36 protein-coding genes and 2 pseudogenes are annotated in these 40,808 nt (G+C 54.2%); 18 read left to right on the top strand and 20 right to left on the bottom strand.

Going from position 1 to position 40,808, the window contains the following annotated elements; genetic code table 11:
- The 7 genes and pseudogenes from ABLV17_RS12535 to mdh form a co-directional block, all read right to left on the bottom strand.
- Window positions 1–70, bottom strand: a pseudogene (locus ABLV17_RS12535) (oxaloacetate decarboxylase gamma chain); the annotation flags it as partial.
- Between the two features lie 142 nt (window positions 71–212).
- Window positions 213–830 carry a L(+)-tartrate dehydratase subunit beta gene (gene ttdB, locus ABLV17_RS12530; RefSeq protein WP_308958374.1) on the bottom strand — a complete coding sequence of 206 codons (618 nt, stop codon included), beginning with the start codon at window positions 828–830 and terminating at the stop codon, window positions 213–215.
- Window positions 830–1,729, bottom strand: coding sequence for a L(+)-tartrate dehydratase subunit alpha (ttdA, locus tag ABLV17_RS12525; RefSeq protein WP_308958373.1), 900 nt, complete (start codon window positions 1,727–1,729; stop codon window positions 830–832). Before ttdA ends, ttdB begins: the two co-directional genes overlap by 1 nt.
- A 32-nt stretch (window positions 1,730–1,761) precedes the next feature.
- Window positions 1,762–3,030 (bottom strand): SLC13 family permease, encoded by a 1,269-nt coding sequence (locus ABLV17_RS12520; protein ID WP_308958372.1) that lies wholly within the window; start codon window positions 3,028–3,030, stop codon window positions 1,762–1,764.
- A gap of 200 nt (window positions 3,031–3,230) precedes the next feature.
- Window positions 3,231–3,896 carry a GntR family transcriptional regulator gene (locus ABLV17_RS12515; protein WP_087859177.1) on the bottom strand — a complete coding sequence of 222 codons (666 nt, stop codon included), beginning with the start codon at window positions 3,894–3,896 and terminating at the stop codon, window positions 3,231–3,233.
- Window positions 3,883–4,512 (bottom strand): GntR family transcriptional regulator, encoded by a 630-nt coding sequence (locus tag ABLV17_RS12510; protein WP_113375041.1) that lies wholly within the window; start codon window positions 4,510–4,512, stop codon window positions 3,883–3,885. Before ABLV17_RS12510 ends, ABLV17_RS12515 begins: the two co-directional genes overlap by 14 nt.
- Before the next feature lie 131 nt (window positions 4,513–4,643).
- Window positions 4,644–5,582, bottom strand: coding sequence for a malate dehydrogenase (gene mdh / locus ABLV17_RS12505; RefSeq protein WP_045397222.1), 939 nt, complete (start codon window positions 5,580–5,582; stop codon window positions 4,644–4,646).
- 540 nt (window positions 5,583–6,122) lie between these two features.
- Here mdh and argR point away from each other — a divergent pair.
- From argR to yhcN-B, 3 genes are all read left to right on the top strand, one after another.
- Window positions 6,123–6,593, top strand: coding sequence for a transcriptional regulator ArgR (gene argR / locus ABLV17_RS12500; RefSeq protein ID WP_015369474.1), 471 nt, complete (start codon window positions 6,123–6,125; stop codon window positions 6,591–6,593).
- A 380-nt stretch (window positions 6,594–6,973) separates the two neighbouring features.
- Window positions 6,974–7,237 carry a peroxide/acid stress response protein YhcN gene (yhcN, locus tag ABLV17_RS12495; protein WP_015369473.1) on the top strand — a complete coding sequence of 88 codons (264 nt, stop codon included), beginning with the start codon at window positions 6,974–6,976 and terminating at the stop codon, window positions 7,235–7,237.
- Between the two features lie 100 nt (window positions 7,238–7,337).
- The gene (gene yhcN-B / locus ABLV17_RS12490; RefSeq protein ID WP_015369472.1) at window positions 7,338–7,604 is read left to right on the top strand and encodes a DUF1471 family stress response protein YhcN-B; all 267 of its coding nucleotides are present in this window, start codon (window positions 7,338–7,340) and stop codon (window positions 7,602–7,604) included.
- Between the two features lie 49 nt (window positions 7,605–7,653).
- On the opposite strand, the gene ABLV17_RS12485 is transcribed toward yhcN-B, so the two are convergent.
- From ABLV17_RS12485 to aaeX, 4 genes are all read right to left on the bottom strand, one after another.
- Complete coding sequence (locus ABLV17_RS12485; protein WP_087859174.1) at window positions 7,654–7,929, bottom strand: barstar family protein; 276 nt, start codon at window positions 7,927–7,929, stop codon at window positions 7,654–7,656.
- Window positions 7,930–8,012: 83 nt separating this feature from the next.
- A complete protein-coding gene (aaeB, locus tag ABLV17_RS12480) occupies window positions 8,013–9,980 on the bottom strand; it encodes a p-hydroxybenzoic acid efflux pump subunit AaeB (RefSeq protein ID WP_113375043.1) in 1,968 nt (655 codons plus the stop codon).
- Between the two features lie 5 nt (window positions 9,981–9,985).
- Window positions 9,986–10,918, bottom strand: coding sequence for a p-hydroxybenzoic acid efflux pump subunit AaeA (gene aaeA / locus ABLV17_RS12475; RefSeq protein WP_045397228.1), 933 nt, complete (start codon window positions 10,916–10,918; stop codon window positions 9,986–9,988).
- Window positions 10,919–10,925: 7 nt separating this feature from the next.
- Window positions 10,926–11,129: a p-hydroxybenzoic acid efflux pump operon protein AaeX gene (gene aaeX, locus ABLV17_RS12470; RefSeq protein WP_002918640.1), complete on the bottom strand. Its 204-nt coding sequence runs from the start codon at window positions 11,127–11,129 to the stop codon at window positions 10,926–10,928.
- 130 nt (window positions 11,130–11,259) lie between these two features.
- On the opposite strand from aaeX, the gene aaeR reads away from it, so the two are divergent.
- Window positions 11,260–12,189: an HTH-type transcriptional activator AaeR gene (gene aaeR / locus ABLV17_RS12465; protein WP_015703623.1), complete on the top strand. Its 930-nt coding sequence runs from the start codon at window positions 11,260–11,262 to the stop codon at window positions 12,187–12,189.
- A gap of 44 nt (window positions 12,190–12,233) precedes the next feature.
- On the opposite strand, the gene tldD is transcribed toward aaeR, so the two are convergent.
- The 8 genes from tldD to csrD form a co-directional block, all read right to left on the bottom strand.
- Window positions 12,234–13,679: a metalloprotease TldD gene (gene tldD, locus ABLV17_RS12460; RefSeq protein ID WP_015369467.1), complete on the bottom strand. Its 1,446-nt coding sequence runs from the start codon at window positions 13,677–13,679 to the stop codon at window positions 12,234–12,236.
- Window positions 13,680–13,793: 114 nt separating this feature from the next.
- Window positions 13,794–17,591, bottom strand: coding sequence for an AsmA2 domain-containing protein YhdP (gene yhdP, locus ABLV17_RS12455; RefSeq protein WP_087859172.1), 3,798 nt, complete (start codon window positions 17,589–17,591; stop codon window positions 13,794–13,796).
- A 90-nt stretch (window positions 17,592–17,681) separates the two neighbouring features.
- On the bottom strand, window positions 17,682–19,151 hold the full coding sequence (rng, locus tag ABLV17_RS12450; protein ID WP_015369465.1) for a ribonuclease G: 1,470 nt from the start codon (window positions 19,149–19,151) through the stop codon (window positions 17,682–17,684).
- Window positions 19,152–19,153: 2 nt separating this feature from the next.
- Entirely contained in the window at window positions 19,154–19,735 is a 582-nt protein-coding gene (locus ABLV17_RS12445) for a nucleoside triphosphate pyrophosphatase (RefSeq protein ID WP_087859171.1), read from the bottom strand.
- 8 nt (window positions 19,736–19,743) lie between these two features.
- On the bottom strand, window positions 19,744–20,232 hold the full coding sequence (gene mreD, locus ABLV17_RS12440; RefSeq protein WP_087859170.1) for a rod shape-determining protein MreD: 489 nt from the start codon (window positions 20,230–20,232) through the stop codon (window positions 19,744–19,746).
- Complete coding sequence (gene mreC / locus ABLV17_RS12435; protein WP_015369462.1) at window positions 20,232–21,230, bottom strand: rod shape-determining protein MreC; 999 nt, start codon at window positions 21,228–21,230, stop codon at window positions 20,232–20,234. The genes mreD and mreC overlap by 1 nt, the downstream gene beginning before the upstream one ends.
- A gap of 70 nt (window positions 21,231–21,300) precedes the next feature.
- Window positions 21,301–22,344: a rod shape-determining protein MreB gene (gene mreB / locus ABLV17_RS12430; protein ID WP_002918653.1), complete on the bottom strand. Its 1,044-nt coding sequence runs from the start codon at window positions 22,342–22,344 to the stop codon at window positions 21,301–21,303.
- A gap of 300 nt (window positions 22,345–22,644) precedes the next feature.
- Window positions 22,645–24,585, bottom strand: a complete 1,941-nt coding sequence (gene csrD / locus ABLV17_RS12425; protein ID WP_015369461.1) for an RNase E specificity factor CsrD — start codon at window positions 24,583–24,585, stop codon at window positions 22,645–22,647.
- A 214-nt stretch (window positions 24,586–24,799) separates the two neighbouring features.
- Between csrD and ABLV17_RS12420 the strand changes: the two genes are divergently transcribed.
- The 11 genes and pseudogenes from ABLV17_RS12420 (at window position 24,800) to fis (ending at window position 34,314) form a co-directional block, all read left to right on the top strand.
- Window positions 24,800–25,774, top strand: a complete 975-nt coding sequence (locus tag ABLV17_RS12420; RefSeq protein ID WP_113375046.1) for an MDR family oxidoreductase — start codon at window positions 24,800–24,802, stop codon at window positions 25,772–25,774.
- A gap of 77 nt (window positions 25,775–25,851) precedes the next feature.
- A complete protein-coding gene (gene msrP, locus ABLV17_RS12415) occupies window positions 25,852–26,853 on the top strand; it encodes a protein-methionine-sulfoxide reductase catalytic subunit MsrP (RefSeq protein WP_113375047.1) in 1,002 nt (333 codons plus the stop codon).
- Window positions 26,853–27,452, top strand: coding sequence for a protein-methionine-sulfoxide reductase heme-binding subunit MsrQ (msrQ, locus tag ABLV17_RS12410; RefSeq protein WP_087859167.1), 600 nt, complete (start codon window positions 26,853–26,855; stop codon window positions 27,450–27,452). Before msrP ends, msrQ begins: the two co-directional genes overlap by 1 nt.
- Window positions 27,453–27,685: 233 nt before the next feature.
- Window positions 27,686–28,138: a type II 3-dehydroquinate dehydratase gene (aroQ, locus tag ABLV17_RS12405; protein ID WP_015369457.1), complete on the top strand. Its 453-nt coding sequence runs from the start codon at window positions 27,686–27,688 to the stop codon at window positions 28,136–28,138.
- A 22-nt stretch (window positions 28,139–28,160) separates the two neighbouring features.
- A complete protein-coding gene (gene accB / locus ABLV17_RS12400) occupies window positions 28,161–28,622 on the top strand; it encodes an acetyl-CoA carboxylase biotin carboxyl carrier protein (RefSeq protein ID WP_015369456.1) in 462 nt (153 codons plus the stop codon).
- A gap of 10 nt (window positions 28,623–28,632) precedes the next feature.
- On the top strand, window positions 28,633–29,982 hold the full coding sequence (accC, locus tag ABLV17_RS12395; protein WP_015369455.1) for an acetyl-CoA carboxylase biotin carboxylase subunit: 1,350 nt from the start codon (window positions 28,633–28,635) through the stop codon (window positions 29,980–29,982).
- A gap of 110 nt (window positions 29,983–30,092) precedes the next feature.
- Window positions 30,093–30,335, top strand: a complete 243-nt coding sequence (locus ABLV17_RS12390) for a DUF997 family protein (protein WP_087859166.1) — start codon at window positions 30,093–30,095, stop codon at window positions 30,333–30,335.
- Window positions 30,325–31,776 carry a sodium/pantothenate symporter gene (panF, locus tag ABLV17_RS12385; protein WP_113375048.1) on the top strand — a complete coding sequence of 484 codons (1,452 nt, stop codon included), beginning with the start codon at window positions 30,325–30,327 and terminating at the stop codon, window positions 31,774–31,776. Before ABLV17_RS12390 ends, panF begins: the two co-directional genes overlap by 11 nt.
- Before the next feature lie 11 nt (window positions 31,777–31,787).
- Window positions 31,788–32,669, top strand: a complete 882-nt coding sequence (prmA, locus tag ABLV17_RS12380) for a 50S ribosomal protein L11 methyltransferase (RefSeq protein ID WP_113375049.1) — start codon at window positions 31,788–31,790, stop codon at window positions 32,667–32,669.
- Between the two features lie 358 nt (window positions 32,670–33,027).
- A pseudogene (gene dusB / locus ABLV17_RS12375) lies at window positions 33,028–34,036 on the top strand (tRNA dihydrouridine synthase DusB).
- Window positions 34,018–34,314 (top strand): DNA-binding transcriptional regulator Fis, encoded by a 297-nt coding sequence (gene fis, locus ABLV17_RS12370; protein ID WP_000462905.1) that lies wholly within the window; start codon window positions 34,018–34,020, stop codon window positions 34,312–34,314. The pseudogene dusB and the gene fis overlap by 19 nt, the downstream one beginning before the upstream one ends.
- A gap of 85 nt (window positions 34,315–34,399) precedes the next feature.
- On the opposite strand, the gene envR is transcribed toward fis, so the two are convergent.
- Window positions 34,400–35,056 carry an acrEF/envCD operon transcriptional regulator gene (gene envR / locus ABLV17_RS12365; RefSeq protein ID WP_113375051.1) on the bottom strand — a complete coding sequence of 219 codons (657 nt, stop codon included), beginning with the start codon at window positions 35,054–35,056 and terminating at the stop codon, window positions 34,400–34,402.
- Window positions 35,057–35,412: 356 nt separating this feature from the next.
- Here envR and ABLV17_RS12360 point away from each other — a divergent pair, with 356 nt between their 5' ends.
- The 3 genes from ABLV17_RS12360 to ABLV17_RS12350 all read left to right on the top strand — a co-directional run bounded on the left by ABLV17_RS12360 (window position 35,413) and on the right by ABLV17_RS12350 (window position 40,174).
- Window positions 35,413–36,552: an efflux RND transporter periplasmic adaptor subunit gene (locus tag ABLV17_RS12360; RefSeq protein WP_113375052.1), complete on the top strand. Its 1,140-nt coding sequence runs from the start codon at window positions 35,413–35,415 to the stop codon at window positions 36,550–36,552.
- 13 nt (window positions 36,553–36,565) lie between these two features.
- Window positions 36,566–39,676 carry an efflux RND transporter permease subunit gene (locus tag ABLV17_RS12355; protein WP_087859146.1) on the top strand — a complete coding sequence of 1,037 codons (3,111 nt, stop codon included), beginning with the start codon at window positions 36,566–36,568 and terminating at the stop codon, window positions 39,674–39,676.
- Window positions 39,677–39,952: 276 nt separating this feature from the next.
- Window positions 39,953–40,174: a hypothetical protein gene (locus ABLV17_RS12350; protein WP_015369447.1), complete on the top strand. Its 222-nt coding sequence runs from the start codon at window positions 39,953–39,955 to the stop codon at window positions 40,172–40,174.
- Window positions 40,175–40,808 lie beyond the last annotated feature (634 nt).

Genomic DNA, 40,808 nt, shown 5'->3' with positions numbered 1-40,808 from the left:
ACGCCAGCACGAAGCCCATGCCGAGGAACATCAGGGTGAAGCCTTCGCCTAACAGCGCAGCATCAGTCATAAAATAGCCTTTGGAGGGGCGCAATAATGGCGTAATAAACAGCCGCGATAGCCGAGTGGATTTCCCCAGACCACATAGTCAGAAGCCTCTTTATCGCGGAAATTAATTTTCGCCACTACTGCGCAATATATTTAACCGGGAGTTATTTAATAAAACTTACGTGCTGACAGATTTCATCAGCGACAATCTCTTTGCGCTGATTAAATATCACTTTATTCTGCTCAAACAGGTTATTCCCGTGGGTATCGATCGACACAATCAGTGGACCGAACTCTTTCACCCGGCAAACCCATAAGGTTTCCGGCATCCCCAAATCACGCCACTGGGCATCTTCAATTTCTTCTACACAGACCGCGGCGACCACCGCGCAGCCGGCCGGGAAGACACAGTGGAGCGCTTTATGTTCGGCACAGCCCTCTTCGGTCCCCTTACCCATGCCGCCTTTGCCGACGATTAATTTCACACCGGTCTTAGCAATAAATTCTTTTTCAAATTTCTCCATGCGCATACTGGTGGTTGGCCCAACAGAAACCATTTCAAATTTATCTTCTGTACCTTTAATCGGCCGCACAATGGGCCCGGCATGTAATATCGCGCCGCCGGCAACGTTGACCGGTAATTCACGTCCGCCTTCAATCAAACGACGATGGGCAACATCACGACAGGTAACAATATGACCATTGAGATAAATAATATCGCCCGCTTTAATATCAGCTAAATCTTCATCTTTAATTGGCGTAGTCAGTATTTTTTTAGCCATCAGAAAGCCACTCCTGTGTGAGACGTAATGGTGTAATTCAAATCTTTATCGAAAACGATATGTCCTTTGCGGTGCGACCAGCAGCCAACGTTGACCGCCACGCCGATGGTGGAAGGATGGCGCGCGGTATTTTCGATATTGACGCCCATCACCGAGGTGTTACCGGACATTCCCTGCGGGCCAAGGCCGATTTTATTAATGCCGTCTTCGAGCATTTTCTCCAGCGATGCGGCGCGTTCATTCTCATTGCGCGACCCCACCGGGCGCATCAGCGCTTTCTTCGACAGTAGCGCCGCGGTTTCAACGGAAGTCGCGACGCCAACGCCAACCAGCAGCGGCGGACAGGCGTTCAGGCCATAACTGGTCATGACATCCAGCACGAAACGAGTTACGCCTTCGTATCCAGCGCCCGGCATTAGCACCATCGCTTTACCCGGCAGCGAGCAGCCGCCGCCGGCCATATAGGTGTAAATACTGCACTGGTCAGAATCAGGGACGATCTCCCAGAATACCGTCGGCGTACCTTTACCCACGTTTTTACCGGTGTTGTATTCGTCAAAGGTCTCTACGCTGTTGTGGCGCAGCGGAGAATCCACGGTGGCTTTAATCACCGATTCGCGCAGCAGCGCTTCCAGCTCGCCAATCAGCGGGAAGTTGGCGCCGCACTCAACCAAAAACTGAATCACGCCGGTGTCCTGGCAAGACGGACGATCCAGCTCTTTCGCCAGACGCTGGTTTTCAATCATGGTGGTAAAGATGACGTCCGCCAGATGGCTGGTCTCTTTTTTATGCAACTCTTTCAGTTTTGCAGTGACGTCATCAGGCAATACTTTGCCGGTATATCCCACGAATTTGGCCATAATATCGGTCATTCGGGATATCTGTTCGCTTTTGCTCATAAAGGCTCCTTAGTCAGAACAGCGTCCGTAAATTACGGGTGAAAAGGGAAAAGAATTGGCAGCAGTACGAGGCTGACAATGGTAGAAACGAGAATCAGAGGAAGGCCGGATTTGGCGTAATCGACAAACTTATAGCCGCCGGCCGATAGCACCATCATGTTGGCGGGCATGCCGATCGGCGTCGCGTAGGCGCAGGAGCTGCCGATAACGGTCGCCATCAAAACCGCTTTCGGATCGGCGCCCATACCGGCCGCGATCGACAAACTCACCGGTACCAGTAGCGCGACGGTGGCGGTATTGGACATAAAGTTGGTCATGATGACGGACAGCGCAAAGACCACCGCCATCAACATGAATGGGGAAGAGTTCTGGCCCAGCATGCCGATGACATGATCGGCAACCAGCTTCCCAGCACCGGTCATTTCCAGCGCTTTTGCCAGCGCCAGCGTGCCGCCAAAAATGAAAATAGTCTGTGAATCAATCGCTTTATAGGCCTGCTTTTCCGTCAGCACGCCGGTAAACACCAGAACTAACGCACCGATACAGCCTGCAACCGTCAGGCTAATGCCGATCTGTTTCTCAAAAATCATGCCGAGGATCGTGGCGATCAGCACCACCAGAGACAGGATCTGTTTCCAGCGCGGAACGTGGCTGTAATCTCGCTGTTCGCCGACGCTACCGACTTCACCGCCATTAACGGTAGCAGGCAGAAATTTATAGCCAATCGTCAGGAAATAGAGGATGCCGCAGAGCAGCATCGGTAAACCCACCTTCGCATACTCAAAGAAGCCAAACCCGCTACCGATATTCTGCAACGCCGATTGCGCGATCAGGTTGCCGGGCGCACCAATCAGCGACAGGTTGCCGCCGAGCGCGGCGGCAAATACCAGCGGCATCAGTAAACGAGAGCGGGCAAAACCCGATTTCGCCGCCACGCCAATCACTACCGGGATCAGCACCGCCGCCGTACCGGTGTTGGAAAGAAAACCCGACATCACGCCGACGACCACCATGATGGTGAAAATCAGCTGTTTTTCGGTTTTGGCGAAGTGAGTGATCACCCCACCAACTTTATTGGCCATCCCGGTTTCAAATAACGCCCCGCCGACGATGAACATGGCGACAAAAAGAATGACGTTGGAGTCGATAAAACCGGCAAAAGCTTGTTTTAGATCCAACACGCCGGTGAGCACTAACGCCACGCAGACCACCATGGAAGTCACTGCCAAAGGCACCTTCTCCCAGACGAACATGACGATAGCGAACACCAGCAAACATAAGGTGATGGTAATCGGTTCCATATTTATAATTATCCCTATCAATGATATATGATATTGTATCCAATATTGACGAGGGAGAAATTATGCCCATGCAAAAAGTAAGTCAATGCGTTTTTAAACAAAGATCGCGCAGTGCGATCTGCATCAAGATCCTCTGCAGATCGTCACAAGAGATGATTAATAGCGTTGATGAATGCGACTAAAACCAGCAGGCTTTAGCGCTATACAGAGGTTTCGGGAAGGTATCGCGTGAGCATATTTTCCATTGAGCGGATAATATGCTCGCGCATGCGCTGACGCGCCAGCTCTTCATTATGCTGTTCAAGTGCCTGTAAAATCTCTTTATGTTCCTGTATCGAGATAGCCGCATACTCCGCTTCGGTGACCTTGTGCCCCATCGACAGTCCGTTCCACATGTTGCAGAGCAGCATCTTCATTTTTTCGTTGCCCGCGGCGTTCCAGATCTCCATATGGAAAGCCTGATTCAGGTCGGAATATTCAGTGAAGTTATTATCGGCCAGCGCTTTTTCTGCTGAGTAGTGTACCTGGGCAATGCGCGAAATATCCGTGCCGGGACGAGATGCCTTCGCCACCGCCTCACTTTCCAGCAGCGCGCGAATTTCATAATGCTCGCGAATCGTCTGCTCGTTGATCCCTAACACCACCGCCCCTTTATTGGGGCGAACTTTAATCAGGCCATCGGCGGCTAAAATCTGAAACGCTTCGCGCACCGGCATGCTGGAAACCCCAACCATGCGGGCAATGCCTTCGAGAGTTATCTCCTGCCCTTCCACTAAATCCCGCGAAAGAATCGCTTTGCGTAATACCGCCGCGACCTGCTCTTTCGCCGAAAGAAGCTTAATTTTCCCTAATTTAGGCTTCTGCACTTTCCCAATCCTTCATATGTTGACGCATAATTTCCGCAAGCATGAGGAAATAACGCTGTGTTGCCTGAGCAATATTCCCCGCATCGCCGCGGCTAATGGCTCCAGCCAGTTCATGTAGTATCAGTGCCGATTCCTGGCTATCGTCTTTCAGATACAGAATGACATAAGAGATATAACCATCCAAAAATTGCTGATATGCCTTCGCCAGATAACGGTTATCAAGATAGGAAATCAGTAACTGATGAAAATCCAGTTCGCGAGTTTTGTCGCCAGGCTGCGCCAGGGCCTGCGCGCGCCCGAGCAGCAATTCCCCCTGGTTTGCCGGCACGAGAGTGAACAATTCGGCAGCCATCACCGCGATCACGCGAAAAATATGGCTAACATCATCGGGCACCAGCTTTGATACCTGCATATGACGGTTAGGCAAGCGCACCAGAAACCCCTCTTGTTCAAGAGACTGCAACGCTTCTCTAACCGGCATACGTGAAAGCCCTAGCTGCTCGGCAATACTCTCCTGCGCCAGCTCATCTCCCGCTTTCATCGCTCCGGAAAGAATTTGATAGCGAATGATTTGCGTAATGTGGTCCCTGGTCTGCTTTCTGTCGATCTTTTTCACAACGTCCTCATTGCTTGGGGCTTAAGACGCGGGGATTTTAGCAGATTTAGCCGCCAGGCGGCGCATTCGCCAGGGATATGAGGTGATAAAAAAGCCGGAACGACGGTTCCGGCTTTTCTGCTAACGAGACGTTACTTGTTGACGAAATCTTCGCCGAGGGCGATATCTTTCTTCAGCGTATCCAGCATGCCTTCCAGCGCCTGCTGTTCAAAAGCGCTGAGTTTACCGATGGACTGGCGCTCTTCCACGCCATTTTTGCCCAACAGCAGCGGCTGCGAGAAGAAACGGGCATACTGGCCGTCGCCTTCGACGTAGGCACATTCAACCACGCCTTTTTCACCCTGCATGGCACGCACCAGTGAGAGCCCGAAACGCGCAGCGGCCTGGCCCATAGAGAGTGTTGCCGACCCGCCACCCGCTTTCGCTTCCACGACTTCCGTCCCGGCGTTTTGAATACGTTTGGTAAGATCCGCGACTTCCTGCTCGCTAAAGCTGACGCCAGAAATCTGCGACAATAAAGGCAGGATAGTGACGCCAGAGTGGCCGCCAATGACCGGAACTTCAACCTCGGTGGCCGACTTGCCTTTAAGCTCGGCGACAAAAGTATTAGAACGAATGATATCGAGGGTGGTAACGCCAAACAGTTTGTTTTTATCGTACACGCCGGCTTTTTTCAGCACTTCGGCGGCGATAGCGACGGTGGTATTTACCGGGTTGGTGATAATACCGATGCAGGCCTGCGGACAGGTTTTCGCAATCTGCTGCACCAGGTTTTTAACGATACCGGCATTAACATTAAATAAGTCGGAGCGATCCATGCCGGGCTTACGCGCGACGCCGGCGGAAATCAGCACCACATCAGCGCCTTCCAGCGCCGGGGTAGCATCTTCACCGGAGAAACCTTTGATTTTTACATCTGTGGGAATATGACTTAGATCTACCGCCACGCCCGGCGTAACCGGAGCGATGTCGTACAACGAGAGCTCTGAACCTGAAGGCAGTTGGGTCTTAAGTAGTAGGGCAAGCGCCTGGCCGATTCCACCAGCGGCGCCGAGGACTGCAACTTTCATCCTAAACTCCTTATTATGGTTAATTTACACCCTAAATAATTCGAGTTGCAGGAAGGCGGCAAGAGAGTGAATCCCCAGGAGCTTACTGAAGTAAGTGACTGGGGTGAACGATTGCAGCCAACGCCCATGCAGCTCGAAGTATGACGGGTATAGTCTTTCGTTATTCCGTCGCCTGGACCTTAATTCACAAGATGAACAATTACAATAATTATGGCTGAAGAATGCGGGGTACGCGCAATGATGCAGCAAATTCGCATTTTTCTTCCTGAGACTGGCCATCCAGCAAAGCCGTAGTACCGGATCGACTATTGGTTACAATACACCCAGCTCGCTCGGCAAAACAATATCAATTTCATAACATTTATTTCACTTTTACAGCAATTTACCCGCTGTGATGCAGGCATGTTCCTCATCAGGGTTATTTGCTAAAATATGCTCCTTTCATAACATTATTTACGCTATTCCTTTGCGGATTATTTGCATAAAAATGCACTTGTATGCATAATGATGTTGTTTTTACCACCATAATCTGGGTGACTTATGCGTAGTTCGGCAAAACAAGAAGAACTGGTTAAAGCGTTTAAATCGCTGCTTAAAGAAGAAAAATTCAGCTCGCAAGGCGAAATCGTTCAGGCGCTGCAGGAAGAAGGTTTCGAGAACATCAACCAATCGAAAGTTTCCCGCATGCTGACAAAGTTTGGCGCCGTTCGCACGCGTAACGCCAAAATGGAAATGGTCTACTGTTTGCCTGCCGAACTCGGCGTGCCGACGACCTCCAGCCCGCTGAAAAACCTGGTGCTGGACATCGATTACAATGATGCAGTGGTAGTGATCCACACCAGCCCCGGCGCGGCGCAGCTGATCGCACGCCTGCTGGATTCCTTAGGCAAAGCCGAAGGTATTCTGGGTAGTATCGCGGGTGATGACACTATCTTTACCACCCCTGCCCGCGGTTTTTCCGTTAAAGATCTCTACGACGCGATTCTGGTCCTGTTCGAACAGGAACTCTAAGCGCTCCCCCTCTGGTTCCTGCCAGAGGGTTCTTCCCCGCAAAATGCTATCCCCCAAACCTTCAAATAAAGCAGCATTTTTTTAACATTTAGTGTGGTTTTCCACCTCTATACATTCCTTTACCGAATGATAACGGCTAAAGCGCACAAAAGATCAAAGTGCAATATCTATTTGATTTAAATATAAATAATCATGATATTCACCCCGTGAATGACATTTCTAATTCTTATACGTTATAAAAACGACATTTCTTGGAAATTATTTACACTGAAAACAATTAGCATGGTATTAATATTTTTGGTGATTAGTGTATACTTGATTTTGTGATGAGGGTCACGAAACAAAGCCCCCTAATAATAAAATTCGACGAGGTGAACATCATGAAAATCAAAACCACTGTAGCCGCACTCAGCATGCTATCCGTACTGTCCTTTGGCGCTTTCGCCGCTGATTCAATCAACAGCACTCAAGCGGAAAGCCGCCAGTCACTGGGCACCGTATCTATCGGCGCGGTAGGTTCTTCCCCGATGGATATGCATGAAATGCTGAACAAAAAAGCACAAGAAGAAGGTGCTTCTTCTTATCGCATTATCGAAGCTCGCACCGGCGACCATTGGCACGCCACTGCTGAACTTTATAAATAAGCTTTAACGATTGTCGGTCATTAACTGAAACAGTATCTCTTCAGCGGCCTGGGTTCATATGAAATCTCCCGCCGCTGCACAAATGGTTGGAGTAAAGATTATGAAAAGCGCAATTATCATCGCATCCCTGGGTCTGGCATCTGTTCTCTCTTTCGGCGCAAGCGCAGCCGTACAGCAAGTGAACGCCGATCAAGCACAAAACCTGCAACCAATGGGCACTATCTCTGTATCGCAAGTAGGTAGCGCGCCAATGGATATGCGCCAGGAACTGGCGGCTAAAGCTGAGAAAGAAGGCGCCAGCAGCTACCGCATTATTGAAGCTCGTACCGGCGACAGCTGGCACGCGACTGCTGAGTTGTACAAATAAACCCTCGTCGTCTTATCCGACGACTTGCCCCCGCCTGCCGGGGGCTTTTTTATGCCCAACGGGCATTAAAACGTAGTAGCCCTTCCAGCTCCTCTTCCGCTTCATCGAACAGCAAAATTAACGCACCAAAGCGACGACGCTGTTTTTCATCCAGATGGACAAATTCAATCTCCAGCGGGAACGGTAAGCGCCCTCCCGTCACCGCGCTCCACAGCGCGTCAAGGTTATCCACCTGCTTATCCGGTAGGGCGAAGGCGCGGGAAAACTCACGATAGAAATCCTGTTGCTCAGCTATTTCATCAAAATCAAAGGTATAAACAGTCATTGCCCGGCGCCCCTTAAGCTCTGTCCCTCTACACCAAATAAGTATAGCGATAAAAAAACCGACGCCGGGCGTCGGTTTGCAGGTTAGCTATTGGTAAATACGTGCTGATATTTTTTCAGCATATCGACCAGCCGTCGTACCGGCTCAGTGACCTGGGGCGACGCCTGCCAGTGAAGGAGTTTTTCCTGATAAACATCAAGCTCTTCCAGCAAGCGGGTAAAGTAACGACGGCGCTTATCGTCGCTACCGGCGGAGATAACGTGATCGGCGGTTCGCCGCAGCTGGCGGTGGAAGGCCGACAGATCCTCGTTTACCGGCACCGGGGCATCGCGTAGACGCTGGTGCGCGATAATCAGCGTCAGCGCCAGCCGGAAGCGGGCGATATCGCCGGGAAACTTATTCAGCAGTAAAAACAGCTGTTGATACAGCGCCGGCAAATGGTTCTCTTTACGCCGGGCGCTATTCGTGGTGAGCGAAGAGACCGCCGCCGAGACGAACTGGTTCAATAACACCCGTCCGGTGCGGGCCTGCGAGTTATCACGCACTAACAGAATTACCATCAGCGCGAGGAAACAGCCGACAATCTGCCCCAGAGCGCTATCGAGGAACTGGCTAAACTGGAACTGCATCGGGTTATCCAGCACCAGAATATTGATGGTGCTCGCCAGGGCCCCCAGCGATCCGAGCCGCCGCTTTTGTACCTCAATACCGATAAAGAACGCCATCGCGGCAAGGCTGATACACAATAGCAGCATACTCTGCTGCGTCGCAGGCATGACGACAAGGAAGAACAGCGCGCCGAGCGGTAAAGCGGCAAGGGTGCCATAGAGGAAGTCTAAGGCCACCATTCGCGGGTTAGGCAGGCGCATCGCCAGCGCGGTCACCACGGCAATCATAACCATCGCCCCGCTACCGGATGTCCAGCCGGTCCATAGCCAGAACAGGGTGCCGAGAATACAGGAAATGGAGGTTCGCCAGAAGTTAACCATCGCGTGGTGACGCTCGGCGGACTCAACCTTCACCACCGTTTCGCCGCGTAAGACTTCATCTTCAATACGGCTAATTTTGGTATTGCCGACCACGCCGCGCTTGAGCAGCAGATAGCGCGTCGCCGCGCCGACCCAGCTATAAATAGTGACCGGCGTATTGTGTTCACCTTTCCAGGTCAGGAAGCGGCGCATACGCTTAAGCTGTTGATGCACATCCTGTACCGTTTCTACGGGCTCGGCAAACAGCTCGCGGTAGTCGTCAGTCACCATCTCCGGGCGTGAGTTCTGGATCAGATAGGTTTCGCAGGCCTGAGTAATCAGCGTCAGCGATAGCGTGTTGATAGCCTTTAGCCGCTGGTTTACCTTCGACCAGCGCGAAGATTCCATGATCAGATTGCCGCGCATCCCTTCCAGCCCGGCGGTACGGCGCACCAGCGCTCCCCAGGCTTTGTCCACCACCTCGCTATCGCCATGGGCGACACAAAGCTGCATCAGGCGATACTGATCCAGCAGCAGGTTATCCAGTTCAAGGTCGATCTCTTTTTTGATAGAGCGCGGGGAAAATAGCAGGTCAGCGACGATAGCGCTGACGATCCCGATGACGATTTCGCTGCAGCGCTCGACGGCAAACTGCGGCGCCAGCATCGGGTCAGTATGAATGGTGATGATGATAATCAGCGCCGTGTAACCCGCCAGCCCCCAGGCGTAGGAGTTTTCCACCTTCACCAGCGAGGAGATCCAGGTGCAGAAACCGGCCCAGAGACAGCAAACCAGCATCATCAATAGCGGCGCGCGGATCATGAGGATAATGATCGCCAGTGCGGCAATACAGCCGATAAACGTCCCGGCAATACGCAGCATCCCGCGGTAGCGAATCGCCCCGGAATAGGGCTCTCCGCCGGCGGCAAATGCCGGACCGGCGGTCACGATAGCCGCGGTCAGTACGGCCCAGCGCGGCGTCTCAAGCTGAAAATGAAAGCCGACGAACAGCGCCAGCACCACCGCGCATGCAAGCTTAATGGCAAAGCGGAGATGCCGGGGAGCAATGGTATAGGTCCCCATGGCGATTAACCAAACTCACGCAAGCGCATGGCGACTTTCTGGAAGAAGTTGGCCTGGCTGGCGTCGCGATCTTCTTTACCGGTAATGACAACGGTCGCGGTGGTGCCCGACGGCCAGAGGTTGCCCTGCTGCTGGTCAAGACGGATACGTACCGGCACGCGCTGCGCCAGACGTACCCACTCAAGGTTGGAGTCAACGGAAGCCATGCCTTTCGCATCGCTGCTGCTGCTGGCGTTAGTCACGCCCGCGGCAACGCTGTCAACGGTACCTTTTATCACCTTACTACTGCCGAGCGGAGTGATTTCGGCACGATAGCCCGGACGCACGCCTTCCAGTTTGGTCTCTTCCAGATAGGCCATCACGTAGAAGGTATTTTGTTTAACCAAAGCGACCGCGGTCGAACCGCGGGTAATGAATTCGCCGGAGTAGACGTTCAGGTTGGTCACCCAGCCATCGGCTGGCGCACGAATCACCGTACGTTCAAGATCCAGTTTGGCTAAATCGCGGCTGGCCACCGCTTTCGCCAGCTGATGCTCAACGGTTTGCAGCACGTTGTTGGCCTGGTCAATCTCTTCGCGCGACATGGCCTGCACGCCGAGCCTGTTACGGCGCCCGGCTTCAACGCGTTTTTCCTGAGCCAGCGTCTGGTAATAGGAGACGTCGGCTTCCGCCTCCGCCAGCGCTTTTTGGTAACGAGGTTGGTCAATAACGAACAATACCTGGTCTTTCTTAACCAGTTGGTTATCCTTGACATTCACCTGCGAAATAAGCCCCGACACGTCCGGCGCGATGGCGACGATATCGGCGCTAAAGCGTGCATCGCGCGTCCACGGCGACGCGGTGTAGTACACCCATGCGCGAAAAATAGCGATAAACGCCAGAATAACCAGTATCACAGTGATGGCAGTACGCAGGATATTTCTTGTTAGTGTTTTCACATCGACCTCAAACGAACAAGCGCGATATCAGATAAAACAGACAGCAATACAGCGCAGTATTAAACAGTGCAGGGTGCCAGACAAAATCATAAATACCGGTCGGAACCAGCAAACGGTGCACCAGCCAGAAGATGGCTAGCGACAATAGCAGCTCAAAGAAGATCGGCGGAAACGATAGGCCGAAAATCACTATGACAGGAAACAGACTCATGATGACCTTGATAAGAAGCGTACAGGTGGTAGCGTGATGCGTTTATTATGTAGCTAACTATATATTAACGTAACAATTGCAGCCTTATCTATAATATGTGATCTAAATCACTTTTAAGCCAGAGTGAATAATGGAACGACTAAAACGTATGTCGGTGTTCGCCAAAGTGGTTGAGCTGGGCTCTTTCACCGCCGCCGCACGCCAGCTCCAGATGAGCGTTTCATCTATCAGCCAGACCGTTGCTAAACTGGAAGACGAGCTACAGGTAAAGCTGCTCAACCGCAGCACCCGCAGCCTGGGCTTAACAGAAGCGGGTAAAATTTATTACCAGGGCTGCCGAAGAATGCTCTTTGAAGCGCAGGACGTCCATGAACAGCTGTATGCCTTCAACAATACCCCTATTGGCACGCTGCGCATCGGTAGCTCTTCAACTATGGCACAGAATGTGCTGGCGCGCATAACCGCCGAAATGCTCAAAGAATATCCGGGTTTATCGATTAATCTGGTGACCGGCATCCCCGCCCCGGACCTGATTGCCGACGGCCTCGACGTGGTGATACGCGTCGGCGCGTTGCAGGATTCCAGCCTCTTCTCGCGGCGGCTGGGCTCGATGCCAATGGTGCTCTGCGCGGCGAAAAGCTATCTCCAGCACGCGGGATGCCCGGAAAAACCGGCGGATCTTGCCAGCCATTCGTGGCTGGAATATAGCGTACGGCCAGATAATGAGTTCGAAATTATCGCCCCGGAGGGGATCTCAACACGCCTGATCCCACAAGGACGCTTCGTCACCAACGACCCGATGACGCTGATCCGCTGGCTGACTGCCGGCGTTGGCGTGGCCTACGTTCCGCTGATGTGGGCGATCGACGAGATCAACCGCGGCGAACTGGAGATCCTGCTGCCGAGCTATCAATCGGATCCGCGACCGGTCTATGCGCTGTATACCGAAAAAGACAAACTGCCGCTGAAGGTGCAGGTGTGTATTAACTATCTGACGGATTATTTCGTCGAAGTGGCGAAGATTTATCAGGGAATGCACGGGCGCGGGATGACCCGTTAATTGACTTCCCGGCAGCGGCTTCGCGCCGCCGGGACCAGCCGTTATCAGGCGGTGCCGCCAACGGTAAGGTTGTCGACTTTCAGCGTCGGCTGGCCGACGCCGACCGGTACGCTCTGCCCTTCTTTACCGCACACGCCAACGCCGCTATCCAGCTTCAGGTCGTTACCGACCATAGAAATCTGCTGCATCGCTTCGATACCGGAACCGATTAGCGTCGCGCCTTTGACTGCTTTAGTCACTTTGCCTTTTTCAATCAGATAGGCTTCCGAGGTCGAGAAGACAAATTTACCGGAGGTAATATCCACCTGGCCGCCGCCGAAGTTCGGCGCATAGATACCGTAATCGACCGATTCGATAATCTCCTGCGGCGTCGACTTACCGGCCAGCATATAGGTGTTGGTCATCCGCGGCATCGGCAGATGCGCATAGGATTCACGGCGACCATTACCGGTCGGCGCAACGCCCATTAAACGCGCGTTGAGCTTATCCTGCATATAACCTTTCAGGACGCCGTTTTCGATAAGCACGTTGTATTGACCCGGCGTACCTTCGTCATCAATCGCGACCGAACCACGGCGATCGGCCATGGTGCCGTCATCCACGACGGTGCACAGTTCAGAGGCGACTAATTCGCCCATGTGACCGCTGAAGACCGAGGTGCCGCGACGGTTAAAGTCACCTTCCAGGCCGTGGCCGACGGCTTCATGCAGCAGCACGCCAGGCCAGCCCGCGCCAAGCACCACCGGCAGCATTCCGGCTGGCGCGGCAACCGCGGACAGATTGACTAATGCCATACGTACCGCTTCACGCGCCCAGACATCCGCCCGTACGTCGCCATCCAGCGGCGCGAGGAAATAATCATAGCCAAACCGTCCGCCGCCGCCGCTGGCGCCGCGCTCGCGTTTGCCGTCTTCTTCCACCAGCACGCTCACGGAGAGACGAACCAGCGGACGAACATCAGCGGCCAGCGTTCCGTCCGTTGCCGCCACCAGGATAAGCTCGTAGACGCCGCTCAGGCTGGCGGAAACTTCCTGCACGCGCTTATCGGCAGCACGCGCCACCTTATCAACGCGGCGCAGGATATCCAGTTTCTCTTCGCGGCTCATGCTCTGCAGCGGATCGACGCTGGTATAGAGAGAGCTGTATTCCACCGCGCCGAGCGTCTGCACTTTGCCGTCGCCATGGTCGCGGACGATAGTACGCGCCGCCTGGGCACTCTGCTCAAGCGCCAGTTTGCTGATTTGGTCCGCATAGGCAAAACCGGTTTTTTCGCCGCTTACCGCCCGGACGCCTACGCCCTGGTCAATATTGTACGACCCATCTTTGATGATGCTGTCTTCCAGAACCCAGGATTCGTGATAGCTCGACTGAAAATAAAGATCGCCGTAATCGAGACGGCGCTCAGCCAGTTGGCCAAGAATGGCAAACAGGTCCTGATGGTTCAGGCCATTTGCCGACAGTAATTGTTCACTTACCAGGTTCAAACTCATCGTTACGCTACTCGTTTGTTGCCGCCTGACACAGGGAAATGCCATGCGGCGAAAAAGATGACGGGGAGAAAATACTCTCTATTGAGAGTGCGATAATTCCCCGTACTCGTCAAATCATTGCTTTTTGTTGCTGCGCGCCTGGCGCAGCACTTCATTGATTTCCGGCTGATCGATTGGACCCGTAATGCGATAGCGCAGAATCGATACTTTGTTCCACAGCGGCCCAAGCACCTTGCTGGCGGCAAACACCGCCGCGCCGACAATCGGGTTGACGGCGAATGCCGCCGCTACGCCCACGGTTGCCGAAATTTCCGGCGCCACCACCGCTTGTAAATCTAAACGACGGCGCACCAGATCGACCGAACCTTTCATCGCGATGTCGGCTTCAAGCCCATCCACCAGCGTATCATCCGTATTCAGCACGCCGTCTTTAATCCACGCCGTACTGCGAATTGAATCGAACCAGAACCCTTCCTGGAAGGTGTCGCTGAAATCGAAGCGTAGCTTACGCAGCAGCGCATCAACGCTCAATAGCCTTAACAGCTGACCGGCATGACCAGTGCTCAGGTCAGTAAACTCGCCTTTGCCGAGGCGGCTTTTGAGGATCCCGTTCAGCGAAGCGACATCAGGCTGCCATGGCGGCGCGCGCCAGTGCAGATCGTAATCGACATCAAACGACGACCCTTTCACCGGCGTCGAAACACCGAAGAAGTTCACGAAGTCGTCCGTTTTATTACCGTGCAGCTTGCCTTTCAGCGAGGTACGCACGCCGCCGGGCGCATTCACCCAGACGCCATCGGTAGTGAGGCGGCCAAAGCCAGTATCCACCAGGCCATTGCTGAGGGTTAGCGTATCGCCCTTGATATTGAAGTCACCGTCGATTCGCCCATACTTTTGCCCCCACAGCCAGCACTCTTTACAGCGCAGCTGTAAATCAGGCCAGCCGCGGAAATCCAGACGCGTATCAGCCAGCGGGCCGCTCTCTTTTTTCACCGTGCCGTTGTTATCGCTGGAAGGGTTGTAATAGAGATAGCGAATGGCCGCCAGCCAGGGCGCGTTCTTATGCATCGTCAACGTGGCGTTGATTTCACGCCCCTGCGCCTCCACCTTCGAGCCGCTACCGTCAGGCTGGGAAACCAGACTGACGTTATTCCAGTTCTGTCCGGCGAAGGCCAGCGACGGTGTACGAAGCGTCACGCGCTCCGGGAAGGCCATATTACTGCTCACTTCGTTGACGGCCCCCCGCTGGAACAACGCCAGCCATTGCGCGCCATCCATCGCCGGCATGTTCAGCTCGACGCCTGATGCTTCAGGCAGCGAAGGAATCGCTTTGCTGTCGGAGGTCAAAATCGCCCGGTCGAGCGTCAGCTTATTATTTAGCAGCCAGCGGCTATTGACGTGGTTCTTGCTGCCGATATTGCCGGTCAGATCGAAGCTGTTTAAGCCGCCGGTCACGTTGATTTTCACCGGCAACGGTTCGCCCGCCGATTTATTCACCGGCGCAGGTAAGTGACTACTCACATTTCTCAGATCGCCGTTGATATCGACTTTGTAGCTCGCGCTACCGCGATACGGTAACTCAATGGCCACTTTGCCATCCCAGGGGACGCTGCCGCTGAGTTCATCGTTGACCGCTTTCGGCAGCAGGCCGGTACGCGTCGGCTGCCAATTAGCGTTCATGCCGACGTCAACGAGGAAGGCTTTCGCCCCTTCCGTGGTGGTGAAATTGAGGTTCAGCGGTTGATTAAACCAGGTCGCGCTTAGCGGCCCGCTTTTTAAATCTCCATTCTCAAAGCTGAACTGACCATTGAGATTCTTCAGCGTCGCGTCAATCGGCTTGATAAACAGATCGTTATTTTTCAGCCGCACATCGCCTTTGGCGGTGGTCATCTCGCCATCGAGCGGGATAGCAAGATGTAAGCGAGCGCTCACATTACCATCAAGCTGTAGTTCATCCAGCGCCGAGCCGAGCGTGTCCTTCAGCGGGGTCTGTTTGAAATAAGGGCCAACCTCTTTGCCTGGACCGTTAACATCGGCATCGATAAACAGTTTTTCATGGGAATAGTCAGGGATCACCGCGTCAAGGTTGCTGGCGGTGACGTTGCCCAGCATCGCTTTATCCGCCTTCATCCACAGGCCGTTATTGACGAAGTTAAGGTTGATATCTAATCCGGTCAGCGCCGGCCAGTCCGGCTGGAAGGCGAAGGTCGCGTTCTTCAGCGGTACCGAGACCTGGAATTGGCCTTCGTTATGCTCATAAGGGAACAGATGCGGGTTGCCGCCGTATACCAGGGTAGCGTTGCTGGCCTGTCCGCCCTTAATTGCGCCGCTCAGGTAATCCACCAGCGCTTTGCCCATCAGGTTTTCCGGGAAATAACGCCACGCCTGGCCGCCGTCGTTAGTGCTGATGCCCGCCAGGATGCCTAACCACGGCTCATCGCCTTCCGGCTGCAGATAGCGGAAGCCGCCGCGCGCGCGAACGCCGGTTGCCTGCACGTCGATATCGCGGCCATCCAGCATAAAGCCCTTGCTGTTCTTCTCCCAGCTCAGGGTCGCATCGCCCTGGGCTATCTCCAGCGGCGCGCGAAAGACCGTTTCATAAGGCATTTTCGCCTGGGTCATATGCGCGCGCAGTTCGCCGTTTTCCACACTGCCGCTCAGGCTGCCGGAAAAGTGCTCGGCCCCCGGCAACAGCTTCCACTGCTTCCAAGCCAGATCGCTCCAGTCAGCCTGGAAACGGGTCTTCTCCGTTGCCTGCAGCGGGATATCTAACGCCAACAGGTTAATTTTTCCGCTCGGCTGGGTGGTTCGCCAGACTTCGCCGAAGCTCGGCGCCAGCTTATCGGCCATCGGTTGCAGACCGGTCAGGCCGCCAAGATCGAGATTGCTGGCGCGGATGCGTAGTTCATCGCTGCGCTGATTGTTATTACCACCCACTTCCTGCGCCGGGATCCACGCCATCGCCAGCGCGCCGCGCGGCCAGGCCTTGCCGTCTATCGAGATCCGCGTGTCGGGGATATGAAATGCCCAGCTTTGATTTTCGCGTGTGATATGCGCCGTCAGGTTATCCACCGACAGCTTATGCAGATGCTTATCACCCTGCCAGCTGGCGCCGCCTTTTTTCAGCCATACATCACCGCTGGCGACATCGCCTTTATCGATAGTCATCCAGCCTTCGAGACTAAAGCGCGCGCTCTGCAGGGCGATGTTGTCCTGCATCCAGCGTCCGAGCCAGGGTTTAACGTCGATGTCGTCGGCCTGTAACCAGAGGCGCCCCTTGTTGAGCAGGCCGTTCTCGTCACGTAAATCCATCCGCACCTGCATGACGCCGTGCTGGCCGGTGAGACTCGAAAGGCTCAGTTGCCCCTCGGCGCGGTGGCGGTTTTTACCGTTAAGCCAGGTCAGCTGTGGGATCGCCAGTTCAGCACGCTGACCGGAAATCGTCAGGAAGCTTAAATGGCTATCACGGAGAATAAAGTGGTCAAACTGACGCAGGAACAGATCGCTGATGCGATCGGTCTTCAGACTTGCGCCGTCATCGTTAGTCTGGATGGGCGTATTGGTGTGAATTTGCAGTTGCCAAAAGGTCAGGTCGCGGAACTGCCAGCGCATATGTAACAGGCTTTGCCAGACGTCGAGCGCAAGGGTAACCCGTTTGATCGTCATTTCGCCACCGTCTTTCAAGGTGGCTTTAATATCGCGAACGTCCAGCGTCGGGCCGAAGTTTTCCCAGTTGGCGTTGATCTGCGAGGCATCAACCGCGACCCCGGATACCGCGGTAATTTTCTCCAGCAGTTGGGGACGCCAGTTATTTAGCTGCGGCAATGCCAGACGCAGGCCGCTCACCAGCAGCGCAACAATCACCACCACGGTTGCCACGGTGAGCAGTAATATCCCGGGCCATCGCCTCAACGCATCTCTCCTTGTCAGCCTGTTACGCTTTATCCTTCAGCCCGCCTGTTTACCCGCCCCCGACGCCATCGGGAGCGACAGGCTGAATGATTACATCATTACCACATCGAACTGCTCTTGATTATAGAGCGGCTCAATTTGTACTTTGACCTGCTTGCCGACAAAGATTTCAACTTCCGCCAGCGCGTGGGACTCTTCCCCTTTCAGAGCTTCCGCGACGGCAGGTGAAGCATAGACCAGGAAGCGGTCTGAGTCATACGCATGATGCACGCGGACTATTTCGCGCATGATCTCATAACAGACCGTTTCGACCGACTTTACCGTACCACGCCCATGACAGGTAGGACACTCGTTACACAGCACATGTTCCACGCTTTCACGGGTGCGTTTACGGGTCATCTCGACCAGCCCCAGCTGCGAGAAGCCGTTAATGCTGGTTTTCACCCGGTCTTTACTCAGCGCCTGCTCCAGGGAATGCAGTACCCGACGACGATGATCTTCATTATTCATATCGATAAAATCAATGATGATAATGCCGCCCAGATTACGCAGACGCAGCTGGCGCGCGATGGCCTGCGTGGCTTCAATATTGGTATTGAAGATAGTGTCGTCGAGATTGCGGTGGCCAACGAACGCCCCGGTGTTGATATCGATGGTGGTCATCGCTTCGGTCTGATCGATGATCAGATAGCCGCCTGATTTCAGCTCGACTTTACGCTCCAGCGCGCGCTGGATTTCGTTCTCAACGTCAAAGAGATCGAAAATCGGCTGGCGGCCGCTGTAATGTTCCAGCTTGCTGGTCATTTCCGGGATGTATTCCGCGGTGAACTCCAGCAGCGCCTCGTAGGTCAGGCGCGAATCCACGCGAATGCGGTCAAGCTGAGCGTCGGCGAAATCGCGCAGCACGCGCTGGGCCAGCGCCAGCTCGCCGTACATCTGATAGCGGGTCTGGTTGCGCTTTTTGCGCTCCATGACTTTGGTCCAGACGCGCTTGAGGTAGGCCGCATCCGCCGCCATCTCTTGCTCATGCACGCCTTCCGCCGCGGTGCGGATAATAAATCCGCCCTGCTCGTCGCAATATTCGGTGACCACGCTTTTCAGACGTTCGCGCTCGGCCTCGCTTTCAATACGCTGCGATACGCCGACGTGCGAAGCTCCCGGCATAAAGACCAGATAGCGGGAAGGTATGGTGATGTCGGTGGTTAGACGCGCGCCTTTGGTACCCAGCGGGTCTTTCACCACCTGCACCATCAGGTCCTGGCCCTGACGCACTAGTTCGGAAATATCGCGAACGGTAAACTGCTTTTGCTCTTCACCCGCTACGCACTCGGTGTGCGGCATGATATCGGAAGCATGCAGGAAGGCGGCCTTATCCAGGCCAATATCTACAAAAGCCGCCTGCATTCCAGGCAACACACGACTGACACGACCTTTGTAGATATTGCCTACGATTCCGCGCCGCGCTTCTCTCTCAATATGAATTTCCTGCAGGATCCCGCCATCGATATACGCGACGCGCGTCTCGGATGGCGTTACGTTAACTAATAATTCAGCCGTCATCTTTATCCCTTTTCTTCACGCAGTGAGTTAAAGTTACTCAGCAACTCATACGTTTCCACCAGCGGTAAGCCGACTACGGCGTGATAGCTGCCATTTATCTTCCTGACAAAACAACCACCCAACCCTTGAATACCGTATGCGCCTGCTTTATCTAAAGGTTCGCCGCTGGCTACGTAGGTAGCGATATCCTGCTCGGAGAGCAGACGGAAGGTCACTTCCGTCACCACCAGGCAATCCAGCGTTTGCTGCTTATCCGCCAACGCCACCGCGGTCATCACCTGGTGGGTTTTTCCGGAAAGCATGCGAAGCATTTCTGCGGCGTGCCCGGCGTCGCGCGGCTTTTCCAGCACTTCGCCGTTAAGAATGACAATCGTATCCGCCCCCAACACCGGCAGATCGCGCGGCGCCATAGCAACGCCAGCCAGCGCTTTTTCACGCGCCAGACGCGCAACGTAATGCGCAGCGCTCTCCTGCGGGTCGCGCCGTTCCTCAATACCCGGAACCAGGCGTTCGAAAGAGAGACCAAGCTGAGTTAACAGTTCCTGCCGACGCGGGGAACCAGAAGCCAGATACAGAGTTGTCATATCAACCTTTATTGAACCGCAAATTGCTGACGCACTTTACGCATTAGCAGGAATAGCCACGGCCAGAGCACACCGTTTACTACACTACTCCAGAACACTTCCGGACGGAAAGAGACGTTGATCACTAAAAACTCTGCCCAGAAAACAATGATATCAACGGCAAGAGACAACAGCATGACCACCAGCGCCTGTTGCCAGAGCGCCAGATTACGGAACAGCTGATATTTTAAAGCGACCAGATAGGCAACAATACTTAACGACAGCGCGCGTACGCCGAGGGTCGAACCGCTGATGAGGTCGAGAACCGCCCCCATGACAAAGCCGGTACCGACGTTAACCCGATGCGGCAGCGCGAGGATCCAGTACAGCAGAATCAATAACACCCAGTTTGGCCGGAAGACGGTGATGTCCTGCGGCCAGGGCATAATCTGCAGCAATAGCGCGATAAGAAACGAGAGCCAGATAACCCAGCGTCCCTGGCTACGATAACTTGCCACTATTGCCCCCCTGCTGGCAGAGGTTGCGCGGACGGCGGCGGCGTCAGGCCCGTCGCCGGCGCCGGCATCTGCGGCCCCATAGCATCAGGCGCAGGCAGCACCTGCGGCATCATTTGCATCAGGCGCTCATTGGCAACGCGGTGAACCTCTTCCGGGGTCATCGGGTTGGCGCCGTTGCGATCGGCGCCCCACAGCAGCAGCAGATAGCGCAAACGCTGCAGTCCGGCGGTCGGACGGGCCTGGATCACCGTGTATGCACGCTGAGTATCCAGACGTACCGAGGAGACTACCCCAACCGGATATCCTTCCGGGAAGCGTCCGCCGAGCCCGGAGGTCACCAGCACATCGCCGACGCGAATATCGGTATTCGCCGGCAGGTGTTCAAGCTGTAAATCATCAGTGCAGCCGTTGCCGGCGGCAATCACGCGGATATCGTTACGCAGCACCTGGATCGGCAAGGCATGGGTCGCATCACAAATAAGCAGCACGCGGCTGGTCATTTTCGCAACCGCCACCACCTGGCCGACAACGCCCTTGTCGCTAATAACCGGCTGGCCTTCATATACGCCATTGACGCTGCCTTTATCGATAACGACCTGATCGCTGTAGGGGTCGTTAACCGTCGAGATAACCTGAGTCACCATCTTCTGCTCGTCCTGACGCAGCGGCGAGCCTAACAGCTCACGTAAACGGGCATTTTCTTGTTTGTATTGACCAAGCATCAGCAGATCGCTGTTTTTCAGCAGCAGTTCCTGACGCAGCGCGCGGTTTTCCAGTTCGAGCTGATCGCGGGTCGCCAGCGATTGCGATACGCTGTCGAGCAGTTCCCGGGGACCATTTGAGATAAAGTAGAAAGGACTGACGGCTGTATCCATGTACGTTCGGATCTGGCTGAACGTACCCAGGCGGCTGTCGGCGATAATGACGCCAAGCGCCACCAAAACCGCCAGAATAAGGCGAATCTGTAGCGACGGGCCACGGCTAAAAATTGGCTTCATAGGCTATGCGTATTCTCGTGTCAGTAAAGACCAGAGGCAGCCCTTAAGCTGCCCCAGACCTTCAGGCTGACTACTCTTCGCTGAACAAGTCGCCGCCGTGCATATCGATCATTTCCAGCGCCTTACCGCCGCCACGAGCGACGCAGGTCAGTGGATCTTCTGCAACTACGACAGGGATCCCTGTCTCTTCCATTAACAGACGGTCAAGGTTACGCAGCAGCGCGCCGCCGCCGGTCAGGACCATACCGCGCTCGGAGATATCGGATGCCAGCTCCGGCGGGCACTGTTCCAGCGCGACCATAACGGCGCTGACGATGCCGGTCAGCGGCTCCTGCAGCGCTTCGAGGATTTCGTTGGAATTCAGGGTGAAGCCGCGTGGAACGCCTTCAGCCAGGTTACGGCCGCGCACTTCGATTTCGCGTACTTCATCACCCGGGTAAGCGGAACCGATTTCGTGTTTGATACGCTCAGCGGTCGCTTCGCCGATCAGGGAACCGTAGTTACGACGCACGTAATTGATCACGGCTTCATCGAAACGGTCGCCGCCGATACGTACGGAAGAAGAGTAGACCACGCCGTTCAGGGAGATAACCGCGACTTCGGTAGTACCGCCGCCGATATCAACAACCATAGAACCGGTCGCTTCAGAAACCGGCAAACCTGCGCCGATCGCGGCCGCCATCGGCTCTTCGATCAGGAAGACTTCGCGGGCGCCAGCGCCCTGCGCGGATTCGCGGATAGCACGACGCTCAACCTGAGTCGCGCCAACCGGCACGCACACCAGCACGCGCGGGCTCGGGCGCATAAAGCTGTTGCTATGCACCTGTTTAATAAAGTGTTGCAGCATCTTTTCAGTCACGAAGAAGTCGGCGATAACGCCGTCTTTCATCGGGCGAATCGCCGCGATATTGCCCGGCGTACGGCCCAGCATCTGCTTCGCTTCATGACCTACAGCGGCAACGCTTTTCGGCGAACCGGCACGATCCTGACGAATGGCCACAACGGAAGGCTCATTCAATACGATGCCTTGTCCTTTTACATAAATAAGGGTATTCGCGGTACCCAGGTCAATGGACAGGTCATTGGAAAACATGCCACGAAATTTTTTTAACATACTAAGGGATAATCCTGAAAGCTGGGGCGGAAAACAAAATCCGCTTACTTTACCAACCACACGCAGCAGCGACAAGGCGCAAAAATCATCTGCTACGGTGAAAATTAGTGCAGTTCATTTCCTTTGTTACAAACATTTACGAAGTCCCTTCGGCGCTGAATAAATCAGCTGCGCTCCGTGCTCTGTTTGTACCTGTCAAAGGTCAGTCTTGCGTAAGTTGCGACATTCCGGCGGGTAGACAAGCACACCCCCTTTACTATGGCGCGCGTTATTCTACGTGAAATCACGCCAAACGGCAGATCAAACAGAGTATCTTTGCGAATATTTTTTCACATTTGTGTCAAGTGGCTGTGAGGCGGCAAAAAATTCCCCCTGACCACCGGTCACGCCGCATTGCGACAGCACCTGCCACTCGCTGCGACTGCGGACTCCCGTCGCAAAAACCTGTACCGGCATCCCTTTACAGGCCTCCACCAGACTTTGAACCAGTAACTGGTTCTCGCTGCGTTTTTCAATATTGCGCGATAGCCCTTGATGCAGCTTGATCACTTCCACATCCAGCTGCTTGATCCAACTGGTGCCAACCAGCGTCAACCCGGCCTGAACCACAGCGACGCGAATGCCCAGCGCGTTTATCAACCGCATAACCGGGTGTAAACGGCCGATATATTGACAAACATCCGCCTCTGCAAGTTCAAAAATAATCCGCCGACGTTGCGATTTTTCGCACTGCATCATGGTATCGCGCAGCCAGCGCTGGAAACGCGGGCGAATCAGCGACTCCACGGTCACCTGTAGCGCCAGCGTTTGATCCGGCCAATAACTTAATAACGGCAGCAAACGCGTAATCTGTAGGCGATCGTACTCTTCCGCTAAACCGAACTGCTGCACCATCGGCATATACTCGGCGGCAATCACCTCTTCTTTACCGTCATAGATGCGGCACATGAGCTCGCGGTGATGTACCCGCCCATCGCGCATGACCGCCGGTTTCTGATACAAGCGCGGGCCGCCGCGGCTGAGCATCTGCTCGATAAGCGTTCGCCAGCGCACGTTGCCACGCCCCTTCTCCGGCAGCGAATCATCGTAAACCGCCCAGCTATTACTCCCCTGCAGCACGGCGTTGCGGGTGGCGGCTTCAGCATGTTCCATCACCTGAGAGGTGGACTGGCCGCTGCGGAACGCGCAGATGCCGATATGCATCGTGTCGTCTTTATCCAGCACCCGCGTTGACGGCAGCGCATCCATCGCCTTCAGCAACTGCCCGGCAATACTATCAGCCTCTTTTAAAGTGCGATGCGGCAATAAGACGGCGAAGTCGCTACGGTGATAGCGCGCCAGTAGCGAGCCGGGATAGCGCATAATAAAAGTAGACAGCAAATTAATTAGCGTGAAGTAATGTTCTTCCGCCGCCGCCCGTCCCCAGTTATCGCGCAGCAGATCAAACTCCGGCAGGCGAATCATCATCACAATACCGTGCGCCCCCACCTTTTCCTGATCGTCCAGCAGCGTCGCCAGTTGATTATCAAAGAACAGGCGGTTGTTAAGGCCGGTTTTGGAATCCTGGGCGGCGTAGGAGCGAATCAGGGTATCCATGCGGCTGCGCTGATCGCTGGCGAACTGCAGCTCAGAGAGCAGCATATCCAGCGCGCTGCTGGTACTGGCCGGCCATTCATGAACCGAACCGCGCACCTGCGGCCCGCGCTCGCCGCTGAGAATGCGCCGCGCGCGCAGCTCCAGTAGCTCCTGTCCCGCCAGCTGGCGGCGGATCCAGCGAATCGAAAAGAAGATAATCAGCACCATGAAGCCGATGGCGAAGGAGAGCGGCGCGGTGACGTGAAGCGAACGGAAGTAATTGACCATCGGGTCCATGTAGACCAGACGAATCGAAATTCCGGGATGTTTGAGCGAGGGTACCGTCATTTCACGATACTGGTTGTTACTGCCCAGCGGACGGTAACTGTCGCCGCGGGTATGGCTGTAAAGCGATTTGCCGTTGAGCAGAAAATCAATATGTTCGACTTCTACCGGCGTGAGCAGCTCGTCCATTTGCGGTTCGAGCTTCTCAAAAGAGGTGGTCACCAGGCGGCTATCCAACATCGTCGCCACCGCCTGCACGCGATTCTCAACTTTAATCTGAATGCCGTTGTAAAAGCTCAGCGACGCGCCGATAAGCGTGACAAAAATCGTCAGGCTGGTGAGCAGCGTAACAAATGCTGAGAATTTCGTCGTTAATCGCATCCCTGTGTTAACTCCGCGTGTGAATAACTACCCGATGGGCATTCGGGCCCCTTTTAAGACTTTTACTTAAGTAAGTACTAACTTTCTGAAGCGACGCATACTACCAAAGCTGGCGTATCTGGCAATTTATTGCGTTACATCCACGTAATAATGCCGTTAGCGAGTATAGTCTGCAGAATAATTTTTCCAATCTTCAAACCGCGAGGAACCACATATGCAGGCTTTAATCTTAGAACAGCAGGATGGCAAAACCCTTTCCTCGGTGCAAAACATCGATGCCAACCTGCTGCCGCCAGGCGATGTGACTGTCGATATTCACTGGTCGAGCCTCAATTATAAAGATGCCCTGGCCATTACCGGCAAAGGAAAAATTATCCGCAACTTTCCGATGATTCCTGGTATCGATTTTGCCGGTACCGTCCATGCCAGCGAAGATCCGCGTTTTCACGTTGGCCAACAGGTGTTACTCACCGGTTGGGGCGTGGGAGAAAACCATTGGGGCGGCCTGGCCGAGCGCGCCCGTGTCAAAGGCGAATGGCTGGTGGCCATGCCTGAAGGTCTCGACGGACGCAAAGCGATGGCCATCGGTACCGCAGGCTTTACCGCCATGCTATGCGTGATGGCGCTGGAAGAAGCCGGGGTGCGACCGCAGGATGGCGAGATCGTCGTAACAGGCGCCAGCGGCGGCGTCGGCAGCACGGCAGTCGCTCTGCTGCATCATCTGGGTTATCAGGTGGCGGCGGTGTCCGGGCGCGAAAGCACCCATGACTATCTGAAAAGCCTCGGCGCGCAGCGTATTTTAGGCCGCGACGAGTTCGCTGAGAGCCGTCCGCTGGAAAAACAAATCTGGGCGGGTGCTATCGATACCGTCGGCGATAAAGTGCTGGCTAAAGTACTGGCACAAATGAACTACGGCGGCTGCGTCGCGGCCTGCGGCCTGGCGGGCGGTTTCGCGCTGCCGACCACCGTGATGCCATTTATCCTGCGCAATGTACGCCTGCAGGGCGTCGATTCGGTAATGACTCCGCCTGCGCGCCGCGCAGAAGCATGGCGCCGGCTGGTGCGCGATCTGCCTGAGTCTTTTTACGCGCAAAGCGCGACCGAAATCAGTCTGGCGGATGCCCCGGCCTTTGCCGACAAAATCATGAACAACCAGATCCAGGGACGTACGCTGGTCAAAATCGGCTAATCTGCAATTTTTCGTGACATATTCGCGATCGCGCTGCGCCTCCGTCATGCTTAGGAAAAAGTATGACGGAGGACGCCATGAAAACCAGAAAACTGACGGAAGCCGACGTAACGGCGGAATCGGTATTTAACCTGCAGCGCCGCCAGGTGCTGAAAATGCTCGGTATCGGCGCGACGGCGATGTCGCTCTCAACGAAGGCCCACGCCGACCTGCTCGATTGGTTTAAAGGCCATGACCGCCCGCCGGCGCCCGCCGGAAAGGCGCTGACCTTCGATAAACCCGCAGCATGGCAAAATAAGCTCGCCCTCACTCCGGAAGATAAAGTCGCCGGCTACAATAACTTTTATGAATTCGGCCTCGATAAAGCCGATCCGGCCGCTAACGCAGGCAGCCTGCGCACTGACCCCTGGACGCTTACCATCGGCGGCGAAGTCGCCAAACCCCTGACGCTCGATCACGACGACCTGACCCATCGTTTCCCGCTGGAAGAGCGTATTTATCGTATGCGATGCGTAGAGGCCTGGTCGATGGTCGTGCCGTGGGTCGGCTTCCCGCTGCATAAACTGCTCGCGCTGGTGGAGCCCACCAGCAACGCCCGCTACGTCGCTTTCAAAACGCTGTATGCGCCGGAACAAATGCCGGGACAAAAAGATCGCTTCATCGGCGGCGGCCTGACCTATCCCTATGTCGAAGGGTTGCGCCTTGATGAAGCAATGCACCCGCTCACGTTGATGAGCGTTGGCGTCTATGGGAAAGCGCTGCCGCCGCAAAACGGCGCGCCCATCCGCCTGACCGTGCCGTGGAAGTATGGATTTAAAGGGATTAAATCTATCGTAAGCATCGAATTAACCCGCGAGCGGCCGCCGACCACCTGGAATCTGGCGGCGCCGGATGAATACGGTTTCTATGCCAATGTGAACCCGCACGTCGATCATCCGCGCTGGTCGCAGGCCAGCGAGCGGTTTATCGGCGCCGGTGGCGTACTCGATGTAAAACGCCAGCCGACGTTACTGTTTAATGGCTATGCCGAGGAAGTCGCGTCGCTGTATCGCGGGCTTAACTTACGGGAGAATTTCTAGTGCGCCTGAGCGTTAAACAGATAGGCTGGCTGAAAGTTGTGCTGCATTTAGCCGGTTTTTTACCGCTGGTCTGGCTGTTCTGGGCCGGACATCAGGGCTATTTCAGCGCCGATCCGGCAAAGGATATCCAGCATTTTACCGGACGGATGGCGCTGAAGTTTTTGCTTGCCACCTTGCTTATTACGCCGCTGGCGCGTTACGCTAAACAGCCATTATTGATACGCACCCGCCGGTTATTAGGGTTATGGTGCTTTGCCTGGGCCACGTTGCACCTCACCAGTTATACGTTGCTGGAGCTAGGCATTAACAATCTGGCGCTGCTCGGTTCCGAGATAATCAATCGTCCGTATCTCACGCTTGGTTTAATCAGTTGGCTGGTTTTACTGGCGCTGGCGGCGACGTCAACCCAGTACATGCAACGAAAATTAGGCCGACGTTGGCAAACATTGCACAACTTCGTCTATCTGGTGGCGATCCTCGCCCCTATTCATTATCTGTGGTCGGTGAAGATTTTATCGCCGCAGCCGCTGATTTATGCCGGACTGGCAATAGTACTTTTAGCCAGCCGCTACAAGAAGTTTCGCCAGTGGTGGCGCTAATCTCCGGATATGTGCAGTTCCCCGCAGAACGTTTATCAACCGCGACTCTTTTTACGATAGCGGTTGATAATCTTCCCTGATAAGACCAGTATTTAGCTGCCAATTGCTACGAAATCGTTATAATGTGCGACTTTGGTTTTCCTGAAGGGGTTTTCGAACCCTGAAAAGGTGACAAGCGCGTATCGAAGGTATATTTTGTTTTTTACCCGAGGTTAGCAGGAGATAGCTGCACAATGGCTGACAAGTTTCGCATTTTGCTTTTGAACGGACCAAACCTTAATATGCTCGGCAGCCGTGAACCCGAGAAGTACGGTTCGCTAACGCTGGCAGAAATTGTTAACCGTTTAACCGCAGAAGCGGAAGCGCTAAACGTGACGCTCGACCACCTGCAATCCAATGCGGAGTTCGCGCTCATCGACCGAATTCATCAGGCTAAAGACTCTGTGGACTATATCCTGATCAATCCGGCCGCGTTTACGCATACCAGCGTGGCCATCCGCGACGCGCTGCTTGCCGTGAGTATCCCGTTTATCGAGATTCACCTGAGCAACGTGCATGCGCGCGAGCCGTTCCGTCACCACTCGTATCTGTCTGATGTCGCCTCGGGCGTAATCTGCGGATTAGGTGCGGACGGCTATTCATACGCTTTACAGACGGCGGTCAAACGCCTGTCACAAACACACTAAACAAAGAGTACGGAACCCACTCATGGATATTCGTAAGATTAAAAAACTGATCGAGCTGGTTGAAGAATCAGGCATCTCCGAACTGGAAATTTCTGAAGGCGAAGAGTCTGTACGCATCAGCCGTGCAGCGCCTGCTGCTAGCTATCCGGTAATGCAGCAAGCCTATGCTGCGCCAATCGCCCAGCCTCAGGCGCCAGCCGCCGCAGCGCCGGCAGCAGCACCTGCCGCTGAAGCGAAAGCGGAAATCAGTGGTCACATCGTACGTTCCCCGATGGTCGGTACTTTCTACCGCACCCCGAGCCCGGACGCGAAAGCCTTTGTGGAAGTCGGTCAGAAAGTTAACGTGGGCGACACCCTGTGCATCGTAGAAGCGATGAAAATGATGAACCAGATCGAAGCCGACAAAGCCGGCGTGGTTAAAGCCATTCTGATCGAAAGCGGCCAACCTGTAGAATTCGACGAGCCGCTGGTTGTCATCGAGTAACGAGGCGAACATGCTGGATAAAATTGTCATCGCTAACCGTGGCGAGATCGCACTGCGCATCCTGCGTGCCTGTAAAGAACTGGGCATCAAGACCGTTGCTGTGCACTCCACCGCGGATCGCGATTTAAAACACGTATTATTAGCGGATGAGACGGTCTGCATCGGCCCGGCTCCGTCCGTAAAAAGCTATCTGAACATCCCGGCTATCATCAGCGCAGCGGAAATCACCGGCGCGGTAGCGATTCACCCGGGTTACGGTTTCCTTTCCGAGAACGCTAACTTTGCCGAGCAGGTTGAGCGCTCCGGTTTCATCTTCATCGGCCCGAAAGCCGACACTATCCGCCTGATGGGCGACAAAGTGTCCGCCATCACCGCAATGAAGAAAGCTGGCGTTCCGACCGTTCCAGGTTCTGATGGCCCGTTGGGCGACGACATGGACGCTAACCGCGCGCATGCCAAACGCATCGGCTACCCGGTTATCATCAAAGCCTCCGGCGGCGGCGGCGGTCGCGGCATGCGCGTCGTGCGCAGCGACGCTGAACTGGCGCAATCCATCTCCATGACCAAAGCGGAAGCGAAAGCGGCTTTCAACAACGACATGGTCTATATGGAGAAGTACCTGGAAAATCCTCGTCACATCGAGATTCAGGTGCTGGCGGACGGCCAGGGCAACGCTATCTATCTGGCGGAACGCGACTGCTCCATGCAGCGTCGTCACCAGAAAGTCGTCGAAGAAGCGCCGGCGCCGGGCATTACCCCGGAACTGCGTCGCTACATCGGCGAACGTTGCGCGAAAGCCTGTGTGGATATCGGCTATCGCGGAGCGGGTACCTTTGAGTTCCTGTTTGAAAACGGCGAGTTCTACTTCATTGAGATGAACACCCGTATTCAGGTAGAACACCCGGTTACCGAAATGATCACCGGCGTTGACCTGATCAAAGAACAGCTGCGCATCGCGGCGGGTCAGCCGCTGTCTATCAAGCAAGAAGAAGTGCAGGTTCGCGGCCATGCGGTAGAATGCCGTATCAACGCCGAAGACCCGAACACCTTCCTGCCGAGCCCGGGTAAAATTACCCGCTTCCACGCGCCGGGCGGTTTTGGCGTGCGCTGGGAGTCTCATATCTACGCCGGTTACACCGTACCGCCGTACTATGACTCAATGATCGGCAAACTGATCTGCTACGGCGAAAGCCGTGATGTGGCGATTGCCCGCATGAAGAATGCGCTGCAGGAACTGATCATCGATGGCATCAAAACCAACGTTGAGCTGCAGATGCGCATTATGAGCGACGAGAACTTCCAGCATGGTGGCACCAATATCCACTATCTGGAGAAAAAACTCGGACTGCAGGAAAAATAATCCTGTACTCGCAGCAAAAGGCCGGATAATCCGGCCTTTTTTCTTTTTCTCTCCCCTCGACTTTTCCATGCGGTACAATCCCCGCTTTCTTCATCCTCAAGGGACAAAAAATGGACAAAAGATTTGTTCAGGCCCATAAAGAAGCGCGCTGGGCGCTGTGGCTGACCCTTCTCTATCTTGCCGCCTGGCTGGCTGCGGCCTATTTACCGGGCGTCGGTATCGGCTTTACCGGCCTGCCGCACTGGTTCGAACTGGCCTGCCTGCTGGTGCCGCTGCTGTTCATCCTGCTGTGCTGGGCGATGGTGCGCTTTATCTTCCGTGATATCTCTCTGGAGGATAACGATGCAGCTTGAGATTATCGTGGTGCTGATCGCTTATCTGTTTGTGGTCTTCGGGCTATCTCTTTACGCGATGCGTAAACGCAGTACCGGGAACTTCCTTAGCGAGTACTTCCTCGGCAGCCGATCGATGGGCGGTTTTGTATTAGCCATGACCCTCACCGCTACCTATATTAGCGCCAGCTCGTTTATCGGCGGCCCCGGCGCCGCGTACAAATATGGGCTGGGCTGGGTACTGCTGGCGATGATCCAGGTACCGACTATCTGGCTTTCTCTCGGGATCCTCGGCAAGAAGTTCGCGATCCTGGCGCGCCGCTACAACGCCATTACCCTTAACGATATGTTGCAGGCGCGCTACCAAAGCCGCGCGGTGGTATGGATTGCCAGCGTCAGTCTGCTGGTGGCCTTTGTTGGGGCCATCGCGGTGCAGTTTATCGGCGGCGCGCGCCTGCTGGAAACCGCCGCCGGGATCAAGTACGAAACCGGACTACTGATATTTGGCATCACGATTGCGCTCTACACCGCTTTTGGCGGCTTCCGCGCCAGCGTACTCAACGATACGATGCAGGGGATGGTGATGTTGATCGGAACGATCGTCCTGCTGGTTGGCGTCGTCCATGCCGCCGGCGGCCTGCATCAGGCGGTAGACACGCTCCAGCAAATCGATCCGCAGCTGGTATCGCCCCACGGCGCGGATGATATCCTCACGCCAACCTTTATGACCTCGTTTTGGGTGCTGGTCTGTTTCGGCGTCATCGGCTTGCCGCATACCGCCGTACGCTGTATCTCTTATAAAGACAGTAAGGCCGTACACCGCGGGATCGTTATTGGCACTATCGTAGTAGCGATACTGATGTTCGGTATGCATCTCGCCGGCGCTCTTGGCCGCGCCGTCCTGCCGGGCCTCACCGTGCCCGATCAGGTGATCCCGACGTTAATGGTTCAGGTGCTGCCGCCGTGGGCCGCTGGGCTGTTTTTAGCTGCGCCGATGGCCGCGATTATGTCTAACGTTAACGCCCATTTACTGCAGGCATCGGCTACGATCATTAAAGATCTATGGCTCAGCGCTCAGCCGACGAAAAAGCGTAATGAGCAGAAGCTGAAGCAGATCTCAACGATCGCCACTTTAGTGCTGGGCATACTCATGATGCTGGCCGCCTGGCGGCCGCCGGAAATGATTATCTGGCTTAATCTGCTGGCCTTTGGCGGCCTGGAAGCGGTGTTCTTATGGCCGCTGGTATTGGGCCTTTACTGGGAGCGGGCAAATGCTGCCGGCGCGCTCAGCGCGATGTTAGTCGGCGGCGTACTGTATGCCGTGCTCGCGACGTTTAATATTCAGTACCTGGGCTTCCATCCTATCGTGCCCTCGCTGCTGCTAAGTTTGTTGGCTTTTGTCGTCGGGAACCGCTTCGGTCAACCCGTACCACCAGCCCCTATTATGACTACTGATAAATAAAGAGTTTTGCCATGCCTTGGATCCAACTAAAACTGAATACGACCGGCGCTCACGCGGAAGAACTGAGCGACGCGCTGATGGAGGCCGGCGCGGTCTCGATTACCTTCCAGGACACCCACGACACGCCGGTGTTCGAGCCGCTGCCGGGTGAAACCCGTTTATGGGGAGATACCGACGTTATCGGCCTGTTCGATGCGGAAAGCGACATGAACGAAGCGGTTGCTATCCTTGAGCAGCATCCGCTGCTCGGCGCCGGCTTCGCGCATAAAATTGAACAACTGGAAGATAAAGACTGGGAACGTGAGTGGATGGATAACTTCCACCCGATGCGTTTTGGCGAACGACTGTGGATTTGCCCGAGCTGGCGCGATGTTCCTGATGAGAATGCGGTCAACGTGATGCTTGATCCTGGACTGGCATTTGGTACCGGCACTCACCCGACGACCGCGATGTGTCTGCAGTGGCTCGACGGCCTCGATCTGCAGGGCAAAACGGTTATCGATTTTGGCTGCGGTTCCGGCATCCTGGCCATCGCCGCGCTGAAGCTCGGCGCCGCCAAAGCTATCGGTATTGATATCGATCCGCAGGCCATTCAGGCCAGTCGTGATAATGCCCAGCGCAACGGCGTCTCCGAACGTCTTGAACTTTATCTGCCGCAGGATCAGCCAGAAGCCATGAAAGCCGATGTGGTGGTCGCAAACATCCTGGCGGGCCCATTGCGTGAGCTGGCCCCGTTAATCAGCGTGCTGCCGGTTACAGGCGGCCTGCTGGGCCTTTCCGGAATCCTGGCAAGCCAGGCGGAAAGCGTCTGCGAAGCCTACGCTCCGCTCTTCACCCTTGACCCGGTGATGGAGAAAGAGGAGTGGTGCCGGATTACCGGCCGGAAAAATTAAGTGAGACTGCGGCCTACGGGCCGCATTTTTGTTTCCAGTAACCGTCGAATATTGCCAGGAAATGAGAGCCGGATCGCATTACGATGCCCTTTTTTGGCTACAAAAACAGCGTTTTATCCCGTCTCGTATCGCCTTCATCTCAGAAAAATCGAGAAGTTTTGTGATTTTATAATTGGACACAAATTACCCCGTTGTTAATAACGTAATGATTAATATGATAATTTATTCACGGCTATTACGTTACTCCTGGATTCATTGATCTGTAACAGAGGATTGGTCAAAGTTTGGCCTTTCATCTCGCGCAAAAAATGCGTAATATACGCCGCCTTGCAGTCACAGTATGGTCATTTCTTAACTCATGCGCATCGGACACCACCAGCTCAGAAATCGCCTGATCGCAGCACCTATGGCTGGCATCACTGACAGACCATTCAGGACGCTGTGTTACGAGATGGGAGCAGGTTTAACCGTCTCCGAGATGATGTCCTCCAACCCGCAGGTATGGGAGAGCGACAAGTCCCGGTTACGGATGGTGCACATTGATGAGCCCGGTATTCGTACCGTGCAAATCGCCGGTAGCGTACCGGAAGAGATGGCCGCGGCCGCCCGTATTAACGTGGAAAGCGGCGCCCAGATTATTGATATCAATATGGGGTGCCCGGCTAAAAAGGTGAATCGTAAGCTCGCTGGTTCAGCCCTCTTGCAGTATCCCGATCAGGTGAAGTCAATCCTGACCGCGGTCGTCAAGGCAGTGGACGTTCCGGTGACTCTCAAGATTCGCACCGGTTGGGAACCGGAACACCGTAACTGTGTAGAGATTGCCCAACTGGCTGAAGAATGTGGCATTCAGGCTCTGACTATTCACGGACGCACTCGCGCCTGCTTGTTTAACGGAGAAGCTGAATACGACAGTATTCGGGCAGTTAAGCAGAAAGTTTCCATTCCGATTATCGCGAATGGCGACATTACTGACCCGCTTAAAGCCAGAGCCGTGCTCGACTACACGGGGGCTGACGCTCTCATGATAGGCCGTGCGGCTCAGGGAAGACCCTGGATCTTTCGGGAAATCCAGCATTATCTGGACACTGGGGAGTTGCTGCCCCCCCTGCCGTTGGCAGAGGTTAAGCGCTTGCTTTGCGCGCACGTTCGGGAACTGCATGACTTTTACGGTCAGGCAAAAGGGTACCGAATCGCGCGTAAACACGTCTCCTGGTATCTCCAGGAGCATGCTCCAAATGACCAGTTTCGGCGCACATTCAACGCCATTGAGGATGCCAGCGAACAGCTGGAGGCGTTGGAGGCATACTTCGAAAATTTTGCGTAATAGAAATAAAGAGCTGACAGAACTATGTTCGAACAACGCGTAAATTCTGACGTACTGACCGTTTCTACCGTTAACTCTCAGGATCAGGTAACTCAAAAGCCCCTGCGTGACTCGGTTAAACAGGCACTGAAGAACTATTTTGCTCAACTGAATGGTCAGGATGTTAATGATCTGTATGAGCTGGTATTGGCTGAAGTTGAACAGCCACTGTTGGACATGGTGATGCAATACACCCGTGGTAATCAGACCCGCGCTGCCCTGATGATGGGTATCAACCGCGGTACTCTGCGTAAGAAACTGAAAAAATACGGCATGAACTGATATTAATCAGTGAATTGCTGGATTAAAAAGGCGCTCTTCGGCATGGGGAAGCGCCTTTTTTTATGGCCTGAGTTTTTATACTGAATTACTGCCCCACGGCAGCCATCGGCCACCCGCTATGGTCAGGTTGCTGCAACGATAACGCCGACATAATATTGTCTACCAGCACGGGAGCCTGCTGATAGAGATTGAATTGTTCAGGATCCATTAACCAGTTTTTAATAATTCCTGTAAAAGCCCCGTGTAATATAATCAACGTAATTTCGATATTTGTTTCCGCTGGTAATAGTCTGTTTCTGACACAGCATTGTAGTACGTCACGGACTATCGCGTAATTAAAGCCAATTCGCTTGCGAATTTCCGTTTCCGGTAACATATCGCTGGCGAACTCACATTTATGATAAAGAATCTGTAATAGTGCCTGCTGCCGGGGATTCTCAGCGATATATTGCAATCCGGTAATAAATTTTTTACGTAACCCGGTTAACGGATTTTGGTTATCCAGTTCCCACTGCTGATGAGGCAGTAACTCTCTGAGCGGCGGTTGCTGCTGCCACATCTCATTAAACAATTCAGCCTTGCTGGAAAAATGCCAGTACACCGCCCCACGCGTGACGCCAGCGGCGTCGGCGATATCAGTGAGAGTGGTATTGGTGACGCCGCGCTGTGCGAACTGCTGAATAGCGGACTCAATCAGGAGTTGACGCGTTCTTAATGCGTCCTCTTTGGTTTTTCTGGCCATAACCTTTTCCCACTCGCAACCTAACGGTGAATACAGAATTGACTGATACATCTGTCAATTTAGCATTCCAAAGAAAATATTATTTAGCAAAAATGCAGATGCGAATATTTAATTACGAGGAAATATAATACACACGGCAAATATAAATACAAAACACATTCACGGAAGAAATATTAAAGAGAAACGAACTAAACCAACTGCCTGTTTTTTGTTTTTGCGTGCCTTGTTCATTGCTCAAAAATAACTATTCCTTACATCCACCGGTGTTTATTTGTAGGATAACGAACCGCTTTAATATTCATTATTTCTTCGCAGATTCGCCGCCCTATCCGGCCCGTAATCTATAAGGAACAGCAATGACGAGTCATGCCAGAGTTTCTCTTTTATCCAGCTTAATTATCTCCGCCTTGTTGCTTACCGGTTGTGATAATTCAGGCGATCAACAGGCACAGCCACAAGCGCCTCAGGTTAGCGTGCATGTGGTGCACAGCGAACCGCTTTCTGTGACTACCGAACTACCGGGGCGAACTTCTGCTTTTCGCGTCGCTGAAGTTCGCCCCCAGGTCAGCGGCATTATCCTGAAACGCAACTTTGTCGAGGGCAGCGATATCAAGGCCGGTGAATCGCTCTATCAAATCGACCCTGCCACCTATCAGGCGGCCTGGAATAGCGCCAAAGGCGACGAGGCGAAAGCTGAAGCCGCGGCGGCTATCGCCCATCTGACGGTGAAACGCTATGTCCCTCTGCTTGGAACTCAGTATATCAGTCAGCAGGAATACGATCAGGCCGTCGCGACCGCGCGTCAGGCCGATGCCGACGTCGTGGCGGCTAAAGCCGCGGTCGAAAGCGCCCGTATCAACCTGGCGTACACCAAAGTGACTTCGCCCATCGACGGGCGGATTGGTAAATCCACCGTGACCGAAGGCGCGCTGGTGACCAACGGCCAGGCGGACGCCATGGCGACGGTGCAGCAGCTCGATCCGATCTATGTCGACGTAACCGAGTCCAGCAACGATTTTATGCGCCTGAAACAGGAAAGCCTGCAGCGCGGTGATGACAGTAAAAGCGTGCAGCTGATTATGGAAAATGGCCAACCCTATTCCCTGAAGGGATCGCTGCAATTTTCTGACGTGACCGTCGATGAAAGCACCGGGTCCATCACCCTACGCGCGGTATTCCCTAATCCGCAACACACTCTACTGCCGGGCATGTTTGTCCGCGCCCGTATCGATGAAGGCGTCAATCCGCAGGCGATTCTGGTACCGCAGCAGGGTGTTACCCGCACGCCGCGCGGCGATGCCACGGTGATGATCGTCAATGCGCAGAACCAGGTAGAAAACCGTGAAGTCACCGCCGCACAGGCGATCGGCGATAAATGGTTAATCACCGGCGGTCTGCAAAACGGCGACAAAGTCATCGTCAGTGGATTACAGAAGGTTCGCCCGGGCATCACCGTGAAGACGACGGAAGATACCGCTGCCCCTGCCGCACAATAAGGTATGAATCGCTATGTCTAAGTTCTTTATTCATCGACCGGTGTTTGCGTGGGTGCTGGCAATCATCATGATGATTGCCGGTGGCCTTGCCATCATGCAGCTTCCTATCGCGCAATATCCCACGATTGCGCCGCCCGCGGTAGCCATCTCGGCAACCTACCCGGGCGCGGATGCGCAAACCGTGCAGGATACCGTTACCCAGGTTATCGAACAGAATATGAATGGTATCGATAATCTGATGTACATGTCCTCTACCAGTGATTCATCCGGTAGCGTGACCATCACGCTCACTTTCGAATCCGGCACCGATCCGGATATCGCGCAGGTACAGGTACAGAACAAACTGCAGCTGGCGACGCCGCTACTGCCGCAGGAAGTACAACAGCAAGGTATTAGCGTTGAGAAATCCAGCAGCAGCTTCCTGCTGGTTGCCGGTTTTATCTCTGATAACCCAAACACTACCCAGGATGATATTTCCGACTACGTTGCCTCTAACATCAAGGACCCTATTAGCCGCCTTAACGGCGTGGGCGATGTGCAATTGTTCGGCGCGCAATATGCCATGCGTATCTGGCTTGACGGCAACTTGCTGAATAAATATAACCTCACGCCGGTCGATGTTATTAACCAACTGAAGGTGCAAAACGATCAGATTGCCGCCGGGCAGCTTGGCGGTACGCCGTCGGTTAAAGGTCAACAGCTCAATGCCTCGATCATTGCCCAGACTCGCCTGAAAGATCCGGAGGAGTTCGGTAAAGTCACCCTGCGGGTTAACGCCGATGGTTCCGTGGTTCGCCTGAAGGATGTCGCGCGTATTGAACTGGGCGGCGAGAACTATAACGTTGTCGCCCGTATTAACGGCAAACCCGCCTCTGGCTTGGGGATTAAACTGGCGACCGGCGCCAATGCGTTAGATACCGCTACGGCGATTAAAGCGAAACTTGCCGAGCTGCAGCCCTTCTTCCCGCAAGGGATGAAAGTTGTTTATCCCTACGACACCACGCCGTTCGTTAAAATCTCCATTCACGAAGTGGTTAAAACGCTGTTTGAAGCCATTATCCTCGTCTTCCTCGTGATGTACCTATTCCTGCAGAACATCCGTGCAACGCTTATCCCGACGATTGCCGTGCCGGTGGTTTTGTTGGGCACCTTTGCGGTACTGGCGATGTTCGGCTACTCCATCAACACGCTAACCATGTTCGGCATGGTGCTGGCGATAGGGCTACTGGTCGACGATGCCATCGTGGTGGTGGAGAACGTCGAGCGCGTGATGGTTGAGGAGAAGCTTTCCCCCGTTGAAGCCACCGAGAAATCAATGGAGCAGATCCAGGGGGCGCTGGTTGGTATCGCCATGGTGCTCTCGGCGGTATTCGTCCCGATGGCCTTCTTTGGCGGCTCGACCGGGGCGATTTATCGTCAGTTCTCCATCACTATCGTTTCCGCGATGGCGCTGTCTGTACTGGTCGCGCTGGTACTGACCCCGGCGCTGTGCGCAACCATGTTAAAGCCAGCATCCGCAGACCATCATGGCAAAAAGGGGTTCTTCGGCTGGTTTAACGCCAGGTTTGACCAAAGCGTTAACCACTACACCAACAGCGTAAGCGGGATCCTGCGCGGCACCGGGCGCTATCTGGTTATCTATCTGCTGATTGTTATCGGCATGGCCGTACTGTTTGTCCGCCTGCCGACATCATTCTTACCTGATGAAGACCAGGGCGTGTTCCTGACCATGATCCAACTGCCCGCAGGCGCCACCCAGGAGCGTACGCAGAAGGTGCTTGATTCCGTCACTGACTACTATCTGCAGAAAGAGAAAGCTAACGTTGAAAGCGTGTTCACCGTTAACGGCTTTAGCTTCAGCGGACAGGGCCAAAACTCCGGTATGGCCTTCGTTAGCCTGAAACCGTGGGAAGCACGCAGCGGTACGGAAAACGGTGTCGAAGCCATTATCAAACGCGCCACTGCCGCCTTTGGGCAGATTAAAGATGCGATGGTCTTCCCGTTCAACATGCCGGCCATCATCGAATTAGGTACCGCGACTGGTTTCGACTTCGAACTGATTGACCAGGGCGGTTTAGGACACACACAGTTGACCCAGGCCCGAAACCAGCTTCTGGGGATGGTAAAACAACATCCGGCTCAACTGGTACGTGTTCGCCCTAATGGCCTTGAGGATACGCCGCAGTTTAAACTCGACGTCGATCAAGAGAAAGCGCAGGCGCTGGGCGTTTCACTATCTGACATTAACGAAACGATCTCGGCAGCGCTTGGCGGCTACTATGTGAATGACTTTATCGACCGCGGCCGCGTGAAAAAGGTCTACGTTCAAGCCGATGCCAGCTTCCGTATGCTGCCGGGTGATATCAATAATATGTATGTCCGCAGTTCTAACGGTGAAATGGTACCGTTCTCGGCATTCGTCACCTCACGTTGGGTATATGGTTCTCCGCGCCTTGAGCGTTACAACGGCCTGCCTTCGATGGAGATCCTCGGCGAAGCGGCTCCGGGCAAGAGTACCGGGGAAGCGATGGCGCTGATGGAGCAACTGGCCAGTAAACTACCTACGGGTATTGGCTATGACTGGACCGGCATGTCCTATCAGGAGCGTCTCTCAGGCAACCAGGCGCCAGCACTATATGCAATTTCGCTGATAGTCGTCTTCCTCTGCCTGGCTGCACTCTATGAAAGCTGGTCTATTCCATTCTCAGTTATGCTGGTTGTGCCATTAGGGGTTATCGGCGCATTATTAGCAGCTTCGCTTAGAGGATTGAATAATGACGTTTATTTCCAGGTCGGCCTGTTAACCACTATTGGTTTATCTGCGAAGAACGCTATTCTTATTGTCGAGTTCGCTAAAGATCTTATGGATAAAGAAGGCAAAGGCATTATTGAGGCGACCCTGGAAGCATCTCGTATGCGTCTGCGCCCTATATTAATGACTTCATTAGCCTTTATTCTCGGGGTCATGCCATTAGTGATTAGCCATGGAGCTGGTAGCGGCGCGCAAAACGCTGTCGGTACCGGTGTGATGGGCGGTATGCTTACCGCAACGCTGCTGGCCATCTTCTTCGTGCCGGTGTTCTTTGTGGTCGTAAGGCGTCGCTTTACCCGCCACGCAGAATAATCGACTATAATTATCAAGGCGCCACGCGGCGCCTTTTTTTATATCTATCAGAACAACAAGTTAGTAGAAATATTAATTTTTTATCTTCGACTAACGCCTTGAAATATCCCCTCTGCATATTTTCTTCATTATTTCTCATTTCTCTTCACGATATTTACTCTGCTCATAATTTGAGATTATTTCCCCTTCCGGGCCTGGGTCATTGCGATGGTAAAATAAGCTATTCCGTTATGTGTTGACATCGTTGACAGCAAACGGTTATTTAGAGGTAATACCATGAAAAAATTAATATTAGTGACATTGTTAGCAACGTTGCTTGCTGGCTGTGCCCATGATTCCCCGTGCGTGCCTGTCTATGACTCGCAGGGCCGACTGGTGCATACCAACACCTGTGTAAAAGGCACAACACAGGATAACTGGGAAACAGCTGGCGCGATCGCCGGTGGTGCCGCAGCGGTTGCCGGTCTCACGTTAGGTATTGTGGCGCTTACTCGTTAGCGATTCCTCGCCATAATGCTCAGCCGGGAGGTATCCCTGTCGGCTTATTCCCCAGAAAGGCAAAAGGCCCAGTCACACGACTGGGCCTTTTATTTATATTGATATGGTCGCTTTCCCCGGGGGCGGCGCGATGCGCCTTTCCCGGGCTACGATTTTTGTAGCCCCGGTAAGCGTAGCGCCACCGGGGACCTGGCGGCGCGTCTGGCCGCAAAAGGCAAAAGGTCTTCCGACTGAGCCTTTCGTTTACGTTGGTATGACAACGGCTTTCCCCGGGGGCGGCGCGAGGCGCCTTTCCCGGGCTACGATTTTTGTAGCCCCGGTAAGCGCAGCGCCACCGGGGAGATAGACGCCACACAGCAAAAAAACCTGCACCTTCCGGTACGGGGTTCTTCTTGTTTGATGCCTGGCAGTTTATGGCGGGCGTCCTGCCCGCCACCCTCCGGGCCGTTGCTGCGCAACGTTCAAATCCGCTCCCGGCGGATTTGTCCCTACTCCGGAGAGCGCTCATCGACAAACAACAGATAAAACAAAAGGCCCAGTCTTTCGACTGAGCCTTTTGTTTTATTTGATGCCTGGCAATTCCCTACTCTCACATGGGGAGACCCCACACTACCATCGGCGCTACGGCGTTTCA

Origin of the sequence: Klebsiella sp. CN_Kp091, from assembly GCF_040065095.1 — a bacterium.
In the GTDB taxonomy this organism is placed as follows: domain Bacteria; phylum Pseudomonadota; class Gammaproteobacteria; order Enterobacterales; family Enterobacteriaceae; genus Klebsiella; species Klebsiella aerogenes.
Note: the sequence above shows the minus strand (reverse complement) of the source record. Positions and strands in the feature narration are given on the sequence as shown.

Excerpts from the sequence above, each read along its gene's own strand:
- ttdB (WP_308958374.1), bottom strand. The coding sequence starts at position 830 with ATGGCTAAAAAAATACTGACTACGCCAATTAAAGATGAAGATTTAGCT.
- ttdA (WP_308958373.1), bottom strand. The coding sequence starts at position 1,729 with ATGAGCAAAAGCGAACAGATATCCCGAATGACCGATATTATGGCCAAA.
- ABLV17_RS12520 (WP_308958372.1), bottom strand. The coding sequence starts at position 3,030 with ATGGAACCGATTACCATCACCTTATGTTTGCTGGTGTTCGCTATCGTC.
- mdh (WP_045397222.1), bottom strand. The coding sequence starts at position 5,582 with ATGAAAGTTGCAGTCCTCGGCGCCGCTGGTGGAATCGGCCAGGCGCTT.
- argR (WP_015369474.1), top strand. The coding sequence starts at position 6,123 with ATGCGTAGTTCGGCAAAACAAGAAGAACTGGTTAAAGCGTTTAAATCG.
- yhcN (WP_015369473.1), top strand. The coding sequence starts at position 6,974 with ATGAAAATCAAAACCACTGTAGCCGCACTCAGCATGCTATCCGTACTG.
- yhcN-B (WP_015369472.1), top strand. The coding sequence starts at position 7,338 with ATGAAAAGCGCAATTATCATCGCATCCCTGGGTCTGGCATCTGTTCTC.
- ABLV17_RS12485 (WP_087859174.1), bottom strand. The coding sequence starts at position 7,929 with ATGACTGTTTATACCTTTGATTTTGATGAAATAGCTGAGCAACAGGAT.
- aaeB (WP_113375043.1), bottom strand. The coding sequence starts at position 9,980 with ATGGGGACCTATACCATTGCTCCCCGGCATCTCCGCTTTGCCATTAAG.
- aaeX (WP_002918640.1), bottom strand. The coding sequence starts at position 11,129 with ATGAGTCTGTTTCCTGTCATAGTGATTTTCGGCCTATCGTTTCCGCCG.
- aaeR (WP_015703623.1), top strand. The coding sequence starts at position 11,260 with ATGGAACGACTAAAACGTATGTCGGTGTTCGCCAAAGTGGTTGAGCTG.
- tldD (WP_015369467.1), bottom strand. The coding sequence starts at position 13,679 with ATGAGTTTGAACCTGGTAAGTGAACAATTACTGTCGGCAAATGGCCTG.
- rng (WP_015369465.1), bottom strand. The coding sequence starts at position 19,151 with ATGACGGCTGAATTATTAGTTAACGTAACGCCATCCGAGACGCGCGTC.
- ABLV17_RS12445 (WP_087859171.1), bottom strand. The coding sequence starts at position 19,735 with ATGACAACTCTGTATCTGGCTTCTGGTTCCCCGCGTCGGCAGGAACTG.
- mreC (WP_015369462.1), bottom strand. The coding sequence starts at position 21,230 with ATGAAGCCAATTTTTAGCCGTGGCCCGTCGCTACAGATTCGCCTTATT.
- mreB (WP_002918653.1), bottom strand. The coding sequence starts at position 22,344 with ATGTTAAAAAAATTTCGTGGCATGTTTTCCAATGACCTGTCCATTGAC.
- csrD (WP_015369461.1), bottom strand. The coding sequence starts at position 24,585 with ATGCGATTAACGACGAAATTCTCAGCATTTGTTACGCTGCTCACCAGC.
- ABLV17_RS12420 (WP_113375046.1), top strand. The coding sequence starts at position 24,800 with ATGCAGGCTTTAATCTTAGAACAGCAGGATGGCAAAACCCTTTCCTCG.
- msrP (WP_113375047.1), top strand. The coding sequence starts at position 25,852 with ATGAAAACCAGAAAACTGACGGAAGCCGACGTAACGGCGGAATCGGTA.
- aroQ (WP_015369457.1), top strand. The coding sequence starts at position 27,686 with ATGGCTGACAAGTTTCGCATTTTGCTTTTGAACGGACCAAACCTTAAT.
- accB (WP_015369456.1), top strand. The coding sequence starts at position 28,161 with ATGGATATTCGTAAGATTAAAAAACTGATCGAGCTGGTTGAAGAATCA.
- accC (WP_015369455.1), top strand. The coding sequence starts at position 28,633 with ATGCTGGATAAAATTGTCATCGCTAACCGTGGCGAGATCGCACTGCGC.
- ABLV17_RS12390 (WP_087859166.1), top strand. The coding sequence starts at position 30,093 with ATGGACAAAAGATTTGTTCAGGCCCATAAAGAAGCGCGCTGGGCGCTG.
- panF (WP_113375048.1), top strand. The coding sequence starts at position 30,325 with ATGCAGCTTGAGATTATCGTGGTGCTGATCGCTTATCTGTTTGTGGTC.
- prmA (WP_113375049.1), top strand. The coding sequence starts at position 31,788 with ATGCCTTGGATCCAACTAAAACTGAATACGACCGGCGCTCACGCGGAA.
- fis (WP_000462905.1), top strand. The coding sequence starts at position 34,018 with ATGTTCGAACAACGCGTAAATTCTGACGTACTGACCGTTTCTACCGTT.
- envR (WP_113375051.1), bottom strand. The coding sequence starts at position 35,056 with ATGGCCAGAAAAACCAAAGAGGACGCATTAAGAACGCGTCAACTCCTG.
- ABLV17_RS12360 (WP_113375052.1), top strand. The coding sequence starts at position 35,413 with ATGACGAGTCATGCCAGAGTTTCTCTTTTATCCAGCTTAATTATCTCC.
- ABLV17_RS12355 (WP_087859146.1), top strand. The coding sequence starts at position 36,566 with ATGTCTAAGTTCTTTATTCATCGACCGGTGTTTGCGTGGGTGCTGGCA.
- ABLV17_RS12350 (WP_015369447.1), top strand. The coding sequence starts at position 39,953 with ATGAAAAAATTAATATTAGTGACATTGTTAGCAACGTTGCTTGCTGGC.